General features: G+C 71.9%; 57 protein-coding genes (2 of these 57 only partly in view). 22 read left to right on the top strand and 35 right to left on the bottom strand.

The window, feature by feature from the left end; translation table 11 throughout:
• The 7 genes from M2163_RS31775 to M2163_RS31750 form a co-directional block, all read right to left on the bottom strand.
• Positions 1-206: the 5' end (the start) of an ABC transporter ATP-binding protein gene (locus tag M2163_RS31775; protein ID WP_280895691.1), read on the bottom strand. The gene continues 1,387 nt to the left of window position 1, outside the view; the window shows 206 of its 1,593 coding nt (coding positions 1-206); the start codon lies at positions 204-206; the stop codon falls past the left edge of the window.
• Complete coding sequence (locus tag M2163_RS31770) at positions 203-1,201, bottom strand: ABC transporter permease (protein WP_280849463.1); 999 nt, start codon at positions 1,199-1,201, stop codon at positions 203-205. The genes M2163_RS31775 and M2163_RS31770 overlap by 4 nt, the downstream gene beginning before the upstream one ends.
• Entirely contained in the window at positions 1,198-2,184 is a 987-nt protein-coding gene (locus M2163_RS31765; RefSeq protein WP_280895690.1) for an ABC transporter permease, read from the bottom strand. Before M2163_RS31765 ends, M2163_RS31770 begins: the two co-directional genes overlap by 4 nt.
• Positions 2,185-2,188: 4 nt before the next feature.
• Positions 2,189-3,907 (bottom strand): ABC transporter substrate-binding protein, encoded by a 1,719-nt coding sequence (locus tag M2163_RS31760; protein WP_280895689.1) that lies wholly within the window; start codon positions 3,905-3,907, stop codon positions 2,189-2,191.
• 168 nt (positions 3,908-4,075) lie between these two features.
• Positions 4,076-4,171 (bottom strand): Ms4533A family Cys-rich leader peptide, encoded by a 96-nt coding sequence (locus M2163_RS46655; RefSeq protein ID WP_330264584.1) that lies wholly within the window; start codon positions 4,169-4,171, stop codon positions 4,076-4,078.
• Between the two features lie 56 nt (positions 4,172-4,227).
• Positions 4,228-5,742 (bottom strand): DUF3152 domain-containing protein, encoded by a 1,515-nt coding sequence (locus M2163_RS31755; protein ID WP_280849466.1) that lies wholly within the window; start codon positions 5,740-5,742, stop codon positions 4,228-4,230.
• Between the two features lie 305 nt (positions 5,743-6,047).
• Positions 6,048-7,130 carry an alpha/beta hydrolase gene (locus M2163_RS31750; RefSeq protein ID WP_280895688.1) on the bottom strand — a complete coding sequence of 361 codons (1,083 nt, stop codon included), beginning with the start codon at positions 7,128-7,130 and terminating at the stop codon, positions 6,048-6,050.
• A 203-nt stretch (positions 7,131-7,333) separates the two neighbouring features.
• On the opposite strand from M2163_RS31750, the gene M2163_RS31745 reads away from it, so the two are divergent.
• From M2163_RS31745 to M2163_RS31730, 4 genes are all read left to right on the top strand, one after another.
• Positions 7,334-7,567 (top strand): hypothetical protein, encoded by a 234-nt coding sequence (locus M2163_RS31745; protein ID WP_280895687.1) that lies wholly within the window; start codon positions 7,334-7,336, stop codon positions 7,565-7,567.
• Between the two features lie 220 nt (positions 7,568-7,787).
• A complete protein-coding gene (locus tag M2163_RS31740; RefSeq protein ID WP_053852937.1) occupies positions 7,788-8,429 on the top strand; it encodes a TetR/AcrR family transcriptional regulator in 642 nt (213 codons plus the stop codon).
• Positions 8,430-8,631: 202 nt separating this feature from the next.
• The gene (locus M2163_RS31735) at positions 8,632-8,859 is read left to right on the top strand and encodes a DUF3107 domain-containing protein (protein WP_020119766.1); all 228 of its coding nucleotides are present in this window, start codon (positions 8,632-8,634) and stop codon (positions 8,857-8,859) included.
• 199 nt (positions 8,860-9,058) lie between these two features.
• Positions 9,059-9,325: a hypothetical protein gene (locus M2163_RS31730; RefSeq protein ID WP_037720124.1), complete on the top strand. Its 267-nt coding sequence runs from the start codon at positions 9,059-9,061 to the stop codon at positions 9,323-9,325.
• A gap of 98 nt (positions 9,326-9,423) precedes the next feature.
• Here M2163_RS31730 and M2163_RS31725 read toward each other — a convergent pair whose 3' ends face one another.
• Together M2163_RS31725 and M2163_RS31720 are read right to left on the bottom strand one after the other, a co-directional pair.
• Entirely contained in the window at positions 9,424-9,738 is a 315-nt protein-coding gene (locus M2163_RS31725) for a hypothetical protein (protein WP_280895686.1), read from the bottom strand.
• A gap of 156 nt (positions 9,739-9,894) precedes the next feature.
• Positions 9,895-10,662: a ferritin-like fold-containing protein gene (locus M2163_RS31720; protein ID WP_280849469.1), complete on the bottom strand. Its 768-nt coding sequence runs from the start codon at positions 10,660-10,662 to the stop codon at positions 9,895-9,897.
• Positions 10,663-11,147: 485 nt separating this feature from the next.
• On the opposite strand from M2163_RS31720, the gene M2163_RS31715 reads away from it, so the two are divergent.
• Complete coding sequence (locus M2163_RS31715; RefSeq protein ID WP_280895685.1) at positions 11,148-13,673, top strand: DEAD/DEAH box helicase; 2,526 nt, start codon at positions 11,148-11,150, stop codon at positions 13,671-13,673.
• A gap of 201 nt (positions 13,674-13,874) precedes the next feature.
• A complete protein-coding gene (locus M2163_RS31710; RefSeq protein WP_280849471.1) occupies positions 13,875-14,744 on the top strand; it encodes an alpha/beta hydrolase in 870 nt (289 codons plus the stop codon).
• A 4-nt stretch (positions 14,745-14,748) separates the two neighbouring features.
• On the opposite strand, the gene M2163_RS31705 is transcribed toward M2163_RS31710, so the two are convergent.
• Entirely contained in the window at positions 14,749-15,642 is an 894-nt protein-coding gene (locus M2163_RS31705) for an NYN domain-containing protein (RefSeq protein WP_280849472.1), read from the bottom strand.
• Positions 15,643-15,836: 194 nt separating this feature from the next.
• Between M2163_RS31705 and M2163_RS31700 the strand changes: the two genes are divergently transcribed.
• Complete coding sequence (locus M2163_RS31700) at positions 15,837-15,989, top strand: hypothetical protein (RefSeq protein WP_007384531.1); 153 nt, start codon at positions 15,837-15,839, stop codon at positions 15,987-15,989.
• A gap of 92 nt (positions 15,990-16,081) precedes the next feature.
• Here the strand turns inward: M2163_RS31700 and M2163_RS31695 are convergent, their stop codons facing one another.
• From M2163_RS31695 to M2163_RS31685, 3 genes are all read right to left on the bottom strand, one after another.
• The gene (locus M2163_RS31695) at positions 16,082-16,687 is read right to left on the bottom strand and encodes a MarC family protein (RefSeq protein WP_069766621.1); all 606 of its coding nucleotides are present in this window, start codon (positions 16,685-16,687) and stop codon (positions 16,082-16,084) included.
• A gap of 90 nt (positions 16,688-16,777) precedes the next feature.
• Entirely contained in the window at positions 16,778-17,635 is an 858-nt protein-coding gene (locus tag M2163_RS31690; RefSeq protein WP_280895684.1) for a PHP domain-containing protein, read from the bottom strand.
• 136 nt (positions 17,636-17,771) lie between these two features.
• On the bottom strand, positions 17,772-18,413 hold the full coding sequence (locus M2163_RS31685; protein WP_280849475.1) for a DUF6758 family protein: 642 nt from the start codon (positions 18,411-18,413) through the stop codon (positions 17,772-17,774).
• Positions 18,414-18,585: 172 nt separating this feature from the next.
• Here M2163_RS31685 and M2163_RS31680 point away from each other — a divergent pair, with 172 nt between their 5' ends.
• Complete coding sequence (locus M2163_RS31680) at positions 18,586-19,809, top strand: MFS transporter (protein ID WP_280895683.1); 1,224 nt, start codon at positions 18,586-18,588, stop codon at positions 19,807-19,809.
• A gap of 30 nt (positions 19,810-19,839) precedes the next feature.
• On the opposite strand, the gene M2163_RS31675 is transcribed toward M2163_RS31680, so the two are convergent.
• A complete protein-coding gene (locus M2163_RS31675) occupies positions 19,840-20,424 on the bottom strand; it encodes a suppressor of fused domain protein (RefSeq protein WP_280895682.1) in 585 nt (194 codons plus the stop codon).
• 511 nt (positions 20,425-20,935) lie between these two features.
• Between M2163_RS31675 and M2163_RS31670 the strand changes: the two genes are divergently transcribed.
• Entirely contained in the window at positions 20,936-22,054 is a 1,119-nt protein-coding gene (locus M2163_RS31670) for a magnesium and cobalt transport protein CorA (protein WP_280849479.1), read from the top strand.
• A gap of 10 nt (positions 22,055-22,064) precedes the next feature.
• A complete protein-coding gene (locus M2163_RS31665; protein ID WP_280895681.1) occupies positions 22,065-22,577 on the top strand; it encodes a hypothetical protein in 513 nt (170 codons plus the stop codon).
• Here M2163_RS31665 and M2163_RS31660 read toward each other — a convergent pair.
• Positions 22,574-23,320: a hypothetical protein gene (locus M2163_RS31660; protein WP_280895680.1), complete on the bottom strand. Its 747-nt coding sequence runs from the start codon at positions 23,318-23,320 to the stop codon at positions 22,574-22,576. The two genes, M2163_RS31665 and M2163_RS31660, sit on opposite strands and share 4 nt — an antisense overlap.
• A gap of 226 nt (positions 23,321-23,546) precedes the next feature.
• On the opposite strand from M2163_RS31660, the gene M2163_RS31655 reads away from it, so the two are divergent.
• Genes M2163_RS31655 through M2163_RS31640 form a run of 4 tightly spaced genes read left to right on the top strand, consistent with a single transcriptional unit; the run spans position 23,547 to position 28,597 of the window.
• Positions 23,547-24,833 carry a CBS domain-containing protein gene (locus tag M2163_RS31655; protein WP_280849482.1) on the top strand — a complete coding sequence of 429 codons (1,287 nt, stop codon included), beginning with the start codon at positions 23,547-23,549 and terminating at the stop codon, positions 24,831-24,833.
• Positions 24,823-25,437, top strand: coding sequence for a DUF1003 domain-containing protein (locus M2163_RS31650; RefSeq protein ID WP_280849483.1), 615 nt, complete (start codon positions 24,823-24,825; stop codon positions 25,435-25,437). Before M2163_RS31655 ends, M2163_RS31650 begins: the two co-directional genes overlap by 11 nt.
• 43 nt (positions 25,438-25,480) lie before the next feature.
• Positions 25,481-26,614, top strand: coding sequence for an Mrp/NBP35 family ATP-binding protein (locus tag M2163_RS31645; RefSeq protein ID WP_280849484.1), 1,134 nt, complete (start codon positions 25,481-25,483; stop codon positions 26,612-26,614).
• Between the two features lie 51 nt (positions 26,615-26,665).
• On the top strand, positions 26,666-28,597 hold the full coding sequence (locus M2163_RS31640; protein ID WP_280895679.1) for a glycosyltransferase family A protein: 1,932 nt from the start codon (positions 26,666-26,668) through the stop codon (positions 28,595-28,597).
• A 48-nt stretch (positions 28,598-28,645) separates the two neighbouring features.
• On the opposite strand, the gene M2163_RS31635 is transcribed toward M2163_RS31640, so the two are convergent.
• The 5 genes from M2163_RS31635 to sigE form a co-directional block, all read right to left on the bottom strand.
• A complete protein-coding gene (locus M2163_RS31635; protein ID WP_280895678.1) occupies positions 28,646-29,311 on the bottom strand; it encodes a hypothetical protein in 666 nt (221 codons plus the stop codon).
• Between the two features lie 282 nt (positions 29,312-29,593).
• A complete protein-coding gene (locus M2163_RS31630; RefSeq protein ID WP_280849487.1) occupies positions 29,594-30,022 on the bottom strand; it encodes a sec-independent translocase in 429 nt (142 codons plus the stop codon).
• Between the two features lie 208 nt (positions 30,023-30,230).
• Complete coding sequence (locus M2163_RS31625) at positions 30,231-31,922, bottom strand: trypsin-like peptidase domain-containing protein (protein WP_280895677.1); 1,692 nt, start codon at positions 31,920-31,922, stop codon at positions 30,231-30,233.
• Between the two features lie 91 nt (positions 31,923-32,013).
• Positions 32,014-32,982, bottom strand: a complete 969-nt coding sequence (locus tag M2163_RS31620; RefSeq protein ID WP_280895676.1) for a zf-HC2 domain-containing protein — start codon at positions 32,980-32,982, stop codon at positions 32,014-32,016.
• Positions 32,979-33,677, bottom strand: a complete 699-nt coding sequence (gene sigE, locus M2163_RS31615; protein WP_037943029.1) for an RNA polymerase sigma factor SigE — start codon at positions 33,675-33,677, stop codon at positions 32,979-32,981. Before sigE ends, M2163_RS31620 begins: the two co-directional genes overlap by 4 nt.
• Positions 33,678-33,912: 235 nt before the next feature.
• Here sigE and M2163_RS31610 point away from each other — a divergent pair, with 235 nt between their 5' ends.
• Entirely contained in the window at positions 33,913-34,611 is a 699-nt protein-coding gene (locus M2163_RS31610; RefSeq protein ID WP_348540980.1) for an O-methyltransferase, read from the top strand.
• Positions 34,612-34,716: 105 nt separating this feature from the next.
• Here the strand turns inward: M2163_RS31610 and M2163_RS31605 are convergent, their stop codons facing one another.
• Positions 34,717-34,884 carry a DUF3117 domain-containing protein gene (locus M2163_RS31605; RefSeq protein WP_003966491.1) on the bottom strand — a complete coding sequence of 56 codons (168 nt, stop codon included), beginning with the start codon at positions 34,882-34,884 and terminating at the stop codon, positions 34,717-34,719.
• A 358-nt stretch (positions 34,885-35,242) separates the two neighbouring features.
• Here M2163_RS31605 and M2163_RS31600 point away from each other — a divergent pair, with 358 nt between their 5' ends.
• Positions 35,243-36,034: an enoyl-CoA hydratase-related protein gene (locus M2163_RS31600; RefSeq protein ID WP_280849490.1), complete on the top strand. Its 792-nt coding sequence runs from the start codon at positions 35,243-35,245 to the stop codon at positions 36,032-36,034.
• Between the two features lie 3 nt (positions 36,035-36,037).
• Here the strand turns inward: M2163_RS31600 and M2163_RS31595 are convergent, their stop codons facing one another.
• The gene (locus M2163_RS31595; protein ID WP_280849491.1) at positions 36,038-36,616 is read right to left on the bottom strand and encodes a DNA-3-methyladenine glycosylase I; all 579 of its coding nucleotides are present in this window, start codon (positions 36,614-36,616) and stop codon (positions 36,038-36,040) included.
• Complete coding sequence (locus M2163_RS31590; RefSeq protein WP_280849492.1) at positions 36,613-36,972, bottom strand: DivIVA domain-containing protein; 360 nt, start codon at positions 36,970-36,972, stop codon at positions 36,613-36,615. The genes M2163_RS31595 and M2163_RS31590 overlap by 4 nt, the downstream gene beginning before the upstream one ends.
• 146 nt (positions 36,973-37,118) lie before the next feature.
• On the opposite strand from M2163_RS31590, the gene folP reads away from it, so the two are divergent.
• Entirely contained in the window at positions 37,119-37,979 is an 861-nt protein-coding gene (folP, locus tag M2163_RS31585; protein ID WP_280849493.1) for a dihydropteroate synthase, read from the top strand.
• A gap of 123 nt (positions 37,980-38,102) precedes the next feature.
• Here the strand turns inward: folP and M2163_RS31580 are convergent, their stop codons facing one another.
• On the bottom strand, positions 38,103-38,861 hold the full coding sequence (locus M2163_RS31580; RefSeq protein ID WP_280849494.1) for a TIGR00730 family Rossman fold protein: 759 nt from the start codon (positions 38,859-38,861) through the stop codon (positions 38,103-38,105).
• A 111-nt stretch (positions 38,862-38,972) separates the two neighbouring features.
• On the bottom strand, positions 38,973-40,052 hold the full coding sequence (dapE, locus tag M2163_RS31575; protein ID WP_280849495.1) for a succinyl-diaminopimelate desuccinylase: 1,080 nt from the start codon (positions 40,050-40,052) through the stop codon (positions 38,973-38,975).
• A gap of 84 nt (positions 40,053-40,136) precedes the next feature.
• Here dapE and M2163_RS31570 point away from each other — a divergent pair, with 84 nt between their 5' ends.
• Together M2163_RS31570 and M2163_RS31565 are read left to right on the top strand one after the other, a co-directional pair.
• Complete coding sequence (locus M2163_RS31570) at positions 40,137-41,105, top strand: heavy metal transporter (RefSeq protein WP_280895675.1); 969 nt, start codon at positions 40,137-40,139, stop codon at positions 41,103-41,105.
• A 274-nt stretch (positions 41,106-41,379) separates the two neighbouring features.
• Positions 41,380-41,835: an ATP-binding protein gene (locus M2163_RS31565; RefSeq protein WP_280849497.1), complete on the top strand. Its 456-nt coding sequence runs from the start codon at positions 41,380-41,382 to the stop codon at positions 41,833-41,835.
• A gap of 66 nt (positions 41,836-41,901) precedes the next feature.
• Here the strand turns inward: M2163_RS31565 and M2163_RS31560 are convergent, their stop codons facing one another.
• Positions 41,902-42,996: a bifunctional succinyldiaminopimelate transaminase/glutamate-prephenate aminotransferase gene (locus M2163_RS31560; protein ID WP_280895674.1), complete on the bottom strand. Its 1,095-nt coding sequence runs from the start codon at positions 42,994-42,996 to the stop codon at positions 41,902-41,904.
• A 121-nt stretch (positions 42,997-43,117) separates the two neighbouring features.
• Positions 43,118-43,435, bottom strand: coding sequence for a ferredoxin (gene fdxA / locus M2163_RS31555; RefSeq protein WP_007384503.1), 318 nt, complete (start codon positions 43,433-43,435; stop codon positions 43,118-43,120).
• 140 nt (positions 43,436-43,575) lie between these two features.
• On the opposite strand from fdxA, the gene M2163_RS31550 reads away from it, so the two are divergent.
• Complete coding sequence (locus tag M2163_RS31550) at positions 43,576-44,580, top strand: GNAT family N-acetyltransferase (protein WP_280895673.1); 1,005 nt, start codon at positions 43,576-43,578, stop codon at positions 44,578-44,580.
• A 32-nt stretch (positions 44,581-44,612) separates the two neighbouring features.
• Positions 44,613-45,464, top strand: coding sequence for a transglutaminase-like domain-containing protein (locus M2163_RS31545; RefSeq protein WP_280895672.1), 852 nt, complete (start codon positions 44,613-44,615; stop codon positions 45,462-45,464).
• 104 nt (positions 45,465-45,568) lie between these two features.
• Here the strand turns inward: M2163_RS31545 and M2163_RS31540 are convergent, their stop codons facing one another.
• From M2163_RS31540 to M2163_RS31505, 8 genes are all read right to left on the bottom strand, one after another.
• Entirely contained in the window at positions 45,569-46,186 is a 618-nt protein-coding gene (locus tag M2163_RS31540; RefSeq protein WP_280849501.1) for a response regulator transcription factor, read from the bottom strand.
• On the bottom strand, positions 46,183-47,349 hold the full coding sequence (locus M2163_RS31535; RefSeq protein ID WP_280849502.1) for a histidine kinase: 1,167 nt from the start codon (positions 47,347-47,349) through the stop codon (positions 46,183-46,185). The genes M2163_RS31540 and M2163_RS31535 overlap by 4 nt, the downstream gene beginning before the upstream one ends.
• The gene (locus tag M2163_RS31530; RefSeq protein WP_280895671.1) at positions 47,346-48,104 is read right to left on the bottom strand and encodes an ABC transporter permease; all 759 of its coding nucleotides are present in this window, start codon (positions 48,102-48,104) and stop codon (positions 47,346-47,348) included. Before M2163_RS31530 ends, M2163_RS31535 begins: the two co-directional genes overlap by 4 nt.
• Entirely contained in the window at positions 48,098-49,012 is a 915-nt protein-coding gene (locus tag M2163_RS31525; RefSeq protein ID WP_280895670.1) for an ABC transporter ATP-binding protein, read from the bottom strand. The genes M2163_RS31530 and M2163_RS31525 overlap by 7 nt, the downstream gene beginning before the upstream one ends.
• A gap of 117 nt (positions 49,013-49,129) precedes the next feature.
• Positions 49,130-51,610 carry a hypothetical protein gene (locus tag M2163_RS31520; RefSeq protein ID WP_280895669.1) on the bottom strand — a complete coding sequence of 827 codons (2,481 nt, stop codon included), beginning with the start codon at positions 51,608-51,610 and terminating at the stop codon, positions 49,130-49,132.
• 248 nt (positions 51,611-51,858) lie between these two features.
• Positions 51,859-52,269: a DUF6113 family protein gene (locus M2163_RS31515; RefSeq protein ID WP_280895668.1), complete on the bottom strand. Its 411-nt coding sequence runs from the start codon at positions 52,267-52,269 to the stop codon at positions 51,859-51,861.
• Entirely contained in the window at positions 52,266-53,123 is an 858-nt protein-coding gene (gene mshB, locus M2163_RS31510; protein ID WP_280895667.1) for an N-acetyl-1-D-myo-inositol-2-amino-2-deoxy-alpha-D-glucopyranoside deacetylase, read from the bottom strand. Before mshB ends, M2163_RS31515 begins: the two co-directional genes overlap by 4 nt.
• A gap of 46 nt (positions 53,124-53,169) precedes the next feature.
• Positions 53,170-53,364: a hypothetical protein gene (locus M2163_RS31505; RefSeq protein WP_031041890.1), complete on the bottom strand. Its 195-nt coding sequence runs from the start codon at positions 53,362-53,364 to the stop codon at positions 53,170-53,172.
• Between the two features lie 188 nt (positions 53,365-53,552).
• Here M2163_RS31505 and M2163_RS31500 point away from each other — a divergent pair, with 188 nt between their 5' ends.
• A protein-coding gene (locus M2163_RS31500; protein ID WP_280895666.1) for a prolyl oligopeptidase family serine peptidase crosses the window boundary here: on the top strand, positions 53,553-55,091 show its 5' portion. 582 nt of this gene lie beyond the right edge of the window; 1,539 of the gene's 2,121 nt are visible here — the first part of the coding sequence; it begins with the start codon at positions 53,553-53,555; its stop codon lies beyond the right edge, outside the window.

Raw genomic sequence — 55,091 nt, 5'->3', positions numbered from 1 at the left:
ACTCCGGCGACCTCGACCGCGCCGCCCACGCGCGCGCCCGTGCCGCGGTGCAGTCCGAGGAGGGCGGAGGCGACGGTGGACTTGCCGGAGCCGGACTCGCCGACCAGGGCGAGGGCGGCGCCCTGTTCCAGGCGGAAGGAGAGGCCGTCCACGGCGCGCAGGTCGCCGAAGCCGACGGTCAGGTCCGTCACGTGGACGAGACTCATGCGAGCACCACCCGTCGGTCGGCCACCGCGTACAGGACGTCCGCGACGGCGTTGGCGAGCACCACGAAGAAGCCGATGACCAGGACCATGCCGACGACGACGGGGAGGTCGACGACGGTGACGGCGTGGACCAGTTCCTGGCCGATGCCGGGCAGCCCGAAGAGGGTCTCGGTGAGCACCGCGCCGCCGACCGCGCTGCCGAAGTTGTTGGCGTTGAGCGCGATGACGGGTGCCAGGGCCCCGCGCAGCGCGTGCCGTCCGATGACGGACCGTTCCGCGACGCCGTAGGCCCGGAAGGTGCGGATGTGGTCCTCGGCCAGGGTCTCCAGCATCGAGGCCCGGGTCAGCCGGGCGAACGCGGCGGCTTCGATGAGGGCCAGCGAGAGCCAGGGCAGCAGCAGGTTCCAGGCCCACTGCTCGGGGTCGTCGGTGAGGGCGACGTACTGCGGGAAGGGCAGCAGTTCGAGCTCCCCGCAGACGACGATCATCAGGATCAGGCCGATGACGAAGACCGGCGTGGCCACGCCCACCAGCGTGACGCCGGTCAGCAGCCGCTCGGTGAGCCGGCCGCGCCGCCACGCGGACAGGACGCCGGTGCCGACGCCCAGGACCAGCCACAGCACCATCGCGCCGAACACGAGCGACAGACTGACCGGGAGCTTCGCCAGGATCAGCTCGGTGACCTGCTGGTCGCTCTGGTACGACAGGCCGAGGCAGGGCGCGGAGCAGTGCTCGACGGAGGTGCCCGTCGAATAGTCCTGACCGGCGACGATGCCCTGCAGGAAGTGCCAGTAGCGCAGGTGGAGCGGGTCGTTCAGGTGCAGTTGCCCGGCGACCTGCTGGACCTGGGCGGGCGAGCAGCGGGGGCCGCAGGTGATCTGGGCGACGTTGCCCGGGGTGACGTAGAAGATGACGTAGACGATCACCGAGATGGCCAGCAGGGTGACGAGGACGCCGACGAGACGGCGCAGCGCGAAGCCGCCGAACCCGCTCATGCCTTGGCCTCCTTCCGGCGGCCCGTGCCGACGCGCAGCCGGGAGGCCGCACGCGGGTCGAGCGCGAGGCGCACACCGTCGCCGAGGACGGTCAGGGCCAGGACGGTCACGAAGAGCGCTCCGGCGGGCAGCAGCAGGTACTGCGGGGCGGCCTGGTACCAGATGTCGGCGGCGGTGAGCATCTGCCCCCACGAGGGCGTCGGCGGTTTCACCCCTACGCCCAGGAAGGACAGGGCGGCCTCGACGGTGATGTTCGCCGGGATGAGCAGGGCCGCGTACGTGATGACCGGAGCGGCGAGTCCCGGCAGGAGTTCACGGACGGCGATCCGCCAGGTGCCCCAGCCGCTGAGCCGGGCGGCGGAGACGTAGTCGAGCCCCTTGAGCGTAAGCGTCTGGGCGCGCACGATCTTGGCGATGTTGCCCCACGCGACCAGGCCGATGACGAGGGCGACCAGTACGGGCCGGGGGAAGCTCGACGGCACGATCGCGAGCAGCGCCAAGGCCATGATCATCAGCGGCAGGGCGACGATGATGTCGGTGAACCGGCTCAACAGTTGATCAACCCATCGGTTCCCGAGGGCCGCCGCGACGCCCACGGCGACGCCGATCGCGACCTGTACGGCGGTCGCCGCCAGGGCGACGCCGAGGGAGACCCGGGCCCCGTACACCAGCCGGGCGAACAGGTCGCGTCCGGTCTGGGGTTCGACGCCGAGCCAGTGGTGCGCGCCGGCGCCCCCGAAGGGCCCCATGGGCACGCCCCCGCGCGCGGAGTCGATGAGGGACGGGTGGTAGGTGGTGGGGTCCTGGCCCTCGATCGCCGTGAGCAGCGGCGCCGCGAGGGCGACCAGGACGAGCAGTGCGACGACGGCCGCCGCGACCATGGCGGCGCGCTGCGCCCGCAGCCGCCGCCAGAACTGACGGGCCCCCGAGGCCCCCGGGGCGGACGCCTCGGGGACCTCGGTGGCGACAAGTGCCTCGCTCATCGGGTTACTTGACCGCGACCTGCGAGATGTCCAGAACACCGGTCCAGTCGCTGATCACGACGTTCTTGATGTCCTTGCCGTACAGGCGCTTGTAGACCGGGTGGAACAGCGGCACGGTCAGGGCCTGCTCGCCGATCTTCTTGTCCAGCGCGCCCCATCGCTTGGCGGCAGCGTCAAGATCGGTCAACTTGTTGATCGCGTCAATCTCGGCGTTGACCGACTTGTCGTCGAGCAGGCCCGTGTTGAAGTTCGCGCCGTCCTTGACGATCTGCCGGCCGTCGAAGATGGGGGCGAGGAAGGGGCCGCCGGAGGGCCAGTCGGCACCCCAGTGGGCGAGGAAGAAGCCGGGCTCGGACTTCACGCTGTGGATCGTCTCCGAGTAGTCGTTCTCCTCCAGGCCCTGGAGCTTGACCGTGACGCCGGCCTTCTTGAGCGCGTCCTGGATCGCGGTCGCGATCTCGGGGCTGGTCTCGAAGTCCTTGGCGTTGGAGTGCGTCAGGGTGACCGTGAGCCCGTTCGGGTAGCCGGCCTCCTTCAGCACCTCCTTGGCCTTGGCCGCGTTGCCCGTGGCGCCGGCCGGGAAGAGGTCGTAGGGCTCGTAGCCGAAGGACTTCTGGTTCGGCAGGAAGGTGGTGGCGGGTTCGGCGAGCGCGCTGCCGCCGGCCGCGTTGACCACGGAGGAGCGGTCGATGGCGTACGAGATCGCCTGCCGCACCCCGGGGTTGTCGAACGGCTTGACCTTCGGGTTGAAAGCTATGTAGTTCGTGTAGCCGAAGTGGCCGGTGCCGACGCGGGAGGCGAGCTCCTTGTCGCCCGTCACCTTGGCGAGTTCGGCCGGGCCGAGGTTGGTGTCCGTGGTGACCGCGGCGGCGTCCGTCCCTTGGGACGCCGACAGCCGCTGGTTGATCACGGAGGAGTCGAGCCCTGACTTGACGTCGATCCGGTCCGGGTAGGCCTTGCGCTCGGCGTCCGTCGAGGCGGACCAGTAGGTGTTGCGCTCCAGGACGAGGTGCTCGCCGTCGTTCTGGTTGGAGACGACCTTGTACGGGCCGGACGAGACGGGGTGCTCCTCGTACTTCGTGCCCGTGTCCTTGGCCTTCGGGACGGGCGTGAACTGCGTCTGCGTGGCCAGGTACGGGAACTCGCCCTCGGGCTTGTTCAGATGGAAGACGATGGTGCGCTCGTCCGGCGTCTCGATCGCCGCGAGGCCCTTCTTGTCCTTGTACGGCCCCTGGTAGTCGGCCGCGCCGACCAGCCAGTCCCGCAGGTAGGGGGCACCACCGGAGAGTTCGGGCGCGAAGGAGCGCTCGATGCCGTACTTGATGTCGGCCGAGGTGATCGCGGTGCCGTCCTCGTACTTGAGGCCGCTCTTCAAGGTGTACGTCCACACGGTCGCGTCCTTGTTGGGGCGCCCGGTGTCGGTGGCGAGGTCGGGGACGACCTCGGCGCCGGCGGCGCCGTTCTCGCGGTTGCGGGTGGTGAGGGTGCGGAAGACGAGGGAGGGCACGTTGCCGCCGCCTGAGGTGTAGAGGCGGGCGGGGTCGAAGTCCTGCTGCGGGTTGGAGTTCAGGACCGTCAGGGTGCCGCCCTTGTGGGGCGTGGAGTCGCCACCGGAGCTCTTGGCATCGTTGTCCTCAGGGCCGCAGGCGGCGGCGCCCGCTGCCAGAACCAGGCTTACGGATACCGCGGCCACACGGCGCGCTGTGAGGGACGGGTGACGCATCGGAGACGACCTCTCGAATGATGGGTCTCGAATGGCGAGACGGAATGACGAAGGGTGAGACGAATGTGGACAGACGTCAGCCCCGGCGTCGGGTCGTCGAAAGAGCCGTGACCGACTCGGATCACGGGTGCATGCGGGATTCGCGACGCGCGCGCCTGGGGGCGGGCGTCAGCGACAGAGAATGTCGGCCACGCAGAGCGGGGTCACGCCGATGAGCGCCAGCTGAATGGCGGCGCTGTTCTCGACGGCATGACTAGACCACATGGTCAGCAATATGTACGACCGATCAACACATGTCAATGTGACATATGCGCCATCTGTCAACTCCCGGGATACGGCCACGGGTTGGCCCGGCAGCGGATCCCGTCGTGGTCGAGGAACTTGGTCTGCTGCTGCATGACCGGCGCGAGCTCGCCGTTCTTGTCGCACGTCACATGGGAGTAGCCGAGGCGGTGGCCGACCTCATGATTGATCAACATCTGCCGGTACGCATGGATCCGATCACCGTATGTGGTTGATCCCTGCGCCCAGCGGTACGCATTGATCATCACGCGCTCGGTGGCGGCCGAGTCGCACGAGACGTTGTCCTCGGTCGTGTCGAGGCCGGACTTGGCACACCAGTCTGCCGTGGTGCCGGGGCTGGCGAGGGTGATCACGAAGTCGGGCTTGCCGGAGTAGACGCGCTCGAAGGTGCGGGCCCCGCCGTGCGCCCAGCTGCGGTCGTCGTTGAGCGTCTTCTGGACGGCCTCGGCGAAGAGTGCGCCGTCGAGGCCGAGACCCTGCTCCACGTCCACGCGGTAGGTGTACTTCTGCCCCTTGCCGGGCGCCTTGTCGAAGCCCCGGACCGCGTCGAACCTGCCCGAGCCGTCGAGCTCGGCGCTGAGCGGGTACTTGGTGCCCATCGCCTGTTCGTACGTCAGCGTCGTCACGCCGGCCGAGGGGGACGGCGTCGGCTGCCCGTCCGCGCCCGTGACGGGCTCCCTGACATCCCGGGCCTGGTCGGTCGCGGACTGCGCGTCCGCCGCGGTGCCGCGCCCGTCGGTGACCTGTCCGGCCACGACGACGGCGAGCACGGTGACGACCGCGGCGGCCGCGATGCCGGTGAACGCGCGGCCCTTGCCGCCCTTGGCCGTCGGAGGCCGGTCGTCCGGGGGCGTGTCGCCGGAGCCGGGGAGGACATCGGCGTCGGTGTCGTCGGGCCAGTAGGTGTCGGAGCGGAGGGCGGCGGGGGCATGAGCGTCGGCGGGGGCTCCGGTCCCCGCGCCGGAGCCGTGCGCGGCAACAGGGCCGCGGGGCCCGCCGGGCGCGAACACGTCGACGTCGCCGTCGAAGTCGATGTCGATGCCGTCGGCGAATGCGTCGACGTAATCCTGTCGCGGCCCCGACGGCGATCCGGACGCCGCCTGCCGCTGGTGTGGCGGAGCGACCCCGGGTCCGGCGCCGCGACCGCCCGGCCCCTGACCACTCAACTCCCCCCAGCCGCCCCCGGATTCACGCTGCTCGGGATGCCCGCCCCGGACCCGGGGCACGCCCTGGGCGGGGGTCCCGTCGGGCAGCCGCGGGAAGCCGTGCGGGGGCGTCCCGTCCGGGAACCGCCGCACGCCCTGGGCGGACGGACCGTCGGGCACAACCGGCACTCCACGCGCGGGCGTGCCGTCGGACAACCGGGGGAAGCCGCGCGCGGGCGTCCCATCGGGAAGCCGAGGAAAACCGTGCGCAGGCGTCCCGTCAGGAAGCCGAGGAAAACCGTGCGCGGGCGTCCCGTCAGGAAGCCGAGGCACACCACGCGCCGGCGTGCCTTCCGAGGACCGAGGAGCGCCCGGCCCGGACGTCATTTCACCCGACCCCCGTGGAAACCCCTGAGCCGGCGTCCCGTCAGGAACCCGCGGGCCGCCCTGCGCGGGCACGCGGTGGCCGGCAGGGCCGCTCGCCGGTCCGGTCCGCGGCACCCAGCGCTCGGGGCCCCGAGCCGTCGGGGCGGCAGGCGGACGTTCCCGGCCCGCCGTCTCCGCCGCGAGGCCCTTGGCGCCCTGTACCGCCTCGGCGGCCGGCTGACCCGCCCCGCTCTGTCCCGAACTGCCTTTGTCGGGCCCCTTCTTCGGAGCGGGCCCGCGTCGACTGTGGCGTCCCACGCCGCGCCTCAGCTCCCCAGAATGGTGGTGTCGACCCCGTCACCGGAGGCCGATGCGGCGTCCGCCCCGTCGCCCGGGGCACCCGCGGAGCGGTCACGCCGGTAAGAGCCTCCCACGGATCCGCCGGAGGTCTCCGCAGCCCCCTTGTCCGTGACGAGCTCGCGGAACGCCTTCGCCACCGTCTCCGGGTACTCCATCATCGCCACGTGCCCCGCCTCCGGCAGGGTCAGCAGGCGGGAGTCACGGAAGGTGCGGGCCGCCTTCTGGGCCATGCGGAAGCCGACGAGCTGGTCGCGACCGCCGTAGACGAGGAGCGTGGGCGCGAGGACGCGCTCGGCCTGGCGCCACAGCGCGTGCTGGCCGCCCAGTGTGTAGGCGTTCACCAGCCCGCGCGCGGAACGTGTCATCGCGTCCCAGAAGTACGGCAGTTGGAGCCGCCGTTCCATCTCCTCCACGGCGTGCCGGAAGCCCTCGGGGCTGACCCGCCCGGGGTCTCCGTAGCACAGGGCCGTGACGCCGCGGACACGCTGCTCGGCCGTCCAGTCTTTGCTGAACCGGGTGAACAGACCCGCCACACCGGGCAGCGCCAGAAGCCCCGTGGGCACGGCGGTGCGCTGGACGCGGATCTCCGGGAGGGCCGGCGAGACGAGGGTGAGGGTGCGCACCAGGTCGGGCCGCGCCGCCGCGACGCGCGTGGTCACCGCGCCGCCGAGGGAGTTCCCGAAGAGGTGGACGGGCCCGCGAGCGGACGCGTCGAGAAGGCGGATCACCGCGCGCGCGTGAGCGGTGACCGAGTAGTTGCCGTCGTCCGGCGGCGGGGAGTCGCCGAAACCGGGCAGATCGACGGCCTCGCCGTCGACGTCGTCCTCCAGCTGCTCCATCAGCGCCGACCAGTTCTGCGAGGAACCGCCGAGCCCGTGCACGTACAGCGCGGGCGGCAGCCCCTTGCGCGCGGGCGGCCTGGAACGCACCGTCAGAGTGATCCCCGGCAGCCCCACCGACCTGAGCCGCTCACCCTCGCCGACCCTCACGGGTGCCACTTTCGGAAGGACGGTGGCGGGCGGCACGAGGGGCAGCTCGGTCGAAGACATGCGGCAATGTTACGAGACGATCACGCACTGGTTCATGTGTTCGCCGTCACAGGCCACCTGTACGAGGTGGGCGGGGTCCGGAGCGTCCGGTAGGGCACGCGCACCGCATGGCGTCCAGATCGTGTGTCTCCTAGGCTCGTGGGCAGGGCACCCGAATGTGGCCCCCTGGGTACATCAGGGACGTTCTAGGAAGGGAGCCCACCATGACCTACGACCCCACCGATCCCGAGGCCTTCACCGACCCCGAGGCGCTCGAGGAGGACGACGCGGTCGAGCTCGACGTCGAAGCCCCCGAGGGCGACGCCGCCGAGCAGCGCACCGGCATCGCACCCGACCGCGACGACCCGCTGACCGGCGTGGACCCCGACCGGGCCAACGAGGCCGACCTCGTCGAGCAGGCCCGGATCGTCTCGATCGACGAGGACGACTATCGGTGACATCCGTACGGCACAGGTCGACCGGCACAGCACTCATCAGGGCATTCCTGAGCTGGAACGGCACACCTGCTGCCCGCCGGATGCCCGTTTGAAACCTTTGCGTGGCTTTCGTCACCGTCCGGTCCGTGAAATTCTGCGCTCGCACCGCGCACAGCACGGTTACCGAAAAGTACGATGGCGGCGCGGCGCACACCGCACGTGGACGACATTGGGAGGCGGCGTGACAGCCATCGAGCAGACAGAGGCGGCACGCCCGAGGGGGACGCGCCTGCCGCGCCGTGCCCGACGGAACCAGCTGCTGGGCGCCGCGCAGGAAGTCTTCGTGGCGCAGGGCTACCACGCGGCCGCGATGGACGACATCGCCGAGCGGGCCGGCGTCAGCAAGCCGGTGCTCTACCAGCACTTCCCGGGCAAACTCGATCTGTATCTCGCGCTCCTGGACCAGCACTGCGAGTCCCTGATCCAGGCGGTGCGCGCCGCTCTCGCGTCGACGACCGACAACAAGCAGCGCGTACGGGCGACCATGGACGCCTACTTCGCGTACGTCGAGGACGACGGCGGCGCCTTCCGCCTGGTCTTCGAGTCGGACCTGACGAACGAGCCCGCGGTGCGCGAGCGCGTCGACAAGGTCACCAACGAGTGCGCCGAGGCGATCTGCGACGTCATCGCCGAGGACACCGGCCTCTCGCGCGCGGAGTCGATGCTGCTGGCGTCGGGCCTCGGCGGCCTCGCCCAGGTGGTGGCCCGGTCCTGGCTGCACAGCGACCGCAGCGTCCCGCGCGACCAGGCGGTCCAGCTGCTGACGTCGCTGGCGTGGCGGGGCATCGCCGGTTTCCCGCTGCACGGCACGGAGCACCACTGAAGCCTTCGGCCTCGCATGAAGGCTTGCGGGAGCACACCGGGATCACGAACGACCCGCACGCACGCGTGCGGGTCGTTTGTTCCCGCCCGGTGTTCGCTGTTGGCGTTCTCGCGCGGAGCGTGCACGTCCCCTCACCGGGCTAATGTGTGCTGGTACGGCGCGGAAGGTCGCGCACTTCACTGACCGTCGGAGGGACATAGCCGTGGAGGTCAAGATCGGCGTGCAGCACGCGCCCCGCGAGATCGTTCTGGAGAGCGGTCAGAGCGCCGAGGAGGTCGAGCGGGCGGTGGCGGAGGCCCTGGCCGGCAAGTCTCAGCTGCTGAGCCTGGTGGACGAGCACGGCCGCAAGGTCCTCGTCCCGGCCGACCGTCTCGCGTACGTCGAGCTCGGCGAGCCGGCTCCACGCAAGGTGGGCTTCGGCGCGCTGTAGGCAGACACACGAAGAGGGGCCCGGCGACTTCCTGTCGCCGGGCCCCTCTTCGTGCACCGGTCTTCGTGCGCCGGGCAAGATTTTTTCCTCCCCGGATGGAGCACGAACGGCACCCCAGGGAGGATTGCATTCCGCAGGTCACGGGTATGACGGGCTACGACCGTAATGCGCAGTGTGGCCGTGTGGGAGGGACCCCATGATGTTGATCGAAGCGCTCGGCTCCGCGCTGCTCGGTCTCGTGCTGGCGGGGGTGGCGGCGCACCGCCTCGCCCACCGCCTGCCGACCCGTTCCCTGGTCCTCGCGACGGGCACCGCGGGAGCCCTCTTCGGCGCCTTCGTGACCCACACCGCCCTGGACCCTGGCAACATCCTGCTGATCCTCCTGGGCGCGGCCGTGGTCTCGGTCGCCTCCCTCTCCCTGCTCCTGCGCCCGTCGGGAAGACTCCGCCGCTCGGCCACGGCATGAGCGGAAAGCGGCGGTAGCTCCGCCCAGGGGGCCGGGCCTCCGGGGGCTCACGTGACAGCGCGGGGGCGCCGCCGTTCTCCCCCCGCGCCCCCGACCGCTCAGACACCGGCCTCGCGCAGCCGGGGCGGGGTCCCGGAGGGGGTCTCGCGGGCCGTCAGCTGGCCGACCATCACGCGGACCACGGTCACGATGTCGGGGTCGTCGACGTAGTAGACCTGCCGGCGGCCCTCGCGGCGCGAGGGCACGAGCCCGGCGAGCTTCAGCTTCGCGAGGTGCTGGCTGACCGCGGGCAGCGCACCGCCGACCCGGTCCGCGAGGTGCTGGCTGACCGCGGGCAGCGCACCGCCGACCCGGTCCGCGAGGTGCGCCGGGGACCGCCCCGCACCCGCGAGCGGGGACCGACCAGCACCCACGCCGGGCGGCAGTTCCGCCACGCGGGTCGCGCCCGACGCCCACCGCGCCCCCGCCACAGGACGCGACCGGCTACGCGGCACCGGCCCAGCCGCAACCCGGTGGCCGTCCGCGGCCTCAGCCCCGCTGAGGCGCCGGCCGCTAGACGTCCCGAACCGCTACGCCGCCAACCCGAGCGCCGCCATCCGCTTGGTGTGCGCCTCCGTGATGCGGGAGAACATCCGCCCCACCTCCGCGAGATCGAACCCGTCCGCGACGCCCCCGACGAGCATCGTCGACAGCGCGTCGCGGTCCGCGACGACCCGCTGGGACTGCGACAGCGCCTCACCCATCAACCGCCGTGCCCACAGGGCCAGTCGCCCGCCCACGCGCGGGTCCGCGTCGATGGCCGCCCGCACCTTCTCCACCGCGAACCCGGCGTGCCCGGTGTCGTCGAGGACGGCCAGCACCAGCTCGCGCGAGTCCGAGTCGAGCCGCGCGGCGACCTCCCGGTAGAAGTCACTGGCGATCGAGTCGCCGACGTACGCCTTGACGAGCCCCTCCAGCCAGTCCGAGGGCGCCGTCTGCCGGTGGAAGCCGTCGAGGGCCGCGACGAACGGCTCCATCGCCAGCGTCGGCTCCTCGCCGATCTCCGTCAGCCGGTCGCGCAACTTCTCGTAGTGGTGGAACTCCGCCGACGCCATCTTCGCCAGCTCCGCCTTGTCCGCCAGCGTCGGCGCCAGCTTGGCGTCCTCCGCGAGCCGCTCGAAGGCCGCGAGCTCGCCGTACGCGAGCGCGCCGAGCAGGTCGACGACCGCGGCTCGGTACTGCGGGTCGGCGGCGGCCTTCGTCCAGTCCTGGGCGGCGACACCAGTGTGCTCGACGGTGGGTTCGGCAGGGGTCTCGGAGGCGTTGTCGGGCTTGTCAGAGGTCGTCATGAAGCGCACAATAGCCCGCTCTCCGGACGGCGGAAGGCCCTGGTCAATCAGTGTGACGACGACTACGTGACCAAATCGGCCATCACATGTGCGCGATTCCGGGGTATGGTGGTAATGCGCCTGCTGGTACGACGGCACTTCGTGAGTGTGCCGTACCTCGACAGGCCGCACGTATGAGGATGCCCGGTCGGTGGCCCGATCGGCTCCGACCCGACAGCCCTCCTCGCCCGTACGGCACTGTGCGTACGGAGTTCGGAGGGGGACCCTCAGCGGTACGAGCGCTAGAGCGTCGGCAGTGGTCCCGTGCCATTACGGCTTAGCCCGTAAGGCAGCCGACGTCCCCAGCACGGTAGACGACCCCCGCGCTCGCCTCGCACCGCGCACACAGAAGAGGCAGCACCCTGACTACGACTTTCCGCGATCTCGGGATTCTGAACGAGACGGCCGAGGCCCTCGAAGCCGTCGGCATCATCACCCCCTTCCCCATCCAGGAGATGACGCTCCCGGTCGCCCTCTCGGGCTCCGACGTCATCGGCCAGGCCAAGACCGGCACCGGCAAGACGCTGGGCTTCGGCCTCCCGCTCCTCGAGCGCGTCACGGTCCCCGCCGACGTCGAGGCCGGCCGCGCCCGGCCCGAGGCGCTGACCGACGCCCCGCAGGCGCTCGTCGTCGTCCCCACGCGCGAGCTGTGCACCCAGGTCACCAACGACCTGCAGACCGCGGGCAAGGTACGCAACGTCCGCGTTCTCGCCATCTACGGCGGCCGCGCCTACGAGCCCCAGGTCGAGGCCCTGAAGAAGGGCGTCGACGTCGTCGTCGGCACCCCGGGCCGGCTCCTCGACCTCGCGGGCCAGAAGAAGCTGAACCTCGGCCACATCAAGGCGCTCGTCCTCGACGAGGCCGACGAGATGCTCGACCTGGGCTTCCTGCCCGACGTCGAGAAGATCATCAACATGCTGCCGGCCCGCCGCCAGACGATGCTGTTCTCGGCGACCATGCCGGGCGCCGTCATCAGTCTCGCGCGCCGCTACATGTCGCAGCCCACGCACATCAACGCCACCTCGCCCGACGACGCGGGCAGGACGGTCGCCAACACCAAGCAGCACGTGTACCGCGCGCACAACATGGACAAGCCCGAGATGGTCGCGCGCATCCTGCAGGCCGACGGCCGGGGACTGGCCATGGTCTTCTGCCGTACCAAGCGCACCGCGGCCGACCTCGCCGACCAGCTCCAGCAGCGCGGCTTCGCCGCCGGCGCGGTCCACGGCGACCTGGGCCAGGGCGCCCGCGAGCAGGCGCTGCGCGCCTTCCGCAACGGCAAGGTGGACGTCCTCGTGTGCACCGACGTCGCCGCCCGCGGCATCGACGTCGAGGGCGTCACGCACGTCATCAACTACCAGTCTCCCGAAGAGGAGAAGACGTACCTGCACCGCATCGGCCGGACCGGCCGCGCGGGTGCCAAGGGCATCGCGATCACCCTCGTCGACTGGGACGACATCCCGCGCTGGCAGCTCATCAACAAGGCGCTGGAGCTCGACTTCAACGACCCGCCGGAGACGTACTCCACCTCCCCGCACTTCTACGAGGACCTGGGCATCCCCGCGGGCACCAAGGGTGTCCTGCCGCGGACCGAGCGCACGCGCGCCGGGCTCGACGCGGAGGAGCTCGAGGACCTGGGCGAGCCGGGCGGACGCGGTGCACGCGGTCGCGGTGACCGTGACCGGGGCCGCGGACGCGGTGGCCGGGACGAGTCCCGTTCCGCCGACCGCGAGCGTTCGGAGCGTACGCCGCGCCGTCGCCGTCGTACCCGCGGCGGAACCCCGCTGGACGCGAGTGCCCCGGTCGAGGCGGTCGCCCCGTCGGAGACCACCGCGGTCGAGGACGCCCCCGCGACCCGCACCCCGCGCCGCCGTCGCCGCACCCGTGGTGGCGCGTCCGACTCGGCGCCGGCCACGACCACGGCCACGGCCGCGGCGAGCACGGCAGCGGCGCCGGTCGAGCCGGCCGTGTCCGAGCCCGCGGAGTCGGCCGTCGCCACGGCGGAGGGCCCGGCCCTCGACACCGAGACCCCGGCCAAGCCGCGCCGCCGCCGGATCCGCAAGTCCGCGGAGACGCCGGCCGCGGTGGAGACGGTCGTCGAGACCGCGCCGGTCACGGAGACCGCTGCGGTCACGGAAGCCGCTCCGGTCGCCGGGACGGCCCCGGCGGCTGAGGCCCCGGCCACGAAGCCGCGCCGTACGCGCAAGACGGCCGCCACGGCTCCCGCCGAGGCCGCGGTGGACACCGCCGAGGCCACCGAGGCCAAGCCGCGCCGCACCCGCAAGACCGCGGCCGCGACCACGACCGCCGCCGAAACCGCCGTGGACACCGCGGAGGGCACGGTCACCAAGCCGCGCCGCACCCGCAAGACCGCGGCAGCGACGACGGAGGCGGCCGCTGACACGGCGGAAACCGTGGAGGCCAAGCCCCGCCGCACGCGCAAGACGGCCGCCGCAGCTCCCGCGGAAGCGGTCGTGGACACCGCCGAGGCCACGGAAGCCAAGCCCCGTCGGCGTACCACCCGCAAGGCCGCCGAGCCCGCCGTGACCGCCGAGATCCCGGTGCAGACGGCCCCGGAGCCGGAGACGGCCGAGGTGGTCAAGCCGCGCCGGACGCGGAAGACGGCGAGCACCGCCACGGCGGCCGAGGCGGCCGTGGACACCGCGGAGGGCACGGTCACCAAGCCGCGCCGCACCCGCAAGACCGCGGCGGCCCCGGTGGAGACCGCGGCCGACACGGCGGAGACGGCGGAGGTCAAGCCGCGCCGCACCCGCAAGACCGCCGCCAAGGCCACGGCCACGACGGCCGCCGAGGTCGCCACGGACACGGCCGAGGCCAAGCCCCGCCGGCGTACCACCCGCAAGGCCGCCGAGCCCACGGTGACCGCCGACATCCCGGCCCAGGCGGACCAGGAGCCGAAGGCCGCCGCCCCGCGCCGCCGGACCCGCAAGACGGCCGCCGCGGAGCCCGCGGACAGCTGATCCGACGCCCACGGCCCGGTTCCCCCTGCCAGGGGGGCCGGGCCGTCGGCGTTCCCAGCGCCGGCCCATGACAACCGACGCGGTCGGCACCCACCCAGGCGCGCGGGGAACTGCGCGCCAAGCCACGACGCTCCCGCAGCCCACGCTCCGGCGGTACCCCTACGGCGCCCCCCTCCCACCCCCGCCCGCTACCCTCACCCCGTGAGCACCCGAGCCGTCTTCGCCCTGCCGCCAGGCGCCCGCGCCTATCCCCTGCGCACCGCTCGTGGTGAGTTCGCGGTCGTGGATTCGGCCGTGCCCGACGGCGTCACCGCGAAGGGCACCGCGCTGCTGCTCCCCGGCTTCACGGGCAGCAAGGAGGACTTCACGCTGCTCCACGAACCGCTCACCGCGCGCGGCTACCGGATCGTGGCCGTGGACGGGCGGGGCCAGTTCGAGTCGGACGGGCCGCAGACCGACGAATCCGCCTATGCGCGAGGCGAGTTGGCGCGGGACGTGCTCGCCCAGGCCGCCGCCGTCGGCACCCCCGTGCATCTGGTGGGGCACTCCCTGGGCGGCCAGATCGCGCGCGCCGCCGTCCTGCTCGACCACTCGCCCTTCATCTCGTTGACCCTCGTCTCCTCGGGCCCCGCGCAGATCTCCGACTCCCAGCAGCAGCGCGTGAAACTGCTGCGGGACGCGCTCGGGGTGATGACGATGGCCGAGGTGTGGGACGCGATCCTGGCCATGGGCCCGCCGGAGGAGGTCGGCGGCCCCGCGCAGGGCATCGGGGACGTCGTACAGCTGCGCCGCCGCTGGCTCGGCAACAAGCCCGCCCAACTCCTCGCGACCGGGCGTCAGTTGTGCACGGAGCCGGATCTGGTGAGCGAACTCGCCGCCGTCCCGCTGCCGTTCCACGTCCTGTCCGGTTCGCAGGACGACACCTGGCCGATTCCCCTCCTCGACGACATGGCCGTACGCCTGCGCGCCCGCCGCACGGTGATCCCGGGGGCCGACCACTCCCCCAACGCCGACGAGCCGCTGCCCACGGCCCACGCCCTGGCGGACTTCTGGGACAGCCTCGACCGATAGGCGGTCAGTACTGCCCCTGCAGGTGCTCCCAGAACCCGTCCCGCAGCGCCCGCCGCAGGTCCGCCTGCCCCCGCAGGGAGTACTGGAGGAGCCCCTCCGCCTCGACCAGCAGGTCCTGGTCGACCGATCCGGGCAGATAGGGATGGCCGGGCAGGAGTTCCTGCAGTGCCGCCCGCCCCCGCTCCGCGAGCCACTTCGCGGCGATCTGCGCGCCCACGAAACGGACGTCCTCACGGCTGGGCCGGGCGGCCGTCGCCTCGTAGGGGACGGCGGCCCGCCGGGAGACGTACGGCTTGAAGAAGTCGAGGTCGAGGGTGCGCTGGCTGTCGACCTCCCACAGCAGCGGTTCCGCCTGGTTGCGGCCCTCGGGTGCCTCGATGCCCCACAGGTGGACGCGGGCGCCGTAGCCCTGGGCCGCCTCGACCGCCGAGACCAGGTCCTCGTCACCGCCCAGGAGTGCCGCGTCGCTGATCGCGCGGTGCCGGGCCAGGGACTCCAGGTCGGAGCGGATCAGCGAGTCGACGCCCTTCTGCTGGTTGTTGGCGTTGAGGTTGCCCAGCCGGACTTTCACGTCGGGGAGTTCGGCGATGGACTGCTGCTCCGCCGTGTGGATGCGGCGTCTCGCGCCGTCGTACCAGTAGACCCTGAGCAGTCTGCTGTCCGCGAAGATGGTCCGCGCCCGGTCGATGAGGGCCTCGATCAGGCCCTCGGCGTCGAGGTCGAAGGCGCGCCGGTCCTCGGTGCCGGTGACGAGTCGTCCCGCGGCCGCGTAGAGGTAGCCCGCGTCGACGAAGATCGCATGCGTCGAGGGCGTCTTCGCCACCTCGGCGAGCATGCGCGTGAGCAGCTCGTTGGTGCGGTCGATGCGGGCGCTCAGCGGCGCCAGGTCGTCGTTCATCGCCACCATTGTCCCGGCGGTCACGCTGCGAACACAACCGGTCCCAAGGAGTCTCCGAAGACTCACTTACCGGTCAGTAGTTAGCCGTTCGAAAAATTTCTTTAGCGTAGGGAATGTTTGTAACACGAACCCCGTTGACTACCTCTGTACGCAGTAATTCTCCGCAGGAGGATGACCAGACGAAGGGAGAAGCCATGCGCTTCGAAATCATGCGACTCGACGACGTCGACGGCACGCCCGTGGACAGCACTGTCGTGGACGCCGCCTCCGTCAACCGGATCGTTCAGCAGGCCGCCGCCATAGGACAGCGGCTCTGGATCCGTCCGGCCGACACCTCGGCCTCATAACCTCAACAGTACAGACGCGGATCACCGCTGAAGCTTCAGAGCCCCCGCCAGGCATCGACGCCGGGCGGGGGCTCTGCGCATGCATCCCGGGCTCAGCTCGCCCGGATCACCTGGGTGATCCCGTTGATGATCTGCTGCACGGCGATCGCGGACAGCATCATGCCCGCGAGCCGGGTCACCAGCACCACACCGCCGTCCTTGATGACCCGGATGATCAGCAGGGAGTACCGCATCACCAGCCACAGCACGACGTGGATGGCGAGGATGGCGGTCCACACGGAGACCTGGGTGGCGACACTGTGGGCCTTCTGCACGGCGAGGATGACGGAGACGATCGCACCCGGGCCCGCCAGCAGCGGCATGCCCAGGGGTACGAGCGCCACGTTGACGTCCTTGGTCTGCTTCGGCTCGTCGGTCTTGCCGGTGAGCAGGTCGAGCGCGATCAGCAGGAGCAGCAGGCCACCCGCGATCATCAGCGCGGGCACGGAGACGTGCAGGTAGTCCAGGATCTGGTGGCCCAGGAGCCCGAAGACGGCGATGACACCGCCCGCCACGCAGACCGCCTGGAAGGCCATCCGCTTCTGCACCTTGCCGGGCCGGCCGGCGGTGAGGGCGAGGAAGATCGGGGTGATCCCGGGGGGATCCATGATGACGAACAGGGTGAGGAAGAGCGAGCCGAAGACAGCGACGTCGAACATGGTGGAACTGGCCTTACCGAAATGGGTGGTACACGGCGCCGGGCACGGGTACGGCCTGCGGCGCCGGGTGAGGGGAAGCGGGGTGGGACCTCAGATTCCGCCGGTCCCGGGGACGGGGAACGCGCCCGTCGCCCGCCGCGTGATCTCCCCGTAGACCTCGGGGTCCGTCGTGTACTCGCCGAGGGCGACCGTCTTGCGGCTGCCGTGGTAGTCGCTGGACCCGGTGGCGAGCAGCCCGAGGTCGGCGGCGAGCCCGCGCAGCCGTCCGCGCGTGTCCGCGTCGTGGTCCATGTGGTCGACCTCGATGCCGTCGAGTCCGGCGGCGGCCATCTCGGCGATCGCGGACTCCGGGACGGTGCGGCCGCGCTTGCTCGCGCCGGGGTGGGCGAACACGGTGACCCCGCCGGCCCCCTTGACCAGCCGGATCGCCTCGAAGGGGTCGGTCTCGTGCTTCTCCACATGGGCCCGGCCGCCGTCGGCCAGCCAGTCGGTGGTGAAGGCGTCGTCGACACTCGGTACGACCCCGAGCTCGACGAGCGCGGTGGCGACGTGCGGCCGTCCGACGGAACCGTCTCCGGCGATCCGCGCCACCTGCTCCCAGGTGACCGGCACACCCAGCTCCTGGAGCCTGGCCACCATGGCCCGCGCCCGGGGCACCCGGTCGTCCCGGACGAGCTCCCGCTCGGCGAGCAGCTCCGGCTCCTCGGGGTCGAACAGGTAGGCCAGCATGTGCATGGACACCCCGTCGATCCGGCAGGACAGTTCGGCCCCGGTGACGAGGGTCAGCCCGGCGGGCAGCGCGGCACGCGCCTCGGCGTACCCGCGCGTGGTGTCGTGATCGGTGAGCGCGACGACGTCCAGCCCGGCAGCGGCGGCGTTGCGCACCAGCTCGGCAGGCGTGTCGGTCCCGTCGGAAGCCGTGGAGTGACAGTGCAGGTCGATACGCACGAGGGGGAACTCCACCGAGCCGGGGTGACGGGAAAGGACGCTCCAGGGTAACCCCCCAGGGGCGCGGGGAACTGCGCGCCCAGCCACGACGGACCCGCGGCCGCCACCGCAGCGCACCCGCCCCTCCCGGGGCGCGCTACGGCTTCAGCAAGCGCGGCGACAACGCCCCGCAGGGCACCAGTTCCACTTCCGCCCCGGCGTCCCGCAGGTCCGTCAGCACCAGTTCGTCGTACATCAGCAACCCGGACTGCTCGGGCCACACCACGGCCCACAGCCACAGCCCCAGCGCCTCACCGGCGAAAACGGCCCGGTCTTCCGGCACCCCGGCCACATGCCACAGCGGAGTCGGCCGGCCGGCGGCCAGCACCTTGGCCTGCGGCGGCTTCTCGACGCTCATGTACGGCCCCGGGTCGGGCCCGTCGATCCCCGCGTAGCGCGCCCCGAGCCCGACCCCGAGCTCCTCGGCCACCAGGATCAGCTCGCCGACACCCCCGAGCGGGCCCGGACCGGTGCACGCCACAGCCGTCGCACGACCTCCGCTGCGGTCGTCGCCCGCGCAGGCCACGCCCGTGAACAGCCAGCCGACCGGCAGCGGCCACGGCATCCACACCGGGACCTGCGTGCGATGCACCACGACATCGAGGGCCTCGACACTGGGCGGGATCACGGGCTGCAGCGGATGCACCGTCCCGTGCACGTCGCACTGCCAGGAATCGGCGAAGAGTCCGGGAGCCCTGACCCGGCCACCACACTTCGGGCAACTGGGTTCGCCCCTCATAGGGCCCCACGGTCCTACCCCCGCTCCGCCACGTCAAGGACGATCACCCGTCCGGACGGAACGGGTTCTCCCGGCCCCACCAGAAGGATCTAGATGCAGCTTGCATTAATTAGCCGACCTAACTTACTATGTGCATATACCAACTATCTCCGTGAGGAGTGGAGGAACGACCATGGACCCCTTCGATGCGGGAGCCGGCGGCATCCTGCGCCAACCGAAGGCCGTGTGGGCGACGGCGGGCGCGTCCGTCGTCGCGTTCATGGGCATCGGACTCGTGGACCCGATCCTGCCGTCGATCGCGAAGGGCCTGGACGCCACGGCGAGCCAGGTGTCCCTCCTGTTCACCTCGTACTTCCTGATCACCGCGATCGCGATGCTGGTCACCGGCTTCGTCTCCAGCCGCATCGGCGGCAAGAAGACCCTGCTGCTCGGTCTCGCCCTGGTCGTGGTCTTCGCCGGACTCGCCGGCACCTCGGGCTCGGTCGGTGAACTGGTCGGCTTCCGGGCCGGCTGGGGCCTGGGCAACGCCCTCTTCGTCTCCACGGCCCTCGCCGTCATCGTCGGCGCGGCGGCCGGCGGCAGCGCGGCGGCCATCCTGCTGTACGAGTCCGCCCTGGGCCTCGGCATGGCGTGCGGTCCGCTGCTCGGCGCCCTGCTCGGTGACGCCAGCTGGCGCTACCCGTTCTTCGGCACGGCCTTCCTGATGGCCGTCGGCTTCCTGTGCGTCACGGCGTTCCTCAAGGAACAGCCGAAGCCGGCCCGCAAGACCTCCCTGCTGGACCCGATCAAGGCACTCGGCCACGGCGGTCTCGCCTCGGCGGCCGTCTCGTCCTTCTTCTACAACTACACGTTCTTCACGGTGCTGGCCTTCACCCCGTTCGTGCTGGACATGACCCCGTACAAGTCGGGTGCCGTGTTCTTCGCCTGGGGTGTGCTGCTCGCCGTCTTCTCGGTGTTCGTCGCACCGCGCCTCCAGGAGCGGTTCGGCTCCCTGAAGGTCCTCGGCGGTTCGCTGGCCCTGCTCGCGCTCGACGTACTCGTCCTCGGTTACGGCAACCACACCGCGGCCATCGTCTGCACGATCCTGTCCGGCGCCTTCATCGGCGTGAACAACACGGTCTACACGGAGCTGGCGCTCGGCGTGTCGGACGCCCCGCGGCCGGTGGCGAGCGCTGGCTACAACTTCGTGCGCTGGTTCGCGGCGGCCGCGGCGCCCTACTTCGCGCCGAAGATCGAGGAGTGGACCGACATCCACATGCCGTTCGTGGTGGCGGCGGTGACCGCGGTGCTGGGCGCGCTGGTGGTCGTCGTACGACGGAAGGCACTCACCCACGAGGCGCAGGAGCTGGAGCCGAAGCACGCGGTCGAGGACAGTGTCACCGTGTTCGCCAACTGACCGGTCCCGGCCACCGGTTGGTGAGATCAGTCACTCCAGCGGGACGGACTTCCGGGACGGATCCCTGAGGTCCGTCCCGTTCGTCAGCCAGCGCTCCTGGAGGGCCTGGGCGCCGTGCACGCGCTTCCAGGCGGCCTCGTTGGGGGTCATGGGGAGCAGCGGCAGGAAGTGCACCGGGTCGAGGGGCTCGTCGAGCTCCAGGTCCTCGACCAGGCCGCCCGGCTCGGCGACCAGGACCGAGGTGAACGGGGCGCCGGGCCACAGGGGTTCACCCACGTCGAGCGAGGCGCCCGGGGCCACGACCACGCCCTCGACCTGCGGGGACGCGGCCAGTACGGCGAGCGGGCGGAGCACCTTGTCGGTGTCGGCGACCCCCGCCCGCACGGAGATGAGCAGTTCGGCGCGCGGGCCCTTCACCGGGTCGGCGAGCATCGCGGTGGGGTCGCCCATCGGCTGGACGGACATGCCGAGAGTGGCGTAGCGGACGATGTCCCCGTCGGTGAAGCGGAGCACCTCGATGCGGTCCGTGCCGAGGAAGGTGACCGCCGCGCGCGCGTCCGGCTCGCCCAGCGCGCTGCGCAACCGGGCCTCGACCAGAGGAAGAACATCTGCCATGCGGCGAGCATAGAACTCGTCAGTACCGGGCAAAGCAGCGCCTTGACACTTCGGGCTGCTGCTAGTCTGGCCCGGTCGTCGGGGCAGCACGCTGAAGCGTCGCGATCGAGCCCCGACGCCTGTGAGACTCCCTTGCGGGAATGGATCGTCCCTTACGAGGGACCGGCCGGAGGAGGTGGGGCTGTCATGGATCGAAGTCGACCTGGTAGTACCACTCGTTCTTCCGGCCGCTGATGCAGCTCTGTGACTTTCGGCAACCGCCGCCTTTCACCTTCGCGTCTTCGTGCGGAAGAGCACTTCGTTCGTTTTGCCTGATCTGTCTGATCGCCAGCAGTAGCTGAATCAGTAGCGAAGCTCGCCACCGCGATGGTGCGGTGCTCCCCGCTTTGTGGACGTGCCAAACACCCTTCCCCTGCCTCAAGGTCGGGGATACCCCTTGCAGGACGTCCCCATTCCGGGTGGTTCCAGCCCTCGCCGGCGCCCTTTGTTGCCCGTCACGAAGGAGCCTGCCATGTCGATGATCCGTGACCTGCGTGCCGCCGTGCGCCCGTCGCGTCCCTCGCTGCGCAAGGACACCGGCGCGTACGACGCGACGCGCGACCCCTCGACGCCCTCCGCCGTCGTCGACTGCGCCGTCTACCGCGACGGCCGGCGTGTGCCGACCGACTGCCAGCTGAGCCCGCACGAGGCGATGCGCCAGGTGCGCCGCGACGGCGGGTTCGTGTGGATCGGTCTGCACGAGCCGAGCGAGGCCGAATTCTCCGGTATCGCGGGCGAGTTCGGGCTGCACCCGCTGGCCGTCGAGGACGCCGTCCAGGCCCACCAGCGGCCCAAGCTGGAGCGCTACGACGACTCCCTGTTCACCGTCTTCAAGACCATTCACTACGTCGAGCACGACGAACTCACCGCCAACAGCGAGATCGTCGAGACCGGCGAGGTGATGTGCTTCACCGGCCGGGACTTCTTCATCACCGTCCGGCACGGCGGCCAGGGCTCGCTCAGGGCGCTGCGCCACCGCCTCCAGGACGACCCGGAGCTGCTCGCCAAGGGCCCCTCGGCGGTGCTGCACTCGATCGCGGACCATGTCGTCGACGGCTATGTCGCCGTCGCCGACGCGGTGCAGGACGACATCGACGAGGTGGAGACCGAGGTCTTCACCCCGGGACGCGGCGGCAAGGTCTCGCGCGGTGTCGACTCGGCGCGGATCTACCAGCTCAAGCGCGAGGTGCTGGAGTTCAAGCGGGCGGTCGCCCCGCTGCTGCGGCCCATGCAGCTGCTCAGCGAGCGGCCGATGCGGCTGGTGGACCCCGACATCCAGAAGTACTTCCGGGACGTCGCCGACCACCTCGCCCGGGTCCAGGAGCAGGTGCTCGGCTTCGACGAACTGCTCAACTCGATCCTCCAGGCCAACCTCGCGCAGGCGTCCGTCGCGCAGAACGAGGACATGCGGAAGATCACGTCCTGGGCCGCGATCATCGCCGTACCGACGATGGTGTGCGGGGTCTACGGCATGAACTTCGACTACATGCCGGAGACGCACTGGCGGTTCGGCTACCCGGTGATCATGGCGATCACGGGAGTCATCTGCATCGGCATCCACCGCACCCTCAAGCGCAACGGCTGGCTCTAGGGTGGTCCTCATGACAAGTGAGCTGCTCGACCGGGCCCTCGTAGAGGAGGCCACGAAGAAGTCCGGCCTCATCTGGGTCGAGGGGCCCGGCGGCCCGGCCCGCGCCCTGTGGCACGTGTGGCACGACGGTGCCGCGTGCCTGGTCGGCGACGGGCCCGGGGAGCAACCGCTGCCGGGGCTGACCGACGGCGGCGCCGCCGAGGTGACCGTCCGCAGCAAGGACAAGGGGGGTCGGCTGGTCTCCTGGACGGCGAGGGTCGTCGAACTGGCGCCCGGCTCCGAGGCGTGGCGGGCGGCGGCCGGCGAGTTGAAGGGGAAGCGGCTGAACGCCCCCGACGGCGAGGCGATGACGGACCGTTGGTCCCGCGAGTGCCGGGTGCTCCGGCTCGAACCGACCGGGGTCACCACGGCGCTCCCCGAGGGCGACCTGGCCGAACCTCCGCTGCCCACACCGGCGACCACCCGTGAGCCGATCCCGGCCGGCCTTCCCCGGCTGCTGCTGAAACGCCGCAAACGCGGCTAGGACGTCGGCAGCTGCTTGCCGTAGTCCACCGTCTCGTCCTTCTCCGGCTCGGTCAGGGGGAAGTCCCTGCCCCAGGCCGAGAAGGTCAGCGTGCCCGCGCCGCCCGCCCGGGCCAGGCGCAGGGGGTAGGGCTGTCCCTCCAGGGAGACGTCCAGTGTGCCGCCGTCCCCCTTGTCACCCGTGATCCGGATCGTGCGGGTACCCGCCTGCTCGTGGTGGCCGTCGGTCTCCAGGCTGCCGTGCAGCGTCAGAAGTCCGTCGAGGAGAACGTCCTTGTCCGTGAAACCGCTGAACTTCTTGTACGCCGGGTCGCCCGACGGCACCTTCACGTACTTGCCGTCGAGCTTGTCGGCGGCCGCGTCCGGGTCGTCGCCCTTGCCGTCGGCCTTGGTCCAGAAGCCCGCGTCGGCCTTGAGGTACAGCTTCTTGCCGACCCGCAGCAGCTGGAAGGTGGTCCCCTCGGCGGTGACCGAGCCGGAGCCGCCGTCGGAGTTCAGGCGCATGTCGAGTCTGTACGTGCGCCCGCTGGCCACCACGTTCCCCGACAGGCGCAGCGCCGCCGCGGACTCGGCGGCCGCTCGCGTCTTCGACTGGATCTGGTCGGCGGGCAGTTTGCCGACCCCGTTGGTGCCCGCGTCGGGGTCCTCGCTGCAGCCCGTCAGGCCCGTTCCCGTGACGACCAGGGCGCACATCGCGCCCACGACAACGGTCCTGCGGGCACGGCCCTGGGGAATCGCGGTCACAGGTGGGGCTGCCTTTCCGACGAGGGTCCTTCAGCGGCGTGAGGCAGCGTACCGGGGCTCCGCGCCCCGGGCGGAGCCAGACCGTCCGGACGCCTCACCAGGGCGTATCCGATCGGTACGGGCTAGCCTTAAGCCCTCCCGAGCGGGCAATCCGGACAACGAACGACGAACGAAACACCCCGTACGCACCCCCGTACGCGGCCTCGTACGCAAAGGAAGCACAGCCATGGCAGCGGGAGCCCCCCGGATCTTCGTCTCGCACCTCGCGGGCGTCGCCGTCTTCGACCCCAACGGCGACCAGGTGGGCCGCGTGCGCGATCTGGTCGTCGTGCTGCGCGTGGGACGCAGGCCGCCCCGCGTGCTCGGGCTGGTCGTCGAACTGTCCACCAGGCGCCGCATCTTCCTGCCCATGACCCGGGTGACCAGCATCGAGTCCGGACAGGTCATCACCACCGGCGTGCTCAACGTCCGCCGCTTCGAGCAACGGCCCACCGAACGCCTCGTCTTCGGCGAGCTGCTGGACCGGCGGGTCACCCTCGTGGAGAGCGGTGAGCAGGTCACCGTCCTCGACATCTCGGTGCAGCAGCTGCCGGCCCGCCGGGACTGGGAGATCGACCGGGTCTTCGTCCGCAAGGGCGGCAAGGGCGGGGCGTTCCGGCGCAAGGGCGAGGCGCTGACCGTCGAGTGGTCCGCCGTCACCGGCTTCACCCTGGAGGAGCACGGACAGGGCGCCGAGAGCCTGCTGGCCACCTTCGAGCAGCTGCGCGCGGCCGACCTCGCCAACGTCCTGCACCACCTCTCCCCCAAGCGGCGCGCCGAGGTGGCCGCGGCCCTCGACGACGACCGCCTGGCCGACGTACTGGAGGAGCTGCCCGAGGACGACCAGATCGAGATCCTCGGCAAGCTGAAGGAGGAGCGGGCCGCCGACGTCCTGGAGGCCATGGATCCCGACGACGCGGCCGACCTGCTCGCCGAGCTCCCCACCGAGGAGCAGGAGCGGCTGCTGAGCCTGATGCAGCCCGGCGACGCGGCCGACATGCGGCGCCTGATGGCCTACGAGGAGCACACGGCGGGCGGTCTCATGACGACCGAGCCGATCGTCCTGCGCCCGGACGCGACCGTCGCCGACGCGCTGGCCCGCGTCCGCAACCCCGACCTCTCCCCCGCGCTCGCCGCCCAGGTCTACGTGTGCCGGGCGCCCGACGAGACACCGACCGGCAAGTACCTCGGCACGGTCCACTTCCAGCGGCTGCTGCGCGACCCCCCGTACACCCTCGTCAGCTCGCTCGTCGACGACGACCTCCAGGCCCTGGACCCGGACGCCACGCTGCCGGTGATCGCCGGGTTCTTCGCGACGTACGACATGGTCGCGGCGCCCGTGGTCGACGACTCGGGTTCGCTGCTGGGCGCGGTGACGGTGGACGACGTCCTCGACCACATGCTGCCCGAGGACTGGCGGGAGACGGAGTTCGACGCCGAAGGTGCGGAGGAGGTGGCCCACCATGACGCCTGAGCGCGAGACCCCGAACCGCGAGCGCACTCCGTTCGGCGCCCGTGAGCGCACCCCGGCCGGCGCCACGGCGACCAGCCGTCCCCGCGCCCGCCTCGACCAGCCCCGCCCGCCGCGCCGCAGGCTGCTGCCGGAGTGGGACCCGGAGGCCTTCGGACGCCTGTCGGAGCGGATCGCCCGCTTCCTGGGGACCGGGCGGTTCATCGTCTGGATGACGGTCGTCATCATCGCGTGGGTGCTGTGGAACGTCTTCGCACCACGCGACCTGCGCTTCGACAACTACCCGTTCATCTTCCTCACCCTGATGCTGTCCCTCCAGGCCTCCTACGCCGCCCCGCTGATCCTGCTCGCGCAGAACAGGCAGGACGACCGGGACCGGGTCAACCTCGAACAGGACCGCAAGCAGAACGAGCGGTCGATCGCGGACACCGAGTACCTGACCCGGGAGATCGCCGCGCTGCGGATCGGCCTCGGGGAGGTGGCCACCCGCGACTGGATCCGCTCCGAGCTCCAGGACCTGATGAAGGAGCTGGAGGCACGGCAGCACGACGGGCATGTCGTATTCCCGGCAGAACGGCCGCACGGGCGTGACGTAGACGACCACTGACGGGGGTGCGGGGGGTGGCCGTCGCCGCCGTACCATCGTCTGTATGGCTAGCGAAGACGCGGTGCGCGAGGCACTGGCGACGGTGAACGACCCCGAGATCAACCGCCCCATCACGGAGCTCGGGATGGTCAAGTCGGTCGACATCGGCGCGGACGGGGCGGTCGCGGTCACCGTGTACCTGACCGTCTCCGGCTGTCCGATGCGCGAGACGATCACGCAGCGCGTGACGGACGCGGTCGCGGCCGTGGAGGGCGTCACGCGCGTCGACGTCACGCTCGACGTGATGAGCGACGAGCAGCGCAAGGAGCTGGCGACCGCCCTGCGGGGCGGCCAGACCGAGCGCGAGGTCCCCTTCGCCAAGCCCGGCTCCCTGACCCGCGTCTACGCGGTCGCCTCCGGCAAGGGCGGTGTCGGCAAGTCGTCCGTCACGGTCAACCTGGCGGCGGCGATGGCGGCCGACGGTCTGAAGGTCGGGGTCGTCGACGCGGACATCTACGGCCACTCGGTGCCGCGGATGCTGGGCGCGGACGGCCGTCCGACCCAGGTCGAGAACATGATCATGCCGCCGTCGGCGAACGGCGTGAAGGTCATCTCGATCGGCATGTTCACCCCGGGCAACGCGCCGGTGGTGTGGCGCGGCCCGATGCTCCACCGCGCGCTCCAGCAGTTCCTCGCGGACGTGTACTGGGGCGACCTGGACGTGCTGCTCCTGGACCTCCCGCCCGGCACGGGCGACATCGCGATCTCGGTGGCCCAGCTGGTCCCGAACGCGGAGATCCTCGTGGTCACCACGCCCCAGCAGGCGGCGGCGGAGGTCGCCGAACGCGCCGGCTCCATCGCCGTCCAGACCCACCAGAAGATCGTCGGCGTGGTCGAGAACATGTCCGGCCTCCCCTGCCCGCACTGCGGCGAGATGGTCGACGTCTTCGGCACGGGCGGCGGCCAGACGGTCGCGGACGGCCTGACCCGCACCACGGGCGCGACCGTCCCGGTCCTCGGCTCCATCCCGATCGACGTCCGCCTGCGCGAGGGCGGCGACGAGGGCAAGCCGGTCGTCCTGACCGACCCGGACTCCCCGGCGGGGGCCGCGCTGCGGGGGATCGCGGGGAAGCTCGGGGGACGCCAGCGGGGCCTCTCGGGGCTGTCCCTGGGGATCACCCCGAAGAACAAGTTCTGAGACGTTCGGGACAAAGCGGCGATTCCACGCGACAGGTATAAGGTCCGTGGAATGCCGCAAGTCAAGGTCAGCGTCGTCATTCCCGTCCACAACACCGGGAAGTACGTCGACGAGTGCGCGCCGTCGCTGCTCGGGCAGAGTCTGCCCGCCGACGAGTACGAGGTCATCTACGTCGACGACGGCTCGACGGACGACACACTGGCCCGGCTGGAGAAGCTCGCCGCCGCGCACGCGCACGTCCAGGTGCACACCCGGCCGAACTCCGGCTGGCCGGGTGCGCCGCGCAACCTCGGGATGGCCCACGCCAAGGGCGAGTACATCCAGTTCGTCGACCATGACGACCTGCTCGGACCCGAGGCCCTGGAGCGGCTCCACGCCCACGCGCGGCGCAACGACGCCGACGTGGTGCTCGGCAAGATGTCCAGCACGATGGTGCGTCCCCGGCGGCTGTTCCGGCACACGGTGGACGCCTGCACGATCGAGAACGACGAGCTCATGCAGAGCCTGTCGCCGCACAAGATGTTCCGGCGGGCCTTCGTCGAGGAGCACGGCCTGCGCTTTCCCGAGGGGCCCTGGATCCTGGAGGACCTGGCCTTCGTCAGCGCCGCCTATCTGAAGGCGAAGCGGATCGCGGTCCTCGCCGACTACCCCTGCTACTACTGGATGAAGCGGGACGACGGCGGCAACAACACCCGGCTCCGCTTCAGCCCGCGCCACGGCTTCTGGCCCAACTGCCGCACCGTCGTGCGCGGGATCAAGGACGGCACCACCCCGTCCGACGACGTCGACGCGCTGCAAAACCGTCTCCTGCACCGCCTGTACCACGTCGAGATCCTCTCCCGCGCCCGCGAGCCCGAGATCCTGTGCGAGGACCCCGCCGAGCAGCGCGAGCGCTTCGAGGCGGCCCGTCGACTGGCCCTGGAGGAGTTCCCGACCGCCGTACGCGACGGCCTGCCCACGGTGTCGCGCCTGCGCGCCGAACTCCTCGAACGCGGTGACTTCGACTCAGCCGTGGCCCTGGCCGAGCGTGTTCGCCGGGTCAAGGCCCGCAGCGTCGTGGGCGGACTGCGGTGGCAGGAGGGCCGGCTGGTCGCGGACGTCACGCTGGACCTGCTGCGCGGGGACGGCGAGCCTCTGGTGCTCGTCGAGCGGGGCGGCAAGCGGTGGCTCGACCCGGAGGTGACGGCCGGGGTGCCGGGGACCGAGGGCGGCTGGGAGGTCCGCGATCCGTTCCGGCTGGCGTACGCCGAGCTGGTGGTCAAGGACCGCGACCGCGAGGACTGGTGGTACCCGCAGGGCGATCTGGAGGTGCGGCTCGCGCCCTGCGGCGAGGGGCGCTCGCGGCTCGTCGCGTCCGGGCGGCTGCTCCTCGACCCCGAGCGGCTGGCCGGCGGCCGTCCGCTGGAGCGCGGGGTGCACGACGTGTGGGCGTACGTCCAGCTGCTGGGCATCGACCGGATGGTCCGTCTCACCGGCGACGGCACCCCGGGTGCCCCCGCCGCGGGCCCGGCACTGACCGGCGGGCGGCTCGCGCTGCCGTACTGGACGGGCAGCGGCCAGCTCGCCCTCGATGTCGACCAGAGCCGGCGCAGGCTCGGTGCCGACACGGCCGGGGCCGCCGCGGCGAACCCAGGACGCGGTGAGCGGTCGCTTCCGCTGCCCTGGGTGGCGGCGACGAGGGACAGCGGCCCGGCTCCCCTCCGGGTCGCCGTGTCCGCGCTGACCGTGGACGCCGAGCTGGTCCCCGGTGCGGACGGGGCGACGGCCGCACTGCGACTGCCCGCCCGGCTCCGGCTGCCGTCCGGACGGCACCCGGTGAGACTCCCGAAGACCGACGCCCCCGTGGCGTACGCCGTGGTCCGCGACGGCCGCCTGCTGCGGCTGGAGGGCCCGGCCCACGAGGCGGGCAGGGGACGCCGGCTCCTCGACGCGGTCGCCGACCACCGCCAGGTCCGGCGGGTACGGCGACGGCTGGGCCGTTAGGACGGTCGGGGGACGCCCCCCGGGTCGGCGGTGCCCCTCGTCGTCCCGCTACGCGTACGCCGAGATGTCCTTGATCATCGCGAACCCGAGCCCGTACGCGCTCATGCCTCTCCCGTACGCCCCCACGTGCACCCCTTCCTGCGTGGAGCCCGCGAGCACCCAGCCGAACTCCGACTCCCGGTAGTGGAAGGGCGTGGGCACGCCGTCCACCGGCAGGGAGAGGGTCGACCAGTCCGGTCCGTCGAGGTCGTCCGCCAGGACCCAGGCCGTCTCGGTCTGCTGGTCCAGCCAGTCGTCGCGCAGGGAGTGGTCCATCTGCCCGGGCCAGGTGAACGACAGCAGGCCCACCCCGGCCAGCCAGGCGGCGGAGGAGACCGACGTGGCCTCCAGCAGACCCGTGCCGTCCGCGCTCCTGCGGGAGGGGTTCGCGGCGACGGTCACCACGACCGCGAACTTCTCCTTCGGCTCGCCCGTGGAGCCCGCCTCGTTCTTCACCGAGGGCTCGTCCCCGTGTCCGATGGACCCGTGCTCGACGGCTCCGTCGGCCGACGTGCCGACCTGCATCAGCCAGCGCGGCCCCGTGAAGGCCTCGTCGAGGCCGTACCAGGGGAAGGGCGCCTGAAGGTAGCCGTCGACCGTGCGCCGGGCGGAGGGAACCTGCTGGCCACCCTCCGCGGCCGGCGCCTGCGCGACTGCCCCACTCGTCGTCTCCATGTGCCGGACGCCTCCTACTAGCTCTCGTCGGACCGGACCGGCCCGCCCCCCTTCGGGCGGCGTCGCTGGTTCGCGTACGGCCCGCACAACAACTCGGCAGCATAGCCACACCGCTCCGAGCTGCGCGGAAACCGCCCGGCGCGCGGGGCGCCCGGGGGGTGGCTTCCGGCCGTACGGGGCCCCTACGAGGTGGGGTCGGGCTATGAAACGCGTCACGCACGACGGCGGAAGGCGCCCGCGAGCTCAACTGCCCGGCGGACGCCTTCCCTTGGGGCGTACGGCTCAGGTGGCGTCCGCGTCGAAGGGCGGACGGTCGTCCTTGCCCAGCTCCTCGGGCTTCTTGGTCATGTCGATCCGGCCACCGGAGGACGACGAGGACGGCGAGGTGTCCGTGCTGTGCACCGCGTCGGTGACCTCGGCCATCTCCTTCTTCAGGTCGAAGCCGTTGCGGATCTCCTTGAGACCCAGCTCGTCGTTGTCCAGCTGCTTGCGGATGAACGTCTTGGGGTTGAGGTCCTCGAACTCGAAGTCCTTGAACTCCGGGCCCAGCTCCTGCCGGATGTCCTGCTTGGCGCTCTCGGAGAACTCCCGGATCTTGCGCACGGTCCGCATGACGTCCTGGATGACCTTCGGGAGCTTGTCCGGACCGAAGACGAGCACGGCGAGGACAACGAGCGTGATCAGCTCGAGCGGTCCTATGTCATTGAACACCTGAAGCTCCTTGCGGTCCTCGGTCCTCGGTCCTCGGCCCTCGGTGGTCTGGTGTTCCGTGGTCCGGGCCGGGTCCACGGTACCTGGGGATCCCGTACGACCGGTACTGTCCCGGGGGCTCCGAGTGCGGGCGTACGGGCGGTTTTCCGGGTTGTTTGCCTTGTGGAGCGGGGTTCGGGCGTGTCCCTGTGGGGTTTCTGTCAATGCCTCAGCCGCCGTCCGAGGAGCCGAGGACCAGCGAGACGCTCCTTTCCCTGCCGTCGCGCCGGAAGGTGAGTTCGAGGCGGTCGCCGGGGCGGTGGGCGCGGATCCGCACGATGAGCTCGTCGCCGGAGTGGATACGGCGGCCGTCGACCTCGGTGATGACATCACCCGCCCGGAGTCCGGCCCTGTCACCCGGACCGCCCTCGGTCACGGCGGGTCCGCCGTCACCGCCCTCGGTCCCGACGCGGGCACCGTCGCCGGAGTAGTCCATGTCGAGGGTGACGCCGATGACGGGGTGGGTGGCCCGGCCGGTGTTGATCAGTTCTTCCGCGACCCGCTTGGCCTGGTTGACGGGGATGGCGAAGCCGAGACCTATCGAACCGGCCTGTCCGCTCTCGGAGCGGGAGCCGTCGTCGGCGGACCGGATGGCGGAGTTGATGCCTATGACACGGCCCCGGGAGTCGAGGAGGGGGCCTCCGGAGTTGCCGGGGTTGATGGGTGCGTCGGTCTGGAGAGCGTCGACGTACGACACGTCCGTGCCGTCTCCGCTCTCGCCGCCGGCGGTGACGGGCCGGTCCTTCGCGCTGATGATCCCGGAGGTGACGGTGCCCTCCAGGTCGAAGGGGGCGCCGATGGCGACGACGGGGTCGCCGACCTGGACGCTGTCGGAGTTGCCGAGGGGCAGGGCCCGCAGGCCGCCGACACCGCGGACCTCGACGACGGCGAGGTCGTACCCGCTGTCCCGCCCCACGACGGTGGCCTTCGCGGTGTCCCCGCTGTGAAAGGTCACCGATATCTCGCCGTCGGCACCGGCCGGCTCCACGACGTGGTTGTTGGTGAGGATGTGCCCGCGCTCGTCCAGCACGAAGCCGGTCCCGGTCCCGGACTCCCCGGCCCCGCTCACATGCAGGGTCACGACGCCGGGCAGGGCTCGGGCGGCGATCCCGGCGACCGTCCCGGGGGCCCGTCCACCGGGCTCCTTCGCGGCCTGCGGCAACTCCACGACGTCCCCTGCCACGCCGTGGCGCTCCAGATACGCCCCTGCGACCCCACCGACCCCGCCCGCGACGAGCGCGAGCAGGACAGCACCGCCGAGCAGCGCCCGCCGCGCCCGGCGCCGCCGGGTGGCCTCGGTCGGCACGGCGGCGCCGGTTTGCTGGAGGAGGGCGGGGGCCCAGGGGTCGTAGTTCTGCCGGGGGGTGGGGGCGCCGGGAGGTGGGAGGGGGAGGCCGGGAGGCGGGGTGGCCGGCGCCGGTGGTGCTGGGGAGGCTTCCGGTGGTGGAGCGGCCGCCTCGGTGTGGGAGGTCGGGACCTGGACGGGTGGAACCTCGACCGGAGGAGCCTGGACGGTCGGGGCCTGGACGGGTGGGGCGGGGGCCCAGGGTCCCGGTACGCCGTAGGGCGGCGTGTCGGAGGAGCCGGAGGCGAGCGACGAGTCGGTACGACCGCTGTCGGCCACCGCCTCCGCGTCCGCGGGAGCCGCCGGCTCGAAGTCGCCGTCGGTCCCCTGCGAGACGGACTCGGCGCCGGGCACCCCGCTCCTCGGCGCCGCGAGCAGGAAGTCCCCGTCGGGCCCTGTCGAGTCGGTCGGGTCGGTCGAGTCGGCCGGCGGCCCGGTCCGCTCGTCCGGTCCGGAAACCCCCCGTGCCCCGGGGCGGCTCCACCACTTCGTCCTTGTGGGCTTGCCCTCGTCCATGCTCTCCCCACAGCTGACCGGCCGCGGTGCGCGGCGCGTCGACCTGTCTGTGGATTCAACCAGGTTCGGGCGCCGCGGAGCAGGGCGCCGGTCAGCGGGTGGCGCTGGGGGGCGTGGGCGCCGATGTGGTGGGGACGGGTGCGGCGAGGAAGCCGGAGGCGGTGAGATCCGGCGTCGCGGACAGGGAGGTCAGGGTGAGCGGCGGAGTCGTGCTGAGCGGACGTATGAGAGGGGACATGGCGGCGGCACCGGCGACCACGGGCGCGGTGAGGGTGTGCAGGGCCGCGTCCTGCACCTGGGCGGGGATGCCCGGCAGCAGCGGTGCGGACGCGGAGGTCTGGGCGACCGGGGTGTCACCCGGCATCCGCTGCCCCTGCCCCTGTCCCTGCGCGAGCAGGGGCCCCACGCCACGGCGGCGCTGGTTCTCCGGTACCGCGGCACCCGTGCCCGGCGTGCGCGCCGGGGTGACGTTGCTGCCGGCGCCGCGGGCGTCGGTGTCACCCGGCACGCCCGTGGTGACGCCGCCCAGCGCGATCGCGGCCAGCGACACCGCTCCGGCGGCGACGACCGCGAACCGCATGCCGCGCGAGGCCGAGCGGTCGGCCTCGGAGCGGGTGACGTCATGGATGCGGAAGCCACGGCCTGCGGAGGGCGGGAGCACCGCCGGGGCGTGCGGACGGGCGGGGACGTAGTCGAACTCGAAACGCTCGCCACGTCTCACGCCGAAGGCTCCGGTGGCGCCGGGTCGTCCCGGCAGTGCCGCGAACCCTCCTCCGCCGAACGGCGAGCTGTCGCCGTCCTCCGGATCACCCCCGGGCAGCCCCTGGAGGCGGGCCAGGAAGCTCTCGGAGGGCGGGGGCGGGGCGGCCTCCGCGAAGACGTTCTTCAGGCGGCGCTGGGCGTCCGCCTCCGCCTTGCACTTCGGGCAGGTGGCGAGATGCGCGAGGACGCGCTCCCGCGTGGCATGACCGAGCTCGCCGTCCACCAGGGCGGCGAGTCGGTCTCCCAGATGCTGTTCCGCGAGGCTTCCCTCGCCGGGTTTGGGCAGTGATCCACTCACGCGGACGCGCCCCCTCCCCCCAGTGCGGGGACCCGGGCCATGAAGGAGCGGCGCTCGGCGCGGGCCTCGGGTGAGCGGTGGGCGAGGGCCTTGCGCAGCTGGGAACGGCCGCGGTGGATCCGCGAGCGGACGGTGCCGAGCTTGACGCCCAGGGTCGCGGCGATCTCCTCGTACGAGAGTCCCTCGATGTCGCACAGGACGACCGCGGCGCGGAACTCCGGCGCGAGGGTGTCGAGGGCCTGCTGGACGTCCGCGTCGAAGTGGGCGTCGTTGAAGACCTGCTGGGGCGACGGCTCGCGGCTGGGCAGTCGCTCGGCCGCGTCCTCGCCGAGGGCGTCGAAGCGGATGCGCTGCTTGCGGCGGACCATGTCCAGGAAGAGGTTGGTGGTGATGCGGTGCAGCCAGCCCTCGAAGGTGCCCGGTGTGTACGTGGACAGCGAGCGGAAGACGCGGACGAAGACCTCCTGCGTGAGGTCCTCGGCGTCGTGCTGGTTACCGGTGAGGCGGTACGCGAGGCGGTACACGCGGCCGCTGTGCGTGCTGACGATCTCCTCCCAGGTGGGCGGAGTCCACGCCTGCCCGTCCGCGTCGGTGGCGAAGGTCGCGGTCTGGGCGTAGTCGCCGGCGTGGCTGTGGTCAGCGGTGTCGTTCACGGATCTCGGCCTGCCCGCCGATCCGAGGAAGCGCCGCAGCACTCCCCCACGATCACCAGGTGCGGCCGCACCTCCCCTGTCGGCTCTGGTTGTCTCCAGTGGAGCCCCTACCATAGCCACCTCGCCCGTTAGCTCCGGATAAGCGGTTTTACGAGAATTTGATCTGGGCTGATACCACTCGGTCCCCTGCGTCAGCAGTTGCTCGAGGGCCTGCTCGGCTTCGTGATCCAACTGTGTCCCCCCGGGTGCGTCTCCATCCCTCTAAACGCCCGGTCCCATCTGCGGGTTCCCGACGGCAACGGATACAGTCACGCCCAGGCAACCACGGGGCAAGGAGAGGGTCATTACCGGCAACCGGCAGACGAGCTGGGCGTTCGCCGACGCCTACGTCGCCGAGGACGAAGTCCTGAGCTGGGCCCGGGACCGGGCCCGTGAGGCGGGACTGCGCTCGGTGTCGCCCGGCGCGGGCGCGGCGCTGCGGTTGCTGGCCGCCTCCGTGGACGCCAAGGCCGTCGCCGAGATCGGCACCGGGACCGGCGTCTCCGGCATCCATCTGCTGCACGGCATGCGCCCGGACGGGGTGCTGACCACCGTCGACCCCGAGCCGGAGCACCAGCAGTTCGCCCGGCAGGCGTTCCGCGCCTGCGGTTTCGCCAGCAACCGGGCCCGGTTCATCCCGGGCCGCGCCCTGGACGTCCTGCCCCGTCTCGCCGACGCCGGCTACGACCTCGTCTTCTGCGACGGTGACCGGCAGGAGGTCATGGACTACCTCGCTGAATCGTTGCGCCTGCTGCGTCCGGGTGGCCTCGTGGTCTTCGAGGGCGTCTTCGCCAACGGCCGCACCGTGGACTCGGGACCGCAGCCGACGGAGGTGCTGCGCCTGAGGGAGCTGCTGCGGGCCGTGCGCGAGAGCCAGGACCTGGTGCCGTCTCTGCTGCCGGTGGGCGACGGACTGCTCTGCGCGGTCAAGCGCTGAGCCCGATGCGGGGCGTACGGCCGTTCGGGGTACCGCCCGGACAGAGCGCTGCCCCGGCACCTCAGGAGATGCCGGGGCAGCCGAAAGGGTATGGTCGCTTCCGCGTCAGCCGACGACCTTCTTGAGGGCGTCGCCGAGCGCGTCGGCCTCGTCAGGGGTCAGCTCGACGACGAGCCGACCGCCGCCTTCGAGCGGAACGCGCATGACGATGCCCCGCCCCTCCTTGGTCACCTCGAGCGGGCCATCACCCGTTCGCGGCTTCATGGCCGCCATGCTCGTTCCCCTTCCTGAAACCAGCTCATCGTCAAAGCCGACAGCCCTGGGAGGGCACGCGCGTCAAAGTGGGACACGCGCCACCGGCATCGAACACATTGCTTCCAAGCCATTATCCCGCATCTCAGGACCCGATGACCAACATCAGTCGGCATCGCTTGGGCAACGCGCGCGAGCAAAACCACCCAATTCGGCGATGTGGCTGCGATACTCCGCCGCCGCGCGGACGCCGGCCGGCCGTGAGCGCTCGACAATTCTTTGACGCAGGTCACACGTCCGCTCCGGTTCCCGGACGGCGATCTCCGCCATGCTGTCCCTCGGACATCGGATGCAGCGGACACACCGGAGGGGATACGCCATGGCCGACACCGTGCTCTACGAGGTGCACGACGGGCTCGCGACGATCACGCTGAACCGGCCGGAGGCGATGAACGCGCTGAACATCGCCACGAAGGTCGCGCTGCGGGAGGCCGTGGAGTCGGCGGCCTCGGACGACGCCGTACGGGCCGTGCTGCTCACCGCCGCCGGAGAGCGGTCCTTCTGCGTGGGGCAGGACCTCAAGGAGCACATCGGGCTGCTCGCCGAGGGCTCGACGGAGGTCATGAGCACGGTCAGGGAGCACTACAACCCGATCGTGCGTGCGCTCACGGAGATGCCCAAGCCGGTGGTGGCCGGCGTGAACGGGGTCGCGGCGGGCGCCGGCTTCGGGCTCGCGCTCGCGGCGGACTACCGGGTGGCGGCGGACACGGCCGCGTTCAACACCTCGTTCGCCGGGGTGGCGCTGACCGCGGACTCCGGGATCTCGTGGACGCTGCCGCGCGTGGTGGGGCCGGGCCGCGCCGCCGACCTGCTGCTCTTCCCGCGGACCATGTCGGCCCGGGACGCGCACGACCTGGGGATCGTGAACCGTCTCGTGCCCTCCACCGAGCTGCCCGCGGAGGCCGAGAAGGTGGCGCGGGCCCTGGCCGAGGGCCCGACGGTGGCGTACGGCGCGATCAAGGAGTCCCTCGCGTACGCCCTGTCGCACACCCTGGCGCAGACGCTGGAGAAGGAGGACGAGCTTCAGACGCGGGCCGGGGCCTCCGAGGACCACGCGATCGCGGTGCGGGCCTTCGTGCACAAGGAGACCCCCAAGTACCTGGGCCGGTAGGGCTCAGGCACCTCTCGCGACGCACGTCTCCAGGTGGTCGTCCACCAGTCCGCACGCCTGCATCAGCGCGTACGCCGTCGTGGGGCCCACGAAGCGCAGGCCGCGCTTCTTGAGGGCCTTGGACAGGGCGGTCGACTCGGGGGTGACCGCGGGGACGTCGGCGAGGGTCCTGGGGACCGCGTGCGAGGCCGGCGCGTGGGACCAGATCAGTTCGTCCAGCTCGCCCGGGGCCCATTCGGCCAGCACGCGCGCGTTGGCCATCGTCGCGTCGATCTTGGCGCGATTGCGGATGATCCCCGGGTCGAGGAGCAGGCGGTCGCGGTCGGCCTCGCCGAACATGGCCACCTTGGCGATCTCGAACCCCGCGAAGGCGGCACGGAAGCCCTCGCGGCGGCGCAGGATGGTGATCCAGGACAGGCCGGACTGGAAGGCCTCCAGACTGAGCCGCTCGTAGAGGGCGTCGTCGCCGTGGACCGGGCGGCCCCACTCCTCGTCGTGGTACGTCACGTAGTCCGGCGTGGACAGCGCCCAGGGGCAGCGGGGGGCGCCGTCCGGGCCGATCAGGGCGGCGCTTTCGCTCACTGCTGCTCCCCGTGGCCGTGCTCCGGCTTGTGCAGGGCGACGTGGGCCGCGGCCCGGGCGCCGGCCAGCGCGGACTCCAGGTCGGCGATCCGGGCGTCCCGCTCGGCGAGCTCGGCGCCGAGGCGGCTGAGCGCGTCGTCGACGTCCGCCATGCGGTAGCCGCGGGCGGTCAGCGGGAAGCGGAGGCTGTCGATGTCCGCGCGGTTGACCGGCCGGTCGGGCGGCAGCGGGTCCTGGAGCCGCTCCGGGGCGACGTCCGGCAGCGGGCCGTCGCTCTCGCCGCCGCCCACCACGGCGAGCGTCACCGCGGCGACCACGACCGCGAGCGCGATGACCAGGAACAAGAACATAACCATCGCTGAGGTCCCCAGGGTCCCTGCCGGCGGCCGGCCACCGGCGTCGAATGTGTCAGGGTCCGATCGTGCCATGCGAGTCTGACAGTTAGGGTCGCAGGCGGTCGCAGAGGCCGAACACACAGACGCAAGAAGTGAGGTCACAGGGGATGCTCAGGCTGGGCAGGCGTGAATTCGACGCGCACGAGCCGGTGATCATGGCGATCGTGAACCGGACCCCCGACTCCTTCTACGACCAGGGAGCCACCTTCCTCGACGAGCCCGCCCTCGCGCGCGTGGAGCAGGCGGTGGCCGAAGGGGCCGCCATCATCGACGTCGGCGGGGTCAAGGCCGGGCCGGGCGAGGAGGTGTCCGCGGCGGAGGAGGCCCGGCGGACCGTCGGCTTCGTGGCGGAGGTGCGCCGGCGGTTCCCCGAGGTGATCATCAGCGTCGACACCTGGCGGGCGTCGGTCGGCGAGGCGGTGTGCGAGGCGGGGGCCGATCTGCTGAACGACGCCTGGGGCGGGGTCGACCCCGGTCTGGCCGAGGTCGCCGCCCGGTACAAGGTGGGCCTCGTGTGCACGCACGCCGGGGGCGCCGAGCCGCGGACCCGGCCGCACCGGGTGACGTACGACGACGTCATGGCCGACATCCTGCGGGTGACCGTGGGGCTGGCCGAGCGGGCGGTCGCGCTGGGGGTGCCCCGGGAGTCGGTGCTGATCGATCCCGGGCACGACTTCGGGAAGAACACGCGGCACAGTCTCGAGGCGACGAGGCGGTTGGGCGAGATGGTCGAGACGGGATGGCCGGTGCTGGTCTCCCTGTCCAACAAGGACTTCGTGGGCGAGACCCTGGACAAGCCGGTGAAGGAGCGGGTGGTGGGGACGCTGGCGACCACCGCGGTGTCGGCGTGGCTGGGGGCTCAGGTGTACCGGGTGCACGAGGTCGGCGAGACCCGGCAGGTGCTGGACATGGTGGCGTCGATCGCGGGGCACCGGCCGCCGGCGGTCGCTCGTCGGGGGCTGGCATAGGGAGTTCTTCGCCCCCGCCGCCCCTGCCCGTCCCTCCTCCGGGGGGCTCCGCCCCCTTCGCCCCCCGCTCCTCGAACGCCGGAGGGGCTGATCAACCCTCCGGCGTTCCATGCCCTGCAAGGGCTACCGGCCCGCCTCCTTGGAGACCAGTGCCACCGCCTCGTCCACGTCGTCCGTCACGTGGAACAGGAGCAGGTCCTTCTCCGAGGCCTTGCCCTGGGCGACCAGGGTGTTCGTGAGCCAGTCGACGAGGCCGCCCCAGTACGCGCTGCCGAAGAGGACGATCGGGAAGCGGGTGACCTTCTGGGTCTGGACCAGGGTCAGGGCCTCGAAGAGCTCGTCGAGGGTGCCGAGGCCGCCCGGCAGGACCACGAACCCCTGCGCGTACTTCACGAACATCATCTTGCGGACGAAGAAGTAGCGGAAGTTGAGACCGATGTCGACGTAGGGGTTGAGTCCCTGCTCGAAGGGGAGCTCGATGCCGAGCCCCACGGAGGTGCCGTTCGCCTCGCAGGCACCCTTGTTGGCCGCCTCCATGGCGCCGGGGCCGCCGCCGGTGATCACGGCGAAGCCGGCCTCCACCAGGCCTCGGCCGAGCCGCACGCCCGCCTCGTACTCGGGAGAGTCCGCCGGGGTCCGCGCCGAGCCGAACACGCTGATCGCGGGCGGGAGTTCGGCGAGGGTGCCGAAGCCCTCGATGAACTCCGACTGGATGCGCAGGACGCGCCAGGGGTCGGTGTGGACCCAGTCCGAGGGGCCACCCGCGTCCAGCAGGCGCTGGTCGGTCGTGCTCGCCGTGACCTGTCCCCGCCTGCGGAGGACAGGTCCCAGGCGCTGCTCCTCCGGCGGCTGCTTCTTGCCCTCGGGGTTCCCGGTAGCCATGTGCGCTCCCTCCGCTTGCCTGGTCTTTCCGTCTCAGCGTAGATCTACGCGGGTTACGGAGGGGGGACGTACGCGTGTCCGCCGTCGAGCGCCCGCCGGCACACCGCCTCCTCAGGAGGTCAGCCAGGCCCGCAACTTCGCCTCCGCCTCGGGGATCAGTGACGCCTTCACCCGCTCGTCCACCTTGTGCGCGAGCAGCGGCTGTCCCGGGCTGTAGTTCACCGCGGGCACGCCCAGCGCGCTGAAGCGGGACACGTCCGTCCAGCCGAACTTGGGGCGGGCGACGCCGCCGACCGCGGCCATGAAGGCCTGGGCGACGGGGTGGGTGAGGCCGGGGCGGGCGCCGCCGGTGTGGTCGTCGACGGTGAACTCGTCGACCCCGCAGTCCGCGAAGAAGTCCCGTACGAAGGCCTCCGCCTCGGCCTCGCTGCGGTCCGGCGCGTAACGGAAGTTGACCGTCAGCGTGCAGGAGTCGGGGATGACGTTCGTGGCCACGCCGCCCTCCACGCGCACGGCGTTGAGCCCCTCGTGGAACTCCAGTCCGTCCACCACCGGCTTGCGCGGTTCGTAGGCGGCGAGCTTCGCGAGGGCGGGGGCGGCCTTGTGGATCGCGTTGGACCCCATCCACGCGCGCGCGGAGTGCGCCCGCTCCCCCTTGAACGTCAGCAGGACCCGCAGGGTTCCCTGGCAGCCACCCTCGACCTGGTTGTCCGTCGGCTCCAGGAGGACCGCGAAGTCGCCCTCCAGCCACTCGGGATGGGCCTCGGCCACATGTCCCAGGCCGTTGAGGTGGGCCGCGACCTCTTCGTTGTCGTAGAAGATGAAGGTGAGGTCGCGGTTGGGCTCCGGGAGGGTCGCCGCGATCCGCAGCTGGACCGCGACCCCGGACTTCATGTCGCAGGTGCCGCAGCCCCACAGGTAGCCCTCGTCGTCGAGCCGGGAGGGGACGTTGCCCGCGATGGGGACGGTGTCGATGTGGCCGGCGAGGATGACGCGTTCCGAACGGCCGAGGTTCGTGCGGGCGACGACGTTGTTGCCGTGGCGGTCGACCGTCAGGTGCGGCAGGGCGCGCAGGGCGCTCTCGATCGCGTCCGCGAGGGGCTTCTCGGTGCCGCTCTCGGAGGGGAAGTCGACGAGCTGCGCGGTGAGCCGGGCAGCGTCCAGCGAAAGGTCAAGAGGGGTGTCGGCCATGCTCCCGACCCTAACGCTCCCGCTGTGCGCACTCACTGTCCCGTCCGTCTCGGACGTCTCAGTACTCTCCAGTATCTTGTCCGGATGCCAGAGCCGTTGCCCTCCACTCGCAAGCGCCGTGGCCGTCTCCTCCGCTTCGGGGCGGCCCTCGTGGTCCTGTGCGCGGTCGCCGGTTACCTCGTGGTGCAGTACGTCACCGGAGGCACCGACGGGCCGAGCTGCCGCGTCGTCTCCGGCCGGGCGGGCGGGCCGTCGTACGAGTTCACCCCCGAGCAGGCGGTGAACGCGGCGACGATCACCGCCGTCGGCACCGGGCGCGGGCTGCCGGAGCGGGCCGTGACCATCGCGCTCGCCACCGCCCTCCAGGAGTCGGGGCTGCGCAACATCGCGCACGGCGACCGTGACTCCCTCGGCCTGTTCCAGCAGCGGCCCTCGCAGGGCTGGGGCACCCCGAAGGAGATCCTGGACCCGACGTACGCGGCGGGCGAGTTCTACAAGCACCTGGTCAAGGTGCGGGACTACCAGGAGCTTCCGCTGACCGTCGCCGCCCAGCGGGTGCAGCGCAGCGGCTATCCGGAGGCGTACGCCAAGCACGAGCCGGACGCCGTGCTGCTGGCCGCCGCCCTCACCGGCTCCTCGGCGGCCACCCTCACCTGTGACGGCCGCCAGGAGTCCGGCCGGGCCGCACAGGCCGCCGCCACGGGCCCCGACGCGGTGCGGTCCGCCCTCGTACGGGACTTCGGGCGGGACGCGCTGGAGACCGCCGCCGCGGAGGTGGGCGGCAAGGCCGCGCCGAGCCCGACGCCCACCGCGGCGGACGCGCGCACCGTGACCCTCCCCGTGCGCGAGGACACCCGCGCGGGTGCCCGCCGCAGCCTCACCGAGCGCGGCTGGCAGCTCGCCCACTGGGCGGTCGCCAACGCCTCGGCGCTGCGCATCGAGCGGGTCTCGTACGCGGGGCGGCAGTGGACGGCAGGCAGCACCGACAGCGAGTGGCGCACGACGGGCGGCGAGGGCGGCACCGGCTCGGTGCGGATACTGACGGCACGGTAGTTCGGAAGATCACCTGGAAGGGTCACGTCCGGCCCTCGTCCGAGCGGGTGTGCGCAGGTTTTCGCCGCCTCACCCCCGCATCCGCGAGAACCCTTGGGAACAAAGGGCTGCACGCATTCGGCGGACTTTCAGACCGGAAGGCTTTTGCCCGTTTTTATCCGCAGGTGATAATGCGACGCATTGCCAACTCTTTACGTTGCGCGTCCGCAACCTTCGTCGGCTTCGAGCGGTAGTCACGGCGTCCTAGCAACGTTTCCTCCGTCGAAGGAGCAACATGTCCCTCCCCCTGACCCGCAGGATCGCCCGTGCCGCGCTGCTCGTCGCTGCGGGAGCGGCCGCCGGGGTCGGTGCGGCCGGCTCCGCCAGTGCGGCCCCCGCCGCGCTGCCCGCCACTCCGAACCTCGGCGGGCTGACCGCTCTGGACGGGGCGCACGTCGGCAACACGGTGGACGGCGCGACGCAGAACCTGACCGGGACCGCGGGCAAGACCGGTGGCAAGGCCGTCGAGAAGGCGGTGCCGTCCGCGGGCAAGGCCGGCGGCAAGGCCGTGAAGAAGGCCGCGCCGGTCGCGCAGAAGACGGCGGGCGACGCCGCGGGCTCCGCCGGGGGCGTCCTCGGCGACACGACGTCCACGGCGACGAAGGGCGGTCTGCCGACCGACTCCCTCGCCAAGGGCGGCGGCCTGCCGTCGGCGGACACCCTGCCGGTGAAGAGCCTCCCGCTCGGCTAGTACCCCGCGCACACGGCGAAGGGGCCCAGGGATCTCCCTGGGCCCCTTCGGCGCGTCCGGGGCGCGTCACGCCAGTCGTTCGACCGCCGCGCGCACCCGCTCGTCCGTCGCCGTCAGCGCGACCCGTACGAACTTCTCGCCCGCCGTGCCGTAGAAGTCGCCCGGGGCCACCAGGATGCCGAGGCCCGCCAGGTGGGCGACCGTCGCCCAGCAGGACTCGTCCCGGGTCGCCCACAGGTAGAGGCTCGCCTCGCTGTGCTCGATGCGGAAACCGTGGCCGAGGAGGGCCTCGCGCAGCAGCGCCCGGCGGGCCGCGTAGCGCTCGCGCTGCTCACGCACGTGCGTGTCGTCGCCCAGGGCCGCCACCACCGCGGCCTGGGTCGGCGCCGGGGTCATCATGCCGCCGTGCTTGCGGATCTCCAGCAGGGGCGCCAGGACGGCCGGGTCGCCCGCGAGGAAGGCCGCCCGGTAGCCGGCGAGGTTGGAGCGCTTGGACAGCGAGTGGACGGCCACGATGCCGTCGAAGGAGCCGCCGTTGACGTCGGGGTGCAGGACCGAGACCGGGTCGGCCTCCCAGCCGAGCTCCAGGTAGCACTCGTCGGAGAAGACCAGGACGCCGTGCGACCGGGCCCAGGCGACGATCCTCGTCAGCTCGTCCTTGGAGAGCACCCTGCCGGTGGGGTTGGAGGGGGAGTTGAGCCACAGAAGCTTCAGGCCCGCCGGGTCCAGCTCGGTCGGGTCGTCGTAGACCTCGTGGTCCGCGCGGGCCAGACGGGCGCCGACCTCGTACGTCGGGTAGGCGAGGCGCGGGAAGGCGACCCGGTCGCCGGGGCCCAGGCCCAGCTGGGTGGGGAGCCAGGCGACGAGTTCCTTGGAGCCGACGATCGGCAGGACGTGGCGGTGGGTGACCTCGCGGGCGCCCAGGCGCCGCTCGACCCAGCCGGTGATCGCGTCGCGCAGGGCCGGGGTCCCCCACACCGTCGGGTAGCCCGGGGAGTCCGCCGCGTCGATCAGCGCCTTCTGGACGAGATCGGGGACCGGGTCGACCGGGGTGCCGACGGAGAGGTCGACGATGCCGCCCGGATGCTCCAGAGCCGTCTTCTTGTACGGCTCCAGCTTGTCCCAGGGGAAGGTGGGAAGGCGGTCGGAGACTGCGGACACGGCTTTCGCGCTCACTTTCGGGTCGTACGGCAAACGCCTCGGCCCCGTACGGCCACGATCGGAGGCGATCAGGCCGTACGGGACCGAGGCGGCACGAGGTGCGGGCCGCTGATGCGGATGACTAGGCCTGCGGCGGCAGCGCGGCGATGAACGGGTGGTCCCGCTCGATCAGACCCAGCTTGCTGGCGCCGCCGGGCGAGCCGAGCTCGTCGAAGAACTCGACGTTCGCCTTGTAGTAGTCCTTCCACTCGTCCGGGGTGTCGTCCTCGTAGAAGATCGCCTCGACCGGGCAGACCGGCTCACAGGCACCACAGTCGACGCATTCGTCCGGGTGGATGTACAAGGACCGGGAGCCCTCGTAGATGCAGTCGACCGGGCACTCCTCGATGCAAGCCTTGTCCTTCACGTCGACACAAGGCTGCGCGATGACGTAGGTCACGCTGTCGTTCCTCCTCCATAGGGCGCTGGCGGGCCTCCTCAGGCTCCGCCGCCTGGCGCGCGGGAGCGCGGCGTCGTCGATGCCCGCCCCTAGTATCTCCGTTCTTGGGCATGATCCGAACAGGAGGGGTGAACTGACCTGTGGAAATCTCCGCCGCGGGACGCCTCGTCGTCCGTATCTCCGCAGCTGACGTGGGCAAACGGGTATCCGTACGGTGCCTGGACGAAACCGGCGTCACCGGGGAGAAGTTCACCGACACGGTGGGTGTTCTCACATCATGGGACGACGGTGTGCTGATGATCACGCGGCGGGACGGCGAGAGCGTCCGCATCGCGGAATCCACGCTGGTCGCGGGCAAGGTCGTGCCCGCCGCACCGGCCCGCCGCCGGGGACCCGCCGCCTCCTACGAGGAGCTGGCCCGGATCTCCGCGCGCGGCTGGCGGCCCCTCGAGAGCGAGCGGCTCGGCGAGTGGGAGCTGCGCGCCGCCGCCGGCTTCACCCGCCGCGCCAACTCCGTCCTGCCGCTCGGTGATCCCGGCCTGCCGCTCGACGAGGCCCTGGCCGCCGTACGACGGTGGTACGGCGAGCGCGGTCTGCCCGCGTACGTCCAGACCGCGACCGGCGCCGCGGGCACCCAGGAGGTGCTGTGCGCGCAGCTGGAGGCGCGCGGGTGGACGCGGGAGGTGACGGCGCAGTTGTGGACCGGGGCGCTGGCACCGGTCGCGGACCGGCCCGGTGAGGGCGTGGTGCTGTCCCGGGAGGCCGACGCGGACTGGCTGGCGCGCTACCAGCGCAAGGGGGTGAGCGAGGTGGCGCTGCGGGTGCTCGGGAGCGGGCCGTCGGTGTGGTTCGCCACCGTCCCGGGCGAGGACGCTCCGGCCGCGATCGGGCGCTGTGTCGTGGACGGCCGCTGGGCCGGGTTCGCCGCGGTCGAGGTGGATCCCGCCCTACGGCGCCGGGGGCTGGCCTCGACCGTGATGGCGGCTCTGGCCCGGCGGGCCCTCGACGAGGGGGCGTCGGCCGCGTGGCTCCAGGTCGAGTCGGACAACGCCGGTGCGCGGGCCCTGTACGAGCGGCTGGGGTTCGCCCCGCACCACGCCTACCACCACTACCGCGAGCCGGACCCCTCCGGCGGAACGCGGTAGTAGCGATCGCCGCGAAAGGGCACGAGCCAGCTATGCGTCCCCCGTTTCCCCCACCGCCCGAACGTTCCGCCGAGCTGCGGAGGCGGTTCGCCGAAGAGGCGCGGTCCGAGCGGCCCGACCTGTCCGCGCTGTGCCTGCTCGTGGGCGCGCAGGCGGACGCGGCGCTGGACGAGGCCGGCATCGACGCGGCCCAGATCGAACTCGACGCGCTGGCCGGGCAGTTGCCGTTCCGGCCGGGCGGACCGCGGTCGTGGGCGGTGTCGCTGAGGGAACTGCTGGGCGACCGCTGGGGGTTTCGTGGCTCCGCGGCGGACTACCAGCGGCTGGAGTCCTCGCTGCTGCACGAGGTGCTGGTGCGGCGCCGCGGGTTGCCGATCCTGTTGTCGGTGGTGTGGATGGAGGTGGCCCGGCGGGCGGGGGCGCCGGTGTACGGGGTGGCCCTGCCGGGGCACTTCGTGGTCGGGTTCGGGCCGCCGGAGGAGCAGGTGCTGGCCGATCCCTTCGACGGGGGGCGGGTCCTGGCGGGGGCGGACGCGGAGCTGCTGGTGGCGGGGGCCACGGGGGGCTCACTGGAGCCGTCGATGCTGGCGCCCGCGCAGACCCTGGACGTCGTGCAGCGGATCCTCAACAACGTCCGCGCGTGGGCCGCGGCCCGGCCGGAGCGGTCGGATGTAGGGCTGTGGGCCGTGGATTTGGCCCTGCTGTTGCCCTCGCACCCGGCGCGACTGCGGTACGAGCGGGCGCAGTTGCTCGTCCAGCGGGGTGACTTCGTCGAGGGGGCCGGGGAGTTGGAGGCGTATGCGGGGGTGGTGGCTGCGGTTGACGAAACGGCTGCGGCTCGGATTCGGCGGCAGGCTCATTCCGCGCGAGCGATGTTGAACTGACGGCCATGGGCGTCTGCGGGTGCGTCGTGGCTGGTCGCGCCCGCGCGGCGGGGCCGCACATTAATACAGCCCCGCGCCCCTGGGTCCGCTGCCCTGGACGGCGATCAAAGCCACCCCTTCTCATGCGCGATCCTCACCGCCTCCGCCCTGTTCCGTACCGCCAGTTTCTGGATCGCCGTGGAGAGGTAGTTGCGGACCGTGCCCTGGGAGAGGTGGAGGGTCTGCGCCAGCTCGGCGTTCGTGGAGCCGTCGGCCGCCGCCCTGAGGACCTCCCGCTCACGGTCCGTCAGCGGGTTCGCGCCCTCCGCCAGGGCCGCCGCCGCGAGGGTGGGGTCGATGACCCGCTCCCCCGCCAGCACCTTCCGTACCGCTGCGGCCAGTTGGGCCGCGGGGGCGTCCTTGACCAGGAAGGCGTCGGCGCCCGACTCCATCGCGCTGCGCAGGTAACCGGGGCGGCCGAAGGTCGTGAGGATGACCAGCTTGACCGCCGGGAGTTCCCGGTGGAGCAGGGCCGCCGCCTCTATGCCCGTCGCGCCCGGCATCTCGATGTCCATGAGGGCCACGTCGACGTCGTGGGCGCGAGCCGCCGCCAGGACCTCGTCGCCGCGGGCCACCTGGGCGACGACCTCGATGTCGTCCTCCAGACCGAGCAGGGCGGCCAGGGCCTCGCGGACCATCGACTGGTCCTCGGCGAGCAGGACCTTGATCGTGCGGCTCGTCATGAGGCGGATCCTACGTCGGCCGCGGAACCGGCCGGGACGCGGGCGACCAGCCGGAAGCCGTGCCGGGTGCCGGTGGCCTCCAGGGTGCCGCCGGCCTTCTCCAGGCGTTCGGTGAGTCCGCTGAGGCCGTTGCCGGGAGCGGTGCCCGCGCCGCCCGAGCCGTCGTCCTCGACGGTGAGTTCGAGCCGCGGCCCGTCGAGGGTCTGGCGGTGCAGCAGCTCCACCGTGCAACCGCGGGCGCCGCTGTGCCGTACCACGTTGGTGACCGCCTCGCGCAGCGCCCAGGCCAGGGCCGACTCGCTCTCCTCGGGCACGCCGGTGAGGTCGGGTTCGGCGGGCAGGGTGGCGGTGACCCCGGCGGCCGCCAACGCGACCTGGGCACCGGCGAGTTCCGCGGCCAAGCGGGCGCGCCGGTAGCCGGAGACGGCTTCGCGGACGTCCACCAGGGCCTGTCGGCTGACCTGTTCGATGTCGGCGACCTGCTGGGCCGCCTTGTCGGGGTGGGCCGGGAGCATCCGGCCCGCCAGCTCGCTCTTCAGGGTGATGAGGGACAGGGAGTGGCCGAGCAGGTCGTGCAGGTCCCTGGCCAGGCGCAGCCGCTCCTCGTTCGCGGCGAGCTGGGCGACCCGGGCCCGCGCCTCCCGCAACTCGATGGTCGTGCGGACGAGTTCGCGCACGCCGGTCATCGCGAACCCGCCCAGCAGGGCCGGGATGAGCAGCGCGCCGATGTACTCCGTGCCGTCGGCGACGACCAGGGCGAGGGCCGCCATCAGGGCGGACGCGGCCGGGATCGTCCAGCGGGCGAGCCGCAGCGGCAGGGCCGCGCCGGAGGCGATCGAGACGTACACGAAGAGGACGAGCCACTCGCGGCCCAGGGTGAGGACGAGCAGGGCCGACTCGGCCGAGAGGACCGCGAGGGAGACGAGCACGAACTCCTGGGCGTTGCGGCGGCCGGTCCGGAACAGCAGGGCCAGGTACCAGGCGACGAAGCCCGCGAGGCCGAGCCAGCCGAGGACGACCGCCGCGGCTCCGTGGCCGCCGTGCAGGAGGTCCGAGACGGGTGCGCTCAGATAGACCAGCCAGATGCCCGTCCACAGCATCTTGACCATCATCTGCTTGCGGGTCTCCGGGCGCTGCCCGATCCCCACGCCGGTGCCGCTCACGCCTTCAACGTGTCCTTCCGGTACAGCCAGGCCGCGCCGCCCGCGAACAGGGCGAAGGAGACGGCCAGGACGGCGATGTCCTGTGCGTGCGGGGCGCGGCTCTGTTCGATGGCCCGCCCGAGGGCAGCGTACGCGTGCGTGGGCAGCCACTCGGCGATGTCCTGGAGCCACTGCGGGAAGGTCGTCGTGGGCATCCACAGGCCGCCCAGGATCGACAGGCCGAAGTAGCTGATCATCGTGATGGGGCGGACCGCGTCCCCGGTGGCGAGGTAGCCGATGGCGACGCCGAGCGCGGCGAAGACGAGGCTCCCGGCCCAGATCGCGCCGGTGAGGGCGAGCCACTGCCAGGCCTCCAGGCGTACGTCCTTCACGACCGCGGCCACGACGAACACCACCACGATCGAGGGCAGGCTCACCACGGCCGCGCTCGCCGTCTTGGCGAGGACATACCCGCGCCCCGGCAGGGCGGTCAGCCTCAACTGCCGGACCCAACCGCCCTCCCGCTCCTTCGCGATGCGCTCACTGTTGCCCATCAGGACGGCGGTCAGGGCGCCGAAGGAGGCCATCGAGACCATCATGTAGGTCGCGACCGTCAGGCCGGTGCCGTCGACCTCGTCGGTGGCCCCGGAGCTGCCCGCGATGATCAGGAACAGCAGCGACGGGTACAGCACGGAGAAGAGCAGGAACTTGCGGTTGCGCAGGGCGCGGACGAGTTCCAGCTTGATCAGCCCTCGCGAAGCAGAGGTGTTCAGCATGACTGCTTGGCCTCCTCGGCCTCGGTGATGGCGACGAAGGCCTGCTCCAGGCCGAGCCCGGCGACTTCCAGGTTGCGGGGGTGGACGCCGAGGCCGTAGAGGGCGTGGACGGTCGCGTCGGCGTCGGTGGACTGGATGCGGACGGTCCGGCCGGACACGTCGATGACGCTCAGGAACGGCAGACCGCGCAGGAGTGCCTCGTCGATCGTGCCCTCCAGGTCGAAGGAGATCCGGCGGGCGCCCGCCTTGGCCTTGATCTCGGCGGCGGTGCCGTCGGCCACCAGGCGGCCCCGGTGCAGGACCAGCACCCGGTCGGCGATGGCGTCGGCCTCTTCGAGGTAATGGGTGGCGAAGAGGACCGTACGGCCCTGGTCGGCCTGTTCGCGCATGGTGGCCCAGAAAGCCTGGCGGGTGGTGACGTCCATGCCGGTGGTCGGCTCGTCCAGGACGATCAGGTCGCTGTCGCCTGCGGTCGCGAGGGCGAAGCGGACCCGCTGGGCCTGGCCCCCGGAGAGCTTGTCGACCTTGCGGTCGGCGATCTGGGCGACGCCCGCACGGGCCAGCACCTCGGAGGGCCGGTACGGCTTCGGGTGCAGGTCGCAGGCGAGCCGGACCAGTTCGGCGACCGTGACCTCGTCCATCAGGCCGCCGCTCTGGAGCATCGCGCCCACCCGCCCGGCGACGATCGCCCCACGCGGGGTGGCGCCGAAGAGCCGGACGCCACCGGTGTCGGGCCGCTTCAGGCCGAGCAGCAGATCGAGGGTGGTCGACTTGCCGGCGCCGTTGGGACCGAGCAGCGCCACGGTCTCCCCCGGACGCAGCGTCAGGGTCAGTCCGTCGACGGCCCGTACCTCGCCGTATGCCTTGCTCACCTGGTCGAACGCGACCACCGGGGCTGTCGTTGTCATACGGCCATGGTGGCTTCGCGGGTGTGGCGACGGGCAGTGTCGGCCGTCCGGAGTGCCGCATGACAGATGTCATGCCGGGCGGCACTCCGGCGCGGTTCTGCGCTCCCTCGTGGCGGCTCAGCTCGGGTTCGTGTCGATGACGACGATGCGATCCGCCGGCGTCTTGCCGCGCAGCGCCTTGCCCAGTGCGGAGGCGACATCCTGCGGCAGGACGTCACGCTTGCCGCTCGCGCCGTCGATCTGCACACCGTCGAAGGTGGTGCCGTACGCCTCCTTGAGCGCTTCGAGGTTGTACGTCTCCACGAGCTTGCCGCCGACCGCCTTGAAGCCGAGGATCTTCGGCAGGGACACCGAGCCGAAGTCGATGCTGTGCGTCGCGTCGGTCTTGATGGTGACGCGTTCCGACATCGCGGGCTCCGCGAACTCCTTCATCACCCGGTCGACCTCGGCGTTCGAGACCGTCGGCTGCTTGGTGGTGGTGGGCAGCGTCACCTTGCCCGCGGTGCCGGTCTCCACCTGGACGCGGTACGCCTCCTCGACCGCGGCGGTCGACCTGGCGACGTCGATGCCCTTGCCGGCCTTGCCGTACACGGCGACGGCCTTGCCGTTCTGGAACTTGATCGTGCCGTCGGTCGCCGAGCCGGCGCCGCCCGAGGCGTCCTCCAGGGCCGCCTGGAGCTTCTCCTCGTCGACCGGCATGACGGGGTCGACGACCCGGTGGTTGCCGAAGAGGGAGCCGATCACGGAGACCGGGTTGTAGTCGCTCTTGGCGGCCGCGGCGACCGTGGCCTGCTCGTCGAGCTGGAGTCCGGCCTGGTCCGGCTTGAGGGAGACGGTGTCGCCGCCGACCGACAGCTTCAGTGCCTCGTTCACTCGGTCGCCGAGGGAGTCGTCGAGCTTCTTGACGGCGTCGTCGCGGGTGCCGCCGCCGATGTCCACGCCGAGCACGGTGGTGCCCTTGGGCACGTCGGAGCGGTTCATCAGCAGACCGGCGCCGTAGGCACCGACGCCGAGGAGGACCACGGTGCCGCCGACCATCGCCAGCTTGCTGCGGCCCTTCTTTTTCTTCTTCTTCGACGCGGCGGCCGGGGCCTCCTGCGACGAGGTGTCGGGCAGCTTCGGGGGCGTGCGGCCCTCGGTGGCCTGGCCGAAGGGGGCGTTCTGGGCGCCCGACGGGACGACCGGCATGCCGCTGGTGACGGTGTGCCCGGAGACGTTGTCCGGGGTGCCGTAGCCGCCGGGAGCACCCGGTCCGGGGGCCGGCTTCTGCGGGGTGAGGATCGCGGTGTCGTCGCTGAGGCCGCCACCGGGGCCCAGACCGGCACCGGGAGCACCGCCGGGGGCGGAGGCGCCGGGGCCGCCCAGACGTCCGGGGGTGCCGGGGCCGCCTTGAGCGGACGGACCGGGCTGACCGGGGCGGCCGCCGGGGCCGCCCTGGCCGCCGAAGCTGTCGGGGCCGTTGAAGGACTCACCGCTGAAGGACTCGTGCCTGGCGAAGGGGTCCGGTCCGGCCGGCGGCACGACCGGGCCGTCGCCGGTGACCGGGCCGCCGGTCGGGCCCGCGGGCCCCTGGGATCCGCCCGGGCCGCCGGGGCCCTGGGGGCCGCCGAAGCCGCCGCCGTAGTCGATCCGGCCGCCCTGGCCGCCGTAGTCGATCTGGCCGTTCTGCCCGCCCTGTCCGCCGGGGGCGCCGGGGCCGCCCTGCGCGCCGAAGCCGCTCTGACCGTTCTGAGCGGTGGAGCCGGCGGGGCCGCCGAAGCCGCCCTGGCCGTTCAGGCCGCCCTGGCCGTTCAGGCCGCCCTGGCCGTTCAGGCCGCCCTGGCCGTTCAGGCCGTCCTGGCCGTTCAGGCCGTCCTGTGCGTTCGGGCCGTCCTGACCACCCTGGCCGGAGAAACCGCCCTGGCCGTTGTCGGCGGCCTGGGAACCCGGGCCGTTGCCGTTCTCGGCGAAGTACGGAAGCTCGTCGCGGCGGGGTTCGCTGCCGCGCTGGCCGCCGTTGAGCGCCTCGGTGACGTCGAAGGAGCCGGTGCCACCGCCGTGGCCCGGAGCCACCGGGCCGCCCGTGGCACCCGGCAGCCCGGCGCCGTGGGTGGCGCCGGAACGGGAACCGCCCGGCACGCTCATGGAACCGACCACTCCGCCGGGACGCCCGGCACCGGGGCGCGCACCGCCGGACGGAGCCGCGCCGGAACCGCCGTGCCGGGGACCGGCCGCGGCGGGACCGCCCGCACCCGTGCCCGAACCGCCCGGCAGACCGGCCCCGTTGGTGGCGCCGCCGCCCTGAGTGGGCTTGGCGGGGCCGGACTTGCGGGGCGCGAACCAGTCGCTCGCCTTCTCCTCGGCGGCCGGCGCGGCGGGATCGGCGGGCAGTTCGACCGTGCCGGTGGTCGAGGAGGGACTCGGCGCCGGCGCCTCGGTCTCGGGACCGCTGTCGCCGGAACTCTCCGTCTCCGCGACGGGCTGACGCACGACGACCGGCGGAATGGGCCGCGAACCGGGGATGTTGATCCGGATCCGGGTGGTCAGCGTGGTCTCGGTCTTGCGCTCCTCCGGCTGCGTGGCCGAACGGCCCGCGTCCGGACCGCCGTCGGAAGCCATCGGCGTCCCGTACGGCGGCGTGCCCGAGGGGTAGGCGGCTCCGCCGCGCCCGTTGGGCCCGGAGGACGGACTGTCAGTTTCACGACTCAAGGCAGGTTCTCCCGGTTGGCTCCGCCGCCCGTTTCGACCTCACTGCTTCGGGCGTCGGCGGCGCGCACCACCATACTGGCCACTTCTGGCCTGTATCCCACGACCGCCGGGGAAACCCACACGGGACTCGCACGCGCGCGATGCGGAAAAGTGGTACGTCACTTGCCAAGTCGGACGGCGTCGCCGCCCGGTTGCCGCCCCTGCCCAAGGGTGGCGCAGATCACAGCAACAGCCATCCCGCCGAGCAGGAAGAGATAGGAGCCGCTTCCCGCCGCGAAGACGAAGTCGCCCTCCGGCCGGCTGGTGGTGAGAAAGATGACGGCGACCATCCAGCCGCCGGCCGGCGCGACGGCTCCGGCGCGGCTGCCGGCGGCACGGGCCCCGCCGAGCAGCAGCCCGGCCTCACCGAGCAGCGCGAGCAGCAGCCCGCCCGGGAACCAGCCCCCCTGCACCAGTGCCCCGGCGAGCCCCACCACCGCTCCGAGCACGAACAGGCCGAGGTAGGCGGCGGCCCGTCCGGCGGAGGGACGCTGGAGGGGCTGGGCAAGCATCGACGTACGGTCGCTCATGACGCGCCCTCGATCCCGGAGAACAGGTCGGTCTCCCTGGTGTTGCCGTGTTCCCCTCTCACCAGTTCGTAGTACTCGGTGGTGAAGAGAGGCTGGGCGAGTTCGTTGGAGAGCGCGAAGTAGGCACCGGACACGGCGATCTGGGTCGCGTGCGCGGCCATCGCGGCGCTCTTGGCGGCGGCGTACGCGGTGCCGTCGATCTCGGTGGTGATCCGGTCGTCGTCCACCACACCCGGTACGTCGTCGAGGACGGCTGCCTTGGTGAAGGGGAGGCCGGGCAGGTCGGTGCGGAGCCGGGTGAAGGCCTGCTCGCCGATCGCGCGCGGTACGCGGTTCCAGTAGACCTTCGGGATCCGCCACCCGGCGCCGGCGGCGAGCTCGACGGCGCGCATGGCGACACGGTGGGCCTGGATGTGGTCGGGGTGGCCGTACCCGCCGTGGTCGTCGTAGGTGACGAGGACCTGGGGGCGTGCCCGAAGGATCACCTCGACGAGATGCCCGGCCGCCTCGTCGACGTCGGCCCGCCAGAAGCAGTGCGGGTTGTCGTTGTCGGCGGTGCCCATCATTCCGGAGTCCTGGTACCGGCCGCGGCCGCCGAGGAAGCCGAAGTCCTCCACGCCGAGCCGGTCCATGGCCGCGGCCAGCTCGCGCTCGCGCTCCTCGGCGAGGGCGTCGCCGGTCAGGTGCCGGAGCTGCGGCGGGATGACCTCGCCACGCTCGCCGAGGGTGCAGGTGACCAGGGTCACCCGGGCTCCCCCGGCCGCGTACCTGGCCATGGTCGCGCCGTTGTTGATCGACTCGTCGTCCGGGTGCGCGTGCACCAGGAGAAGACGCCGAGCGGGCTGTTCCGTCATGGCCCCCAGCCTACGAGGAGCCACCGACAGTCCCGCTCAGCCGGTGTCAGAACTTGATACTGCCGATCATGCCCGCGATGTTGGTCGTCAGCTCGCTGATCGTCGGGGCGATCGAGGAAGCGGCGAGATAGAAGCCGAGCAGGATGCACACGACCGCATGACCGCCCTTCAAGCCCGACTTCTTGATCAGCAAGAAGACGATGATCGCCAGCAGCACCACCGCCGAAATCGAGAGTGCCACGGCGGCTCACCTCCAAAGAACCCAGGGACGTGGGGGGTCGGACGGGAACGGAACTATGGGGGCAGATAAATCCATACAGCAGCCAGCGGATTCATACCCACTATGCGGTAGTGATCATAACTATCCGGGCCTGCGCATCCGTCGGCGCACGGCCGCACAAGGGGGCGCATGGCCAATATGGTCGGGGCATGACGACCGAGCCTGACTCCTTTCCCCGCCGGCATGCCCGTACCCAGCGCTTCACGCTCGGCGCGCCGCGCGCGTTCACGGTGGCGCCCGACGGATCGCGTGTCGTGTTCCTGCGCTCGAACTCCGGCACGAACCCGGCCAATTCACTGTGGGTGCTCGACACGGCGGACGGCGGGGAGCGCGTGGCCGCCGACCCGCGCGCCCTCCTGGGCGGCACCGAGGAACGCCTCTCGCCCGAGGAGCGGGCGCGCCGCGAGCGCAGCCGCGAGGGCGGTGCCGGCATCGTGGGCTACGCCACCGACGCGGCCGTCGAGTTGGCCTCTTTCGCCTTGTCAGGGCGGCTTTTCACAGCGGAGCTGCGGGCCGGGACGGCACGTGAACTGGCTGTCCCCGGGCCGGTGATCGACCCCCGCCCGGCTCCCGACGGACGGCACGTCGCGTACGTCGCCCGGGGTGCGGTGCGGGTCGTCGGGGCCGAGGGCGAGGACGACCGGGCGCTCGCCGCTCCGGAGTCGGATCACGTCACCTACGGCCTGGCGGAGTTCGTGGCGGCCGAGGAGATGGGCCGGTCACGCGGCTTCTGGTGGTCGCCGGAGTCGGACCGGCTGCTGATCGCGCGCGTGGACGACACGCCGGTGCGACGCTGGTGGATCTCCGATCCGGCCCACCCGGAGCGTGATCCACAACACGTCCCGTACCCGGCCGCGGGCACCTCCAACGCGGACGTACGGCTGTTCGTGATCGCGTTGGACGGGACGCGCACGGAGGTCTCCTGGGACCGGCGGCGCTATCCGTATCTGGCCCATGTGCACTGGTCAGCGGCGGGCGCCCCGCTGCTGCTCGTACAGGCGCGCGACCAGCGCAGTCAGCTGTATCTGGCGGTGGACCCGGAGTCCGGCGCGACCCGGATGGTGCACGCGGACGAAGATCCAACTTGGCTGGATCTTTTCCCCGGGGTCCCCTGCTGGAGCCCTTCGGGGCAGCTCGTGCGGATCGCCGACGAGGGCGGGGCGCGGGTGCTCGCGGTCGGGGAACGAGTGCTGACCGGACCGCAGTTGCACGTCCGGGCGGTGCTGGACGTCGCCCGGGACGACGTGCTGGTCTCGGCGTCGGCCGGCGCGGAGGCGGAGTCCCCGGAGACCGGCGAGGTGCACGTCTACCGGGTGAACGAGCTCGGAGTGGAGCGACTGTCACAGGAGCCGGGCGTGCACTCGGCGGTGCGCGCCGGGGGCGTGACCGTGCTGGTCTCGGCGACCCTCGACCGGCCGGGCGCCCGCGCGCGGGTACTGCGCGACGGCAAGGAGACGGCGACTGTCCTGTCGTATGCGGAAGATCCCGGTTTGACCCCGCGCGTGACGCTCATCGAGGGGGGCGCACGGAAGATCCCGTGCGCCGTGCTTATGCCGCAGGACTACGCCGGTGACAGCCCCCTTCCGGTTTTGCTGGACCCTTACGGGGGTCCGCACGGTCAGCGGGTGCTCGCGGCGCACAACCCGCACCTGACCTCGCAGTGGTTCGCCGACCAGGGTTTCGCGGTG

It is taken from the genome of Streptomyces sp. SAI-135 (assembly GCF_029893805.1).
Classification (GTDB): domain Bacteria; phylum Actinomycetota; class Actinomycetes; order Streptomycetales; family Streptomycetaceae; genus Streptomyces.
This window is presented reverse-complemented; position numbering and strand designations above follow the sequence as displayed.

What these genes read in the sequence shown, in the direction of transcription:
- M2163_RS31675 (WP_280895682.1), bottom strand. Translation starts at nt 20,424, where the DNA reads ATGGCAGATGTTCTTCCTCTGGTCGAGGCCCGGTTGCGCAGCGCGCTG.
- M2163_RS31665 (WP_280895681.1), top strand. Translation starts at nt 22,065, where the DNA reads ATGACAAGTGAGCTGCTCGACCGGGCCCTCGTAGAGGAGGCCACGAAG.
- M2163_RS31670 (WP_280849479.1), top strand. Translation starts at nt 20,936, where the DNA reads ATGTCGATGATCCGTGACCTGCGTGCCGCCGTGCGCCCGTCGCGTCCC.
- M2163_RS31650 (WP_280849483.1), top strand. Translation starts at nt 24,823, where the DNA reads ATGACGCCTGAGCGCGAGACCCCGAACCGCGAGCGCACTCCGTTCGGC.
- dapE (WP_280849495.1), bottom strand. Translation starts at nt 40,052, where the DNA reads ATGGCCGACACCCCTCTTGACCTTTCGCTGGACGCTGCCCGGCTCACC.
- M2163_RS31580 (WP_280849494.1), bottom strand. Translation starts at nt 38,861, where the DNA reads ATGGCTACCGGGAACCCCGAGGGCAAGAAGCAGCCGCCGGAGGAGCAG.
- M2163_RS31520 (WP_280895669.1), bottom strand. Translation starts at nt 51,610, where the DNA reads ATGGCTTCCGACGGCGGTCCGGACGCGGGCCGTTCGGCCACGCAGCCG.
- M2163_RS31540 (WP_280849501.1), bottom strand. Translation starts at nt 46,186, where the DNA reads ATGACGAGCCGCACGATCAAGGTCCTGCTCGCCGAGGACCAGTCGATG.
- M2163_RS31600 (WP_280849490.1), top strand. Translation starts at nt 35,243, where the DNA reads ATGGCCGACACCGTGCTCTACGAGGTGCACGACGGGCTCGCGACGATC.
- M2163_RS31730 (WP_037720124.1), top strand. Translation starts at nt 9,059, where the DNA reads ATGTTGATCGAAGCGCTCGGCTCCGCGCTGCTCGGTCTCGTGCTGGCG.
- M2163_RS31590 (WP_280849492.1), bottom strand. Translation starts at nt 36,972, where the DNA reads ATGGTTATGTTCTTGTTCCTGGTCATCGCGCTCGCGGTCGTGGTCGCC.
- M2163_RS31565 (WP_280849497.1), top strand. Translation starts at nt 41,380, where the DNA reads ATGTCCCTCCCCCTGACCCGCAGGATCGCCCGTGCCGCGCTGCTCGTC.
- folP (WP_280849493.1), top strand. Translation starts at nt 37,119, where the DNA reads ATGCTCAGGCTGGGCAGGCGTGAATTCGACGCGCACGAGCCGGTGATC.
- M2163_RS31700 (WP_007384531.1), top strand. Translation starts at nt 15,837, where the DNA reads ATGCGCTTCGAAATCATGCGACTCGACGACGTCGACGGCACGCCCGTG.
- M2163_RS31625 (WP_280895677.1), bottom strand. Translation starts at nt 31,922, where the DNA reads ATGGACGAGGGCAAGCCCACAAGGACGAAGTGGTGGAGCCGCCCCGGG.
- M2163_RS31760 (WP_280895689.1), bottom strand. Translation starts at nt 3,907, where the DNA reads ATGCGTCACCCGTCCCTCACAGCGCGCCGTGTGGCCGCGGTATCCGTA.
- M2163_RS31680 (WP_280895683.1), top strand. Translation starts at nt 18,586, where the DNA reads ATGGACCCCTTCGATGCGGGAGCCGGCGGCATCCTGCGCCAACCGAAG.
- M2163_RS31655 (WP_280849482.1), top strand. Translation starts at nt 23,547, where the DNA reads ATGGCAGCGGGAGCCCCCCGGATCTTCGTCTCGCACCTCGCGGGCGTC.
- M2163_RS31765 (WP_280895690.1), bottom strand. Translation starts at nt 2,184, where the DNA reads ATGAGCGAGGCACTTGTCGCCACCGAGGTCCCCGAGGCGTCCGCCCCG.
- M2163_RS31525 (WP_280895670.1), bottom strand. Translation starts at nt 49,012, where the DNA reads ATGACAACGACAGCCCCGGTGGTCGCGTTCGACCAGGTGAGCAAGGCA.
- M2163_RS31685 (WP_280849475.1), bottom strand. Translation starts at nt 18,413, where the DNA reads ATGAGGGGCGAACCCAGTTGCCCGAAGTGTGGTGGCCGGGTCAGGGCT.
- M2163_RS31645 (WP_280849484.1), top strand. Translation starts at nt 25,481, where the DNA reads ATGGCTAGCGAAGACGCGGTGCGCGAGGCACTGGCGACGGTGAACGAC.
- mshB (WP_280895667.1), bottom strand. Translation starts at nt 53,123, where the DNA reads ATGACGGAACAGCCCGCTCGGCGTCTTCTCCTGGTGCACGCGCACCCG.
- M2163_RS31750 (WP_280895688.1), bottom strand. Translation starts at nt 7,130, where the DNA reads ATGTCTTCGACCGAGCTGCCCCTCGTGCCGCCCGCCACCGTCCTTCCG.
- M2163_RS31640 (WP_280895679.1), top strand. Translation starts at nt 26,666, where the DNA reads ATGCCGCAAGTCAAGGTCAGCGTCGTCATTCCCGTCCACAACACCGGG.
- M2163_RS31530 (WP_280895671.1), bottom strand. Translation starts at nt 48,104, where the DNA reads ATGCTGAACACCTCTGCTTCGCGAGGGCTGATCAAGCTGGAACTCGTC.
- M2163_RS46655 (WP_330264584.1), bottom strand. Translation starts at nt 4,171, where the DNA reads ATGTGGTCTAGTCATGCCGTCGAGAACAGCGCCGCCATTCAGCTGGCG.
- M2163_RS31570 (WP_280895675.1), top strand. Translation starts at nt 40,137, where the DNA reads ATGCCAGAGCCGTTGCCCTCCACTCGCAAGCGCCGTGGCCGTCTCCTC.
- M2163_RS31605 (WP_003966491.1), bottom strand. Translation starts at nt 34,884, where the DNA reads ATGGCGGCCATGAAGCCGCGAACGGGTGATGGCCCGCTCGAGGTGACC.
- M2163_RS31635 (WP_280895678.1), bottom strand. Translation starts at nt 29,311, where the DNA reads ATGGAGACGACGAGTGGGGCAGTCGCGCAGGCGCCGGCCGCGGAGGGT.
- M2163_RS31770 (WP_280849463.1), bottom strand. Translation starts at nt 1,201, where the DNA reads ATGAGCGGGTTCGGCGGCTTCGCGCTGCGCCGTCTCGTCGGCGTCCTC.
- M2163_RS31515 (WP_280895668.1), bottom strand. Translation starts at nt 52,269, where the DNA reads ATGAGCGACCGTACGTCGATGCTTGCCCAGCCCCTCCAGCGTCCCTCC.
- M2163_RS31755 (WP_280849466.1), bottom strand. Translation starts at nt 5,742, where the DNA reads ATGACGTCCGGGCCGGGCGCTCCTCGGTCCTCGGAAGGCACGCCGGCG.
- M2163_RS31745 (WP_280895687.1), top strand. Translation starts at nt 7,334, where the DNA reads ATGACCTACGACCCCACCGATCCCGAGGCCTTCACCGACCCCGAGGCG.
- M2163_RS31695 (WP_069766621.1), bottom strand. Translation starts at nt 16,687, where the DNA reads ATGTTCGACGTCGCTGTCTTCGGCTCGCTCTTCCTCACCCTGTTCGTC.
- M2163_RS31715 (WP_280895685.1), top strand. Translation starts at nt 11,148, where the DNA reads ATGACGCTCCCGGTCGCCCTCTCGGGCTCCGACGTCATCGGCCAGGCC.
- M2163_RS31705 (WP_280849472.1), bottom strand. Translation starts at nt 15,642, where the DNA reads ATGAACGACGACCTGGCGCCGCTGAGCGCCCGCATCGACCGCACCAAC.
- M2163_RS31545 (WP_280895672.1), top strand. Translation starts at nt 44,613, where the DNA reads ATGCGTCCCCCGTTTCCCCCACCGCCCGAACGTTCCGCCGAGCTGCGG.